A 57,671-nucleotide genomic window follows, 5' to 3' on the forward strand; every position below is an offset into this window, starting at 1 on the left:
TAGCTCTATTTCTCATTGGAACTGGTTTTGCACTCCTTGCCAATCTCTATATGCCCTCGCGCCAGCAAGAGATTGACAGCTACCACGAGCGGGTAGAGGAACAGCTGAAAAAGATTTTGCTACGCTTTGAATATTTCTTAAAATCTGGAGACGGCCGAAATGATGCAGCTCTGATCAAGGAGCTGGATAAGATTCTGCAGCAGGCCTTGCAGCTGGTCTATCTGGATCACTCCAACCACCTCTTTCACCAGACCAACTACCATATCCACTACTTTGAAATGCGGCAGGCTCAAAACCGTATCCTACAAGACATGGCCGGCAATATCAACAACTGCCATCTAGCAGCCAGTGAAAGCTTGATTTTAGCCCGCCTCTTCTCCCAGACCGCTAAGCAACTGAGCCAAGAAAATCCCGCCCGAGACCTTCTGGACGAGATTGACAACTATTTAACCGTATTTCGCGAGCGGCCGCTCCCTAAGACCCGCCAGGAATTTGAAACCCGTGCCATACTTCTGCAGCTCCTGCGAGATTTGGAAACCTTTATTAGAATTAAGGTGGAATTTTACGAAAATTATAAAGAAGACTAGCTGTTTTGTTTGGCAAATAAAGTACTAACATCAAAAAAGAGATAAAGACTTTTAACCATCTTTATCTCCGCATTAAAACAACAAGTTTTCATTTCATGACATCGGCTATATAGCTGATGTCTTTTTAATTAGGTTCCTTAATATCATAAACCTTGTTTCCCTTAAAATAGACGTAATAGTCCTTATCATCCTCGTCCGCCCAAACGAAGCGAGTAAACATACCTGTCACATCCAGTCCACGTGGTTTACCTAGTTTTTTGACAACATCTTGGGCTGACATTCCTTTAGAAATACCGCTTAAACTTTCCACCTGCTTAGAAGAAGTGAATGTAATCAGCTTATTCATGACAACAGAATTTTCATCATAAGCAATAAGGATAGTATAATTATCCGACTTCCACAGGTCACCTCCACTACTGAGCTCTGAAGTTGGCTGACCCAACTTAGCACGTACTTCATCCTTTTTAGTAGCAACCCGATCAGACTCCTCTTCAAAATAAATGAGATTGATTGATTTAAATTCTTCCCACTTATCAATATCTTGCATATCAGTAAGGGCATCCAAAGATTGACCAAAATCATTAAAGAGAGTATATGGATCATCTTCAATTGCAGAAGACGAACTAGATGAGCTATAGTCATAGTCGTCATCAAAGTATTCTTTTTTCGAAGATGAACTCTGTTTTCTAGAGTAGCTAGAGCTAGATGAGGACGAAGTATTGCCACTTCGTCTGAAAAGAGGGACAAACATGCAGGCGCTAAGTGTCATCAGACTAAATAAGCATACTGCAAACAATATAAATTTTTTCATAAGATTCCTTTATTCAATTTAGATACATTATTTTACTGTATCTTAGGTTTATCTATCGCTTTTTCATAAAACATAAGAGCGTTATTACTAAATATTACTCTTCGATATCAATTCCTTTGGATTCAAATAAATCACGTACTTCTTTAGAAAATGGAAAGATTGTTCCGTCTATGGTTTTTAAATTCGAAAACTGTGATAGCTCTTTTTCACTCACATTTTCCAAATCAAATTGATCATCTTCACCATCCCATAAAGGGATTAATTGCGCATAGATATCATTACCTCCATCAAAGAAGAGGCTTTCCACATTCTGCGCATACTCTTTAGGTATTTCTAACCGTTCGAAATAAGCCTCTACTTCAGGAATTGGTGTCTCATCAAAGTCTTCTGGATCTACAGATAATTTCTCAGATTCACAAAAACTATAAACGTTAAATCGTGGCTCAAGCACGTTTTGTTCATACATTAACTCCTGAATAATAGCCAACTTGAAATTAAAATTGTCAAATTGTAAGAAATCACTCATAAATTAGTTCCTTTCAAAATCAGAACGAAGCCTCTATTTTCCGAATACACCAGTCAATCAGTTCTTCCAGTCGCTCAATAGATTCAGTCATATGCAGGTAGCCCATGACTGCTTCAAATCCTGTAGACATACGGTAAGTAACAATATCTGCATTCTTGGCCTTGGTGTGACTATTAGCATTGCGGCCACGTTTGTAGATATCCTCTTCCTTTTCTGTCAGGATCCCTTCTTCCAGCATGAGAGAGATAAGATTGGCCTGAGCCTTGGCAGAAACGTACTTGGTCGCTTCCCTATGCAGCTGATTGGGCTTAGTGAGCCCCTGAAAAATCAGGTGACGTCTTATATACATGGAGTAGACAGCATCTCCCTCAAAGGCGAGAGCAATGCCGTTAATCAGGTTGACATCAGTCACGGGTCCACCTCACTCCGTCCTTGGTATCCAAAAGCTTGATGCCCTGAGTGGCCAATTCATCCCGAATACGGTCTGCAGTTGCAAAGTCTCGATTAGCACGCGCTGCTTGGCGTTCCTCAATCAAGCGCTCAATGTCTGCGTCCAAGACTTCTTCTACAAAAACAATACCAAAAACTTCTAAGAGCTTGGCAAATGCTTCCTTAACTTCAGCAGTGTAGTTGCCAGAATTGATCCACTTGGCTAACTCGAAGACAACCGTGATACCATTGGCTGCATTGAAATCTTCGTCCATAGCAGCGGTGAATTTATCCAGAAAGGCTTGCAGCTGATTAGAGTCTGCCTGACCAGTGAAAGGCTGCTCATAGGTATTCTTCAAATACTTGAGATTGGTCGCTGCATCATGAACAGCTTTTTCTGTGAAATTAATCGGCTTGCGATAATGCTGGGTAGCAAAGAAGAAACGCAGCACCTGACCATCAATGGTCTTGAGGGCATCATGAACAGTGATAAAATTGCCTAGAGATTTAGACATCTTAACATCGTCAATATTGACAAAGCCATTATGCATCCAGTAGTTGGCAAAGGTCTGACCAGTCTTGGCCTCTGACTGGGCGATTTCATTGGTATGGTGAGGAAACTCAAGGTCAGCTCCACCACCATGGATATCAATGGTATCACCCAAAATCTCTGTCGACATAACCGAACACTCAATGTGCCAGCCTGGGCGACCTGCTCCCCAAGGACTGTCCCAAGAAATCTCACCTGGCTTAGCTGCCTTCCAGAGAGCAAAGTCCACTGGATTTTCCTTACGAGCAGTCTCCTCATCTGTCCGACCAGAAGCACCCAACTCCAAGTCTGCCAAAGTTTTGTTGGCTAATTTGGCATAATCACGAGACTTTTCCACGCGGAAGTAGACATCGCCCTCTGACTCATAGGCGTAGCCCTTGTCAACCAAGTCCTCAACAAAACGGATGATGTCAGCCATAAACTCCACCACCCGCGGATGACGAGTCGCAGGTTTCACACCCAGAGCTGAGACATCCTCACGAAAAGCTGCGATATACTTGTCCGCCACTTCTTTTGGTGTGATGCCTTCTTCCTTGGCGCGATGGATAATCTTATCATCTACATCTGTAAAATTGGAAATATAATTGACCTCAAATCCCCGATACTCAAAATAGCGACGAACTGTGTCAAAAGCTACTGTTGAGCGGGCATTGCCGACATGGATATAGTTATAAACCGTCGGACCGCAGACATACATGCGAACCTTGCCCTCTTCAATGGGCACAAATTCACGTAGGCTGCGGGTCATAGTGTCGTAAATTTTAATCATGCGGTCCACTCCCTTCTCTATTTCTGACTTTTTCGGCTGAAAACCAGCTCTGCAAAAGGGCCAAATTGTCTGAGGCTATCCAGTTGGTAAAAGCGCTGCCCTTCCTCTTGGGTAAAGAGGGGAACCCCCTTTCCTAGGATAAGGGGCGCTATCTGAATAATGAGGTGGTCGAAAAGATCCGCATCCAAGAGCGGTCCTACCAAGGAATTACCACCAATCACAAAGACATTTTTGCCTTTGTCAATCTGGTGAACAAAGTCCACCACATCCCCAGCTACTGGCTGGTAATTGCTGACAGGCAAGTGCCTATCATGCGTAAAGACATAGTTTTCCGTAGCTTGATAAAAACTTTCTACATCTTGCAAATCTTGGATTTCCTCAAAGGTCCGCTTGCCCATGATGGTGATATCCATTTGCCTGTAAAAGTCATCATAGCCTGTATCCTCTACAGAACCAAGCTGATGCAGCCAGTCTATCCTGTGCTGGCTGTCTGCCAAGTAGCCATCCATGGTGATACAGCCGTAAAAATATACTGCCATTCTTGTAGTTACCTTTCTAGTTCCTTTGCTATTGTCAAAGCGATAGTGAAAAAAGTCATGGCATCAGCTGTCCGCTCTTCATGGCGAGCATCCCAGGTTCGGTTATGATGATCCACATAGTCAGCTGTGTAGAAGAACTGATAGACTTTACTCTTGCGAAATTGACTCCAAGCCATGATAGCTGAAGCTTCCATGTCCACCACTTTGGCTCCCGCAGCCAAGCGACGCTTGACCTTATCAGGCGTTTCTCGATAAAAGGCATCAGTCGTCCAAGACTTGGTGCGGATATGCTCGATATTGTGCTTGTCAAAGATGGCTTCCAGCTTAATCAACAGGGATTCATCATAGGAAATTTCGTCACCCGGTGGGGCATAGTGATAGCTAGTTCCTTCATCTCGCAAAGCAGCCGCCGGAAGGATAATTTTATCCGCCTCGATTGAGCGATCCAAAACGCCACAGGAACCTAGAATGATGAAATTCTTGAAGCCTCTGGCTGCCAACTCCTCAAGTTGACCAACTATCATAGGAGCCCCAATCGGAGCCAACATAACTGCTAGTTTGCTAGGACCTTGACCATAAATATACCATGGATGCTGTCCGTTTATGCTTTTCAAATAGCCTCCCTGATAGACTTCTTCTGACTCAATCAAACGTTTCAGAATTTCCCCGTTAAAGGATAGGATGATGGTTTCACACACTTCACCCTTGTCATTGACTGGCTTTTCAGTTGGCTCAATCACTGCTGCTACATCTTCAAATTCCTCTAATAGCATAAGTTCTCTTTCTTTAAGGCTTCAGCAAATCCGCCTTCATCTTTTCTATGCGGCGCAGCTTGGTCTCATCTTTCTTGGCTTCACTGATATAGCGAGCCCATTCGCGCTGGTGGCTAGGCGGTAGTTTGGTAAAGCGCTCCTTGGCAAGACCGTCCAAACCTTCTTTCAGTTCAAGGACTACCTGCTTTAAAATAGCATCTGATAAATCTGACATGTCGGTTCCTCCCGTCATATTTTACTTAGATAACTTTGCTAACCTTTTCTATAGACTTGATGAATGGTGGCTGGCTTCACGGGCATGCTCTAGCTTGTCTAGATAGTATTCCCGTTTTTCCTCTACCTCGTGAATGGTTGGCTCGTCTTTCTCACCGTGAACACGGACAATCTTGGCTGGTACGCCAACCACCGTCACATCACTTGGAACATCAGCTACAACAACTGCACCAGCTCCGACCTTGGCCTTCTCGCCAATCTCAATTGGTCCGATAACTTGGGCATGGGCAGAGACCAGGGCACCCCGACGGACGGTCGGATGGCGTTTACCTGTATCCTTGCCCGTCCCGCCTAGGGTCACACCGTGGTAAAGCATAGCCCCCTTCTCCACAATGGCCGTTTCACCAATCACTAGGCCACTGCCATGGTCGATGAAGACACCTGACTCAATCTGAGCACCGGGATGAATCTCAATCTGGGTCCAGAAACGCCAGAATTGACTGTGCATGCGCGCCAGCAGCTTAAAGCCGTGCCGCCACAAAAAATGCGAGAGGCGGTGGGCCGCCAAAGCTTTAATGCCTGGATAGGTTAGCAAGACTTCCAACGACGTTCGTGCCGCTGGGTCATTTTCCTTTACAATATCAATGGATTCCTTCCACCAACCCATACTAGCCTCCTTCCTTCTCTAAACAAGGAGAGACGAGAACTAGGCTCGCCTCTGCCGATTTCTGATGAGGTCTACAGGGATAAGTGACCTCTTATTCTTCTGTTTTAGGGCTTTCTTGATGGTCTTTGTGACCTTTGTACTCCTTGTGCGGATGATGTCCCTTGTCATGGTGATGCTTTGGCTTATCAGACTTTGGTGGACGCGGCAGCAATACTTTCATGGAAGCATCTACTCGGCCTTTGGCATCAATCTTGATAACCTTGACATCCACTTCATCACCGATTTGTACGACATCTTCGACATTATTAGTCCGAGTCCAAGCCAGCTCTGAGATGTGAACGAGGGCATCCGTCTTGTCAAAGAGATTGACAAAGGCGCCGAATTTCTCAATCCGAACAACCTTGGCATGGTAAACTTCATCCACTTTTGCTTCGCGGACCAAGCCAGCAATGATTTCCTTAGCACGATTGATGGCGTCTTGGTCGCTAGAGTAGATGGACACATTTCCTTCTTCATCAATGTCAATCTTAACACCGGTCTCAGCGATGATCTTATCGATGGTTTCTCCACCTTTACCGATGACAATCTTAATCTTGTCCACATCAATCTTGATGGTGTCGATTTTCGGAGCGGTCGGAGCCAACTCAGGACGCGGAGCTGGAATCGTTGCTTCAATCAAGTCCAGAATTTCAAAGCGGGCTTTCTTAGCCTGAGCCAGAGCTTCTGTTAAGATCTCAGCTGTAATTCCTTCAATCTTGATATCCATCTGCAGGGCGGTAATCCCTTCACGAGTACCAGCTACCTTAAAGTCCATATCGCCAAAATGGTCTTCCAAACCTTGAATATCCGTCAGAACCGTGTAGTTGCTACCATCTGAAATCAAGCCCATGGCAATACCAGCAACCGGAGCCTTAATCGGCACACCACCTGCCATCAGAGCCAAAGTGCCCGCACAGATAGAGGCTTGGGAGGAAGATCCGTTTGATTCCAAGACTTCTGCTACCAGACGGATAGCGTAAGGAAACTCTTCCAAGCTAGGTAAGACTTGCTCCAAGGCACGTTCCCCAAGAGCACCGTGTCCGATTTCACGACGGCCAGGAGCCCCATAACGACCTGTCTCACCGACAGAATATTGCGGGAAATTATAGTGGTGCATGAAGCGTTTTTTGTATTCCGGATCCAAGCCGTCAACGATTTGCGTTTCGCCCATTGGTGCTAAGGTCAGGACAGACAAGGCTTGAGTTTGCCCGCGAGTAAAGAGACCAGAACCATGCACGCGCGGCAGGTAATCCACTTCCGCATCTAGCGGACGGATTTCATTAACCTTACGGCCGTCAGGACGGACCTTATCTTCGGTAATCAAACGGCGCACTTCTGCGTGCTCCATTTGCTCCAAGATTTCAGCCACATCACGCATGATACGGTCGAATTCTTCGTGGTCCACGTATTTCTCTTCATAAACTGCTGTGACTTGGTCTTTGACAGCCTGAGTTGCGGCTTCACGCGCCAGCTTTTCTTCTACCTGAACAGCCTTCTGCAAGTCGCTATTATAGGCTACGATAATCTCTGCCTGCAACTCTTCATCAACATGCAGCAATTCTACTTCTGCTTTTTCCTTGCCGACTGCTGCAACGATTTCTTCTTGGAAGGCAATCAATTCTTTGACCGCTTCGTGCCCTTTGAGAAGAGCTTCCAGCATGACATCTTCAGAAAGTTCCTTGGCTCCAGACTCTACCATGTTGATAGCCTCTTTGGTACCAGCCACTGTCAGTTCCAAAAGTGAAACTTCTTTTTGTTCCTTGCTAGGGTTGATGATGAATTCACCATCTACATAGCCGACTTGAACTCCTGCGATAGGGCCGTTAAAAGGAATATCTGAGATAGAAAGAGCCAGAGAGCTACCAAACATAGCGGCCATTTGAGGCGAAGCATCTTCGTCATAAGAAAGAACTGTATTGATAACCTGAACTTCATTGCGGAACCCTTCCGCAAACATAGGGCGAATCGGACGGTCAATCAAACGGGCTGTCAAAGTCGCATCTGTTGACGGACGGCCTTCGCGCTTGTTAAAGCCGCCAGGATATTTCCCAGCCGCATACATTTTTTCCTCATAGTTGACCTGCAATGGGAAAAAGTCACCAGTAGCCATCTTTTTGGACATGGTTGCCGCAGTTAAAACGGTACTTTCTCCATATCGAACAACGGCGCTGCCATTTGCCTGCTTTGCAACCTGACCGGTTTCAACTACCAGATCACGACCTGCAAAAACGGTTTTAAAAACTTGTTTTGTCATAAAGACTCCTTGCCGAGCACATGCTCAAATTTTTTCATACGCCTTGGCTACAAAGATCAAGATATTAATCCCTTAAGCAACCCATAGGAGGTGTTCAGTTAGCACCGTGACTTTAATTTTATGTTCTTAGTAGCTTATTATATCCTCATCTTTGTATCAAGCACGTACAGACCTTATTTTACCACAATTTCAGGCAAAAGAAAAAGGCTGGAAATGGCTTTTTTCTAGAAAAGTACTGAAAATCTATTTTTCTTTTCTATAGCTGATTATAGTTGGCTGTCAGAGTTCGTTTTTTCCCTTTCGATTCGTCAAATAAGATGGCGGTATAGCCATTATTCACTTTTCAAAGAGAACTTCTTGCTTTATAATAAATACAGTGACTCATTTCAAACATGTAAAGGAGACAATCGTGCCAGAACATCAAACAGTTGAAAAGAAAGATTTTTTCTCGCTCCTTGCGACAGCCTTAGTCTGCTTTGCAGGCATCTTATCTGAAACCAGTATGAATGTAACCTTCCCGCATCTAAGTAAGGTCTTTGGCTTAGGATTGGGAACGCTGCAATGGATTACGACAGGGTATTTACTAGCAGTGGCCATCACGATTACTTTAGGAGCGACCTTAGCTCACAATTGGAAAGAGCGAACCATCCTCTTTACCGCTTTGGCCAACTTTTGCTTGGGCACACTGATTGACATGTTGGCTCCAAGCTTTCCCATCTTGATGGTAGGGAGAATCCTACAAGGAGGAGCTACTGGATTAGCCATTCCTTTGCTCTTTAACTTGATTGTTGAGCGTGTTCCTAAGCAAAAAATCGGAACCTACATGGGCTTATCTGGGATGGTGGTTAGCCTAGCACCAGCAATTGGGCCGACTTACGGTGGTTTTATGATTAGTCGTTTTGACTGGCATATGATTTATACCTTTATTCTTCCTGTCCCAATCATTTCCTTTATTCTTGGCTTTTTCTTTCTAAGAAATTCAGAGAAGTCTAGGAAACGCGCCTTTGATCTTCTCTCATTTCTCCTCTTAGCAAGCTCACTCGTCTTTGCCATTGTAGCCATTTCCAGCTTAGAAGAAGGACATATCGATTGGCTCTATCTTGTTCTCTGCATAGTGCCACTAGCCTGCTTTATCTATCGGAGCTTGAAAATCGATCATCCATTCCTAGATATTCGGATTTTAAAGCAACCGACGGTCTTATTGGCTATTTTACCCTTCTTCATTTTTCAGTTTATCAACCTATCGGCTAATTTTCTGATTCCCAACTTCCTGGTCATAGAAAAAGACATTTCAACCGCTCAGGCAGGCTTTGCATTACTTCCAGGAACCATGCTTGGAGCCTTCCTATCTCCTCTCTTTGGCAAGCTCTATGATAGAAATGGTCCTAAACCAACCCTTTTTACAGGAAATTCTCTTCTTTTCCTTGCTGTATTCTTGCTCCTTATCTTCACAAAAGAACTCACCTTAACAGCTGTTATTGCGATTTATATTTGCTTTACCTTGGGACGAAATATGGCCTTTAATAACACACTAGCCCTAGCGACGACTCAAGTTGATAAAGGAAAGACTGCAGATACGACTGCGCTGTTTCAGCTGGCCCAGACCTTTGCGGGCGCAATAGGTACCGCAGTAACGGCCGTCATCGCTAATCAAGCTCCCAATATGACAAAAGGAACTCAAAACGTCTTCACCCTGCTATTAAGCCTGGTTATCTTCGTATTCTTGTCTTATCTACTGCTTTTTAAAAAGATTGCTGCAAAGAAACATTGACTTTTATCCTCGATCTGATAAACAGCTAAAAATTACTGACTTATCCTTCTCCCCCAAAGACATTTTGGGGGATTTTTTGCTATACTATTTCTATATATGACAAAAGGAGTAGACTATGGAACAAAAACATCGTTCTGAATTTCCGGAAAATGAACTCTGGGACCTAACGGCCCTTTACCAAGACCAGGAGGACTTCTTGCGGGCCATCGAAAAGGCCAGAGAGGACATCCAGAAATTCGTCCGTGATTACCAAGGCAATCTCAGCACTTTCGAAGATTTTGAGCGGGCATTTGCTGAACTAGAGCAGATTTATATCCAAATCAGCCACATCGGTAACTACGGTTTTATGCCACAGACCACTGACTTTGGTGACGAGAGCTTTGCGCAGATTGCCCAAGCAGCCATGGAGTTTGAGACCGAGGCCAATGTCGCACTCAGCTTCTTTGACGACGCCCTGGTCGGTGCAGACGAAGCTGTCTTAGAGAAATTAGGCCAAGAGCCCCATCTGACATCAGCCATTCGCCAGGCCAAAATCAAAAAATCCCACTATCTGGGAGCGGATGTCGAAAAAGCCTTGACTAATCTGGGCGAAGTATTTTATAGCCCACAGGATATTTACACCAAGATGCGGGCTGGCGACTTTGCCATGGCTGACTTTGAAGTAGACGGCAAAGTTTACAAAAACAGCTTTGTCACCTATGAGAATTTCTACCAAAATCATGAAAATGCAGAAATCCGCGAAAAAGCTTTCCGCTCTTTCTCTGAAGGCCTTCGTCAGCATCAAAATACTGCTGCAGCTGCCTATCTGGCTCAGGTCAAGTCTGAAAAACTGCTGGCTGACATGAAGGGATATGACTCTGTCTTTGACTACTTACTAGCAGAGCAAGAAGTTGATCGCTCTATGTTTGACCGGCAGATTGACTTGATTATGAGCGAATTTGCCCCAGTAGCTCAGAAATACCTCAAGCATGTCGCTAAGGTAAACGGACTTGAAAAAATGACCTTTGCCGACTGGAAGCTGGACTTGGACAGCGAGCTCAATCCCGAAGTCAGCATTGATGATGCTTACGATCTCGTCATGAAATCAGTCGAGCCACTCGGACAAGAGTATTGTCAAGAAGTTGCCCGCTATAAGGAAGAACGCTGGGTCGACTTTGCGGCCAATGCTGGAAAGGATTCTGGAGGCTATGCTGCGGATCCTTATCGGGTTCACCCTTATGTCCTCATGAGCTGGACTGGTCGCATGAGCGATGTCTATACTCTGATTCACGAAATTGGCCACTCTGGTCAGTTTATCTTCTCTGACAATCACCAAAGCTATTTCAACGCCCACATGTCCACCTACTATGTGGAAGCACCGTCTACATTTAATGAACTCCTGCTCAGTGATTATCTGGAACGCCAGTTTGATAATCCTCGTCAGAAACGCTTTGCCCTGGCTCACCGTCTGACAGACACCTACTTCCACAACTTCATCACTCACTTGCTGGAAGCCGCCTTCCAACGCAAGGTCTATACTTTGATTGAAGAAGGCGGAACCTTCGGCGCAAGCAAACTCAACGCTATCATGAAAGAAGTCTTGACAGAATTTTGGGGCGATGCCGTTGAGATTGACGACGACGCTGCCCTGACTTGGATGCGCCAAGCCCACTATTATATGGGACTTTACAGCTACACTTACTCCGCAGGATTGGTCATCTCTACCGCTGGCTACCTACATCTGAAAAATGACGAGAATGGTGCCCGTGACTGGCTGGAGCTACTCAAATCTGGCGGCAGCAAGACTCCGCTTGAGTCTGCTATGATTATCGGAGCAGATATTTCGACAGACAAACCACTCCGCGACACCATCCAATTCTTGTCTGACACAGTTGATCAGATTATTGCTTACAGCGAGGAGTTGGGGGAGTAAAGAATAAACAAAATCAGCTTGAATTTCGTTCAAGCTGATTTTTAAATAGTTTAATAAAAATAAAGAGGCCCAAAAAAGCGGAGATAAAGTAAAATATAGGCACTAAAACAAGCGATAAATATAAGCCATCTTGTCCAGTACTGTGACTTAGTATAACTCTTCATTCGCAATAGCCCGATGAAGAACCAGATCAGACTCCAAAAAACCAGGCCTAATATCTGAGGAGCAAAATACGAAATTAAAAGTAAAACAGGAATCAACAAAGCCAATACTAGTATGATTCTTTTTTGCGTGATCTGCTCTCTAGGAATCATCCACCCCACAAAAAAACAGAAAACCGCTGGAGCAACAAATGGTGTAAAAATCATAAAGATAAATAAAATATATTTTAAAAACTCAATAATAATCATCACCACATTCCCATCGTGTTTTAAATAACCTAGATCTCTAGCGCGACCCGTTGGAAAAAATTTACCTCTACCTATTATACCTTAAAATATGCATTTTCAAACAAAAATTTTAAATTGACTCATTATTGTTATAATCGAAATAAAAAAGACCGCTCCAAAACAAGAGCAGCCTCATTTTAAAACAGGCCTATATAACCGTAATCTTACTTTATCCCAACTCCGCCACAATGGCTTTAATCTGCTGGGCAGTATGAACACCCGCTAGCTGCTTGACGACCTGACCGTCTTTTTTAAAGAGCAAGGTCGGGATAGACATGATGCCAAAGTCGCGTGCTGTAGCTGGATTTTCATCCACATCCATCTTGACAATCTTGAGCTCCTCTTCGGAAACTTCCTCTGAGAGCTTGTCAAGGATTGGCCCCTGCATCCGACAAGGTCCGCACCAAGTGGCCCAAAAGTCAATGAGCACTAATCCATCTTTTGTTTCTTGCTCAAATGTTGCATCTGTGATTGCTTTTACCATTATTTTTCTCCTTTATTCTTAGTCAAACTTTGTCAAATCCTGCTTCATCAGGAAAAAGAAGACGTCCCCGTAAGTACCCTGGTAGTTCAAATCATGGCCTTTATAAGTCAATTTTTTAACTGGGTAATAATCTGCCACTCCAATCAAGCAGGCCTGCTGGGACTGCTCAAACTCCTGATAAGACTCAAAGGTCATCTTCCGCTCCTGCTTGACAGCATCCAAATATGTGATTTCAATCATAACTTCTCCTTTTCAAAACTACTCTTGTAATTTTTATTTTATGATTATATTGTAATCTCTTTTGTTACATCTATCAAATAAAACGACTTGGAGATATCACTTCGCCTTTCAAGCCACTCACCGATTTCCTGACAAACAAAAAAAGCCTCCCATCGGAAGACTTTCCCATATAAATAAGAAAAACCAGGCTCAATGCCCCTTGTGCTTTTCCAATCGTTTTTGCTGTTTGAGTTCGAATTTCCTTTGCTTAGCCAGTTCTTTCTGCTGCTTGCGCTTGACTCGAGCAATTTTCTTTTGCTCTTCTAATTGCAGACTCAGCGCTTCCTGAGACTTTGAAGAACGTGAAGCCATCTGCTCCTTTTTAGCCTGTCTCTGCAGGCGTTTGGGACTGATGGACTTAGCCTTCTCCTTTACCCTGATGCTAGGACTAAACTGCAACCGATGATAATAACGGTTTAGAAAATCCAACAATTCCTGCGCGCTAGGCTCTGCACCAAAGGTGACTCGGCAAACTCTATAAGATTGAGCATGTTCCTGCTCGAAAAGACCGTGCCAAAATCCCTCTTCAAAATAAACTGTCAGCGTCATTGAAATCTTATCCATGACAGCACCTCCTTTAAAAAATCCCTAAGAATGGACAACCAAGGAGGAAGGTTACTGACAAAAAATGGATTTTTTGCGTCTGGACTACCAACCAGAACTGTGTTTTTATCTTAGTAGCTACAGTCTAGCAAGATTTTCTAAAAAATTCAAGATTATCAGAATCTCGCTTAGATAAGTGAATTGGATTTTCTTGTATGAAAGGCAGAAAAATCAAAAAACAAGAAAGCTCTCTTCTTGTAAAATACATTCATTTCCGCTATAATACTACAAATACTGAAAGGAGAGAACTATGAAGTATATTTGGGCTTTCTTAGCAACCTTGAGCTTGGCTGGACTGGTTCTTTTCTTCTGGCATTCCCAAACCAAATCAAATCCTACCCCTCCTAAGCCAGAAACCACACAGACAGCTTCTAGCGAGAAAATCGACAATCAACCGACTCCGACAGAAGACATCGTGTCTGAAGAATACAGCGTTTCATACGATGACAAGCAGCTCTACGGAAAGATTACTGCTCCTCGTGACTACAAGAGTAAAAAATTGCCGACCATTGTCATTGCACATGGATTGAACAACACCCTTGAACAATATGACATGTACAGCCAACTGCTGGCAAAGCAAGGTTATCTGGTTTACAGCTTTGATTTCTACGGCGGCAGCCGCCAATCGAAGAGCGGTGGACAAGATATGCTGAATATGTCGGTCAAGACCGAACTGACAGACTTGACCCAAGTCATGGAAAAGCTGAGTTCCGAGGCCTTTGTAAATAAGACCAAGATGAGCTTATTCGGTGCCAGCCAAGGCGGTGTCGTTGCCAGTCTCTATGCTGCTGCTTATCCGGACCGCGTACACAAACTCCTGCTTATCTTTCCAGCTTTCGTTCTTTTCGATGATGCCAAGGAGACCTATCGTGAGCTAGGGAGCCTTGACTTCGACCAACTTCCTGATAGCCTGACACACCACAATACTACTTTGGGCAAGATTTATCTAATCGATGCCTTAGACATTGACATCCAAGCAGAGCAGGCCAAAATCACAGCTCCGACCCTCATTATCCATGGTACCGATGACGCAGTCGTGCCCTATCAGTATGCCGTTCAAGCAAGTCAGACCATTCCAAATGCAAAGCTGGTCACTGTAGAAGGTGGGGAGCATCGTATTGACGAAAGATTTGCTATCACTGCCGCTCCTGCCATTCAAAAATTCTTGAAAGAGTAAAGTTGCTGATAGAAAAAGTTCTTCTAAAGAAATAGAAGGACTTTTTATTTGGAAAAATTAGAAGAATTAGACTAGGAAATGATATTTGAAGAGCTTACAACGAATTAAGAGGAGTGATGAATAAAAAAACTTCTGAAATCAGATAACTAATTTGAGACCGGGCTAAAATCCTAGAGAAAAAGAAAAACTACTCTTTAGTAGAGCAGCTTCAACTTTGTGTATTCAATTGAACACGTACTAAGCGAGTTGATAAAATAAAAATCTCCCCGAAGAGAGAAGACCTGGTTTATTTTACCTTACAATGCTAGAAACCATAACCGAAGATAATACTCGAGTATATCGAGGTAAGGTGACAAAAGTAAAAAAGCCCTCTGGAGTCAGAGAGCCAATTTGAGCTCGGGCTAAAATCCTAGTGAAAAAGATGAAACTACTTGTGTTCATCGAACACAGTGTCGTTTCCCTATTTTCATACGGATTTTTAACGCCCTTAGCATCATGATTAGCGACGAAGTCCAAGAGAGTTGATCAACTCACGGTAACGGTTAACGTCGTTCTTACGAAGGTAAGCCAAGAGGTTACGACGGCGACCGATTTTCTTCATCAAGCCACGGTAAGTAGCGTGGTCTTTTTTATGTTGTTTGATGTGGTCGTTGAGGTGGTTGATTTCCCAAGTAAGGACAGCAACTTGAACCTCTACTGAACCAGTGTCACCTTCGTGACGTGCATATTGTGCAATGATTTCATTTTTTTTCTCTTTTGAGATTGCCATAATTTACTCCTTTTCTTTACGCTTCATCCGAGTGGCAGGTTTGGCATGGCCTGCAACCAAGAAGAAGTTATTTGTCTTTACGACATACTTATTCTACCAAGAAGCTCTACCTTTGTCAAATGATTCTCTCCTAAATATCCTATTAGCTACTATCTAATCTTGCATTCTCATATTATATAAGTAACAGGACGAAAAAAGAAGTGAAACAACCGTTTCACTTCTTTTTATCTATCTACTGCTGAATCATATAATGTTAAAACAGTTTTATTCTCCTGACCTTTATTGGCAAAACGTATTGATGGTTGGTTTGTCAAAGGAGAAACTATCCCTATAGCAACCCTATAACCTTTATCATTATCTGTTATTCCTACGGTTGACAGTGATAATTCAACTTTCTCTTCTTTACCAGGTAACATCTTAGTTAAATCAACTGGCAGTTTCTTTGTCTCCACAACCCTGCCTGTTTTATTATAAACATAAATCTTCGTTTCCCAATTACGATAAAAAGGAGCCACTCCTTTGTTTGACAAGGTAACGGTCAGCTGGGTCTTTTCACTTTCTGGTTTTAAAGATACCGAAGGGACCCATAATCTATATCCCATATTTTTCAAAACTTCTTTATAGCCCTTATCATCTTTTTCATCAATGATTTCAGCTACTTTTGGTCCTAAGAAAGTTGTATGGGACTGTCGAACTTCTTTAACCGTTTGGGATAAATTTTTCTTTAAAATAGCCTCCATGCTTACTGCACTAGTAAATTCACCACCAATAGGTGACGTTTGCCAAGCATTAGGCATCGCAACTAGCCCGTTTTTAGCATCTTCTTGGTCATAGTCTCCACCAGATCGAACCCAACCTAACCAAACTTCTCTGCTTTCCTCTTCTCCAACCATATCGTTATACAGTCCGAATCCATGCTTTTTAGCAGCTGCAAAGGGGCGACGCATTAAAATATTGGCTTTTGGAAAAGCTTGAATCCATGGAGTAATAAACTTCTCTCGAGTTTCTGCTTCTGGTAATTTCCGGATATTCGCTTCCTCATTGATATGCCATTCACCCCAGTGACCAAGAACTCCAAGCTGAATAAAGGCAATTTGCCCACTTTTAGCCCACCTTTCCCCCATGGCGGCAACAGCCTTTTGATAATAGGATATCAAGTTTTTATCTGAATAGTTAGGAGAAAAACCCTTACCATATTCAGAAGCGTAGCGATCCCCGGGATCAGACATTTCTTTTATCAGCCAAGAAGGGATATCTTCGTGGGGAGTATCTGAAGGGTAGTCTAATACAAATCGTAAGACAATATATTTTCCCTCTTTTTTCCAACGTTCAATTTGATTACTTTCTTCTATCTTTTCCCAATTATAAACACCTTTTTGAGCCTCTAGTTCTTTCCACGTAACATCCATATATACAAGCTGAACATCTTCTGGAAGTTCTTCTTCTTCTGCTGATGGAGCATAGCCCATCAAGGGATTAGGAAGGACTTCAGTGGAATATGTAAAAGCACGATCCACCTGTTTTTTATTAAAAGAAGTAATATGAAGAGCGCCGCAAATAGTAGCTACTACTACAAAAATTAAACTATATCTCAATTTTTTATTCATTCCATTTCCAATCATGTTAACCGTGATACTCACCATTATACTGGATAAGCGTCACGTCTGAAACCCGTTCAAGATTTCGAATTCTCTCTACAAAAGTGAAATCTTCTTTCTTACAGAGGACTTCAACCGCCATTTCAATAGTATCACCTCGAAGTGTCTTTGATTTCACAAAGTATTTTATTTTACCAAAAGATTGAATGATGCGATCACCTGTTTCATCACCTTGATAATGAATAATGACAATATAAACCTTTCCTTGGTGTTGCATCCGACTAAAAACCAGTAGCATTCCAAAAATGACTACTGCTGTCACAATTGCCAAGATGTACATACCAGCACCAACGGTTATTCCTGTGGTAATGGCCCAGAACAGGTAGAGCAAGTCCATGGGATCTTTTACAGCCGTCCGGTAACGTACAATGGAAAGGGCACCAACCATACCCAAAGAGATAACCACGTTGGTACTAATTGCCAAAGTTACCATAGCCGTTAGAATAGACATCCCAATCAAGGTCATTGCGAAACTTCTAGAATAGACAACTCCAGTGAAAAATCTCTGATAAACAAAATAGATAAATGCTCCTAAAGCGATTGCTAATAATAGAGTGGCAAGAATTTTTACAGCATTTTGGGAAGTAAAATTCTCCGATTTTAGTATTGATTTTTTAATCATATCTTGAACACTCATTCTTCTCTCCAATCTCTCCTAATAATCTGTATCATACCAGTATTCAAAATCATGCAAATATCTTGTCTTTTCATAGCAAAGGACGTATTTTGATACCGCAATAAATTCTGAAGCCTGAGGTGGAATAATATCTTTGATAATCTGTGGTTGCAACTCCGTATATTTCACTTCAAAAACTAGCTTGCCTGGGGGAAGAACTGGGATAGTTGGCAAGTTGGAATCAAATATATCCAAACTACCAACAGCAGCTCGTACATCCGAATCAAAAGTCAGTCGAACAGTACCAGCGTCATAGACCCATGGCTCACGTTCATAATCAACGATTACGCGGGGACGCATAACATTTGTCATACATTCAAAATAAAACTCCCTACAAAGAGGATAGGGACTATGAAGTAAAAATCCATAGTCACCTTCAATAATTTTCTCTACCTCTTCTCGTGTTAAAGGCGCTGCTTCCTTATAGATATAATTCTCAAATTTTTTCTTTCTTTCTAGCTTGATGCTACGATCACTAAAATTATAGATTCTGATACGGTATTTTTTTCGCATCAAAATCCCTGCATCCTTCTCTTCATAGCTACTATTCCAGTAGTCATCGAAATAAAGGCTTCGGATAGTATATCCTCCATTTTGGGCATGTTTATCTAAATTAAGAATGGACTCAAAACGTTGTGTTAATAAGGCTTTTTCTTTTAAACCGATGAGATACTTCGCCTCATGACGAAATTGCTCTTTTTTATCTGTTTTCATAAGTGTCAACCTTTATTCCCCCGTCTTCCATAACATAGAATCCTGAAACCCCAAATTCCTTCGTGGTATCTGTACGATAATAATCAAAGGCTGCTTGAGAATTGCCAGTTTCATTCTTTGCAAACACTCTTATAAAGTATTGACCTTTAGGTAAGCGATCTGTCTCAATACTGAGCTCTGAAATCTCTTTTTTATCCAATATTTTTTCTTTGAAGCTTGGATCCTTAGCTAATTCTACATGATAGGTTATCTGCTGATTATTAAAATCATAAGATGGTAGCCATTTTAAGATAAGTTTCTTTCCTTCGACTTTTGGTTGATCAATATAAAACGGTTGAGGTGATTGTAGGCTCTTCTTATAAGCATGATAGTTCGTCTCAACTTCCTTAGGAAGAGCAGCTAGAATCTGATTATACTGGTCTTCGTTAAAATATAGATGCCCTAAATCTGGCATACGCGACAAATATGGTTTTACTATTTTTGCATATTCCTTACTTAAATCACCAATATTCTGCGGACTCAGCTGATTCTTATATAATTCATCAACAGTCCTCTCTAAACCTGTTCGGAATCGTTCTGATTTAAGCAAGCGCTGAAATAAATGATTTCCCCAGTAATTGCTAACTCCATACTGCCAAGAATTCTCTCCTAAAGCACTTGGTTTTCGGATTTCATACTCGCTTTTGTGTAAAGAATCATCCAAGTCCCAAGGCAAAATATACCAGCGCGTCCCGTTCTTAGGGCTATAAAGAAACATATTCCGATTTTGACTGTCAATATTGCCCATCAAGATTTGAAAGGCCATCCAATATTGAACATTTTGTGCATCAAAATACTGTTCTAGAAATTCATCACTAGACACTGATTCGTCATTTAGCTTATCTAACATGTCAATCAGCTTGGTATGATCATTGTCTCCTTTAACCTCTAAACGAGATTCAAATTTTTTCTTATCAAATTTCGGATCATCTTCTTTTCTAATGACATCCGGCTCTCTAAAAAATTCGAAATTATTAATCTTATAGAGGTGACCGCTTTGATCAAGTCCATGAGCTTCGAGAGCGGTCTTGTTTAATTGCTCAACTTGAGTGTAAATCCCATAATCTTCAAACTCTTTGGACTGTTCACCTGTCTCATCCTTAACATAGAGATGGACGAATTGAGTACGAAGTCCTACAATTTGTGGAATACTTTCTGTCAGCTTAAAAGCTAGTTTATTTCGAAATCGAAGATAGTCATAGGGATGCTTATTTAGGTTAATAGTCCGCTGGCCTTCCCATCTTCCCTTACTTCTTTTGATTTCTATCTTGTAATTTTTTTGGCTAGCTCGACTGGAACTTTGTCCTCTAATTTGAACAGTAGCATTGGGAACCTCTTCACCAAAGCCGAACTGCCCTGATTCAGGCCCCTTTTCATTCCCAACTTGTAAAAGTCCTTCTACCTGATAGCGTTTAACTCCCATTTTTTCATAGTCGTAAGCCGAATACTGATTGACTTCACTCCAGGAATGATTAGTATTTTCAACAGTATTCCCCCGTCTAACAGTCAAGTACATTGTAATAACATCAGGATCACCTTGATTATACAAGGTTTCCTTATCATAAAGATGCAAATCATTAATGTTTTGCACCTTTTCTTTTTTGACCTTTTGAGTTACCTTCTCGTCTCCATTGCCACCTCCATTATCAAACACAGCCAAAAGAATAAATGCGAGGGACATCAAGCCAAAGACTAGTAAAAATTTACCCCATTTATTATCCATCGTTTCTCCTCGCTTCTAAAGTATTATAAAGTCTAGTAAAGAATCCAGTTTCTTCATATACGATGATATCTTGACTTCCTAAGACTCGATAAGGAAGGTCTTTGGTGTATTCAGTTAGACGAGCACTTGTAGTGAAATATAAAACTAATGAAGCTAATAAAAACCCATAACCAATGAAAGAAGTATCTATAAACTGGGTTAAAATACTAAATACAACTGAAATTCCAGCAAACCACTTACTACAATTTTTAGCCCCCTCATAGTCAACAAAATAGAGCAACAACAGTAAATTAATATTTCCGACCGCATAAAGCCCATAGCCCAAACACAATGTCTGAAAATAACCTTTCATCTGACTATTAAAGCCGAGTGGTAAAACAGCCAACAAGACAATACCAACAAACATCGCTAACAAGGTTGCTAAAAGTTGTTTCCAAGATAAATACTTTAATTCATTTCTAAGAGTCCGAAGCATATCTACTTCCGTCTGATTGATTCTGTCGACACTTCCTACTCCATCGTATAATTGATAATATTTCCTGAATTTTGGATAGAATACAACCTCTAATGAGACAACAAAACTTACAGTAGAAACTAAAGTAACAAGATAAGCCAACATGGCTGATACATCATAAACAGGAGCTGTACGAAAAAGTCCTCCTATCCCCTTACTCAATGGTCCAAACCAGTTAATAACGATATGTGCAAAGAGTCCTATAAACAGATAGATACCAACCTTAAAAAGATTAAAATATTCATCAAACCAAATCAAGAACTCGAAATTAGCCTCATAACTTTTCGGAAAATAACGATACATAATTCGAATCATTTGAACCAAAATATAAGCATAGGCAATACAAGTGCTCAACAACAGACCATATGGAATAGATAAATATATGGAAACGAAACCTGTTCCAAGCATAATCAAAATAGCTGCTGCAAATGTTTTTAAGATACTACGATAGTCTTTTACAGCTGTTAAATAATTAACTGCATGCCAAATTAAGCATAGTTCACTAAACAAAAGAAGATTTAAGAAAATCTCCAGCAAAGGAATTCCAGATAAAAATAAGAATAAGCCATAGGACACAAGCCCAATTCCCAACATCATAGCCCCTGAAGAAAAGTACGAGGGCAGAATTTTTTCAAACTTTTCTTCATAGAGCATGTCCGAAACATAGCGAGTTACTACCATGGAAAATATATTAGTTACAGCCAAAGAAGCCAGAATTGAGTAGGAAATCAGCCCCAAAAGATGGTCACGCTCAACATTATCAAAACGTCCAAATACGCTAAGATATACAACAGCAAGGATAAGTAGAATCCCAAGAATCATAGGCCCCACATAGATTATGCCTGCATAGCCATATGCTTTTTGTTTGGCAAGGAAATTTCCCTTATTATATACCTTTCTTAGCTCAAAACCTAATCCTGCCATCCCTTCACATACTCCTTGTACATTTTTCTATATTGATCAATCATTTGACCATACTGGTAAAACTGTTCAATGCGTTTTTTCGCAATTCTTCCCATTGCCATCCTCTTCTCTTCTGAAGAAGCCATAGATAGCATTGCATCTGCTAAACCATTTAAATCAGTAGGAGGGACACAGTATCCTGCAAGACCCAAACTATCATCTTCTCTCCCCTCAAGCAATTCTCTACAGCAACCTACGTCTGTCGTTACACACGCTTTTCCTGCTGCCATTGATTCTAAAACAGAGAGAGGTTGTCCTTCAGAAATACTGGTTAAAATCATAAAATCCATCTTTTTAAGATATTCTTTGACATTAACCCGGCCGGTAAAAATCAGATTGTCTAACTTCAGTTTTCGAACCAGGTCATAACATTCACTAGCGTAGCCTTTGTCATCAACACCCCCCATGACATAGAGGCGAAAATTAGGCATTTGGACGGATACCTCATAGAAAGAATAAATCATGGTTTTAATATCTTTGATAGGAGCCATTCGGACAGCTGCACCAACATTGATGAAACCATCACTTTCAAAAGGAATCGCAGAGAAAGACTCATAGTCAATTCCATTTGAAATGACTCGACACTTTTCCGGATCGCAGCCCATATCTATCTGAGTTTCTCTGGCTTTTGAGAATAGACTAGTAATACAGTCCGCTTTTGAATAAATTGCATCTGAAAGAGTATAGAAAAAATCAATCCATTGTTTTCGCATAGACGGCAAAATCCAATCTGCACGAATAATTTCTTCCTCGCGCTCCCGTGTATAAATCCCATGCTCTGTTAAAAGAAGGGGCTTACCTGTTCGAACGCTTGCCAATGTCGCCAAGATACCACCATAACCTGTCGAAATGGCATGATAAGCATCTGCAATCGGTATTTCACTAGAAAGAAGGGTCAACAGAGGAAACAGCATCGAGCGAATGGTATGAAAGACATCAGACATTGGCTGCATAGCGTATCTTTCTGCACACAATTCCTGAATCATATGGAAAAAATCTTCACTAGCCAAAAAACTATCTCGTTGGATTTTTCCATCTTGAAGCATGTTAAAGATTAAGGACCAATCTGGTTTAGCACAGAAGACCAACTGTCTTAAAGATTCATATTCTTCACTAGTTAAATCTTCAGCGCTGCTTTTCCTTATTTCAGTTCCAGCTAGACTATCTAGAAAGACTTCTCGAATCTCAACTACATTTTGGGGTAACTCATAGACAAATTTTCCTTTCTTAGATTCATTTGCTCCGATCACCCATACAATAAATTCATGCTCTTTCATTTCAGTTATATATTGATGCATCCATGTAGAGACACCACCATGAACATAGGGATATGATCCTTCTAAAACCAAACAAATTCTCATTTTTACTTTCTTTTCTATATTTATTTGACCTCAATAGATATTTTATCAGATGTAGCATGCAGGAGATAGAGATTGCCTGTTAAATGTTCTAAATCTCCACCCGTCACTTTACCTGGTTGACCTTCATTAAATCGAAACATCACATAAGCTTGGCTATGGAAATTCCCTAGTTCTAATTCCAATCCAGAATCTGTTTTGCTTTGATTAATGGTCAGTATAGCATAACGTTGGATAGAACCCGCCATTTCAGAACCAGTCAAACGCCTAATATTTGGAGCAATCTTATACAATGTTTCAATTTCATTAGTAAAATCTGTATAAAGTTTTGACCAGCCTAATTTTGCACCTCTATCTTCATCCATAACATCATCCGGATGAAGGAAATGAGTTGTAACATAGTGCATATTAAGTTCAGAAAACACAGTTAAGTCTGAATAGGCATCCCACGAAGCACCTGAAACAATCCGGGGTTGCTCAATCAAACCATCATCTGCGACTTCAAACTCCTGAGAGTAAGTAAATTTCCCTGGAAAATAATTACTTGCAATACTTTTAATTTCTGGAAAGTTTTCTCGTAAAACTTCTCTTCCTTCTTTAGACAAAACATTTGAAGGAGGAATATAGATAGATTTCTCTCCTTTTGGAAAAAGCTCTTTCGTAAAGCGAAGTAACTCACTTATCGAAGAAGACATAGCTTTCTTATCTTTCCAAGTTTTATAGGTAGGAAACTCATCTCCATAATCAACTCCTTTAGGGGTCAAGGGTTGATGATTATAACCATGATAGCTTATTTCTCCTCCATTAGCTAAAAGTGATTTCCCAAAATATTTAAAACGATCTATATCTTTTTGACTATGAACATTACCTGAGGTATCATCCTCATAATTTTCGATAACACCACCTGTATACTTAACTCCGTATTTTTCGGATAACTTTAGCAAATCAGGCCACCAGATATTGGTATAAAAATCAGAGATACTCATATTATAATCTCGCTTAATATAAGTAGCATCTCCTGCAGGAACTGGTGAAGGAAAATCATCAAGGTAGAAAGCAGTTCCATTGATAACTGGATAAGCTGTCACAGACGTCATCAAACTATAAGAAGCCGCATACAAACCACGCACTGCTCTTTCATAAATTCCAAAATTATCAATAACAAATTTCCCTTGGCCATGCTTTTTTTCCCAAATCAAAGGTGTTTTTGCCTCATCATCAGTCCAAGCATGAACCTTGGCATCAGATGAGAGTGTAACTGCCCAAGCAGAATGGAAAGCACCATCAATGGAATAACTCTTTCCTCCACCAATCATAAAATCTTTATCGATAAAAATTTTCTTAACATAAGCATTCTCAAAGCTTGAATTTGCCACGCCTAATTTTTGTTCTATTTCAGCCAATCGACTATCTTTAGCCAGAGTTACAGCAAAAAGAACATTGCCCCCTTGCTCAACCCAGTCGGTCATTTCAATAGCTTTATCTCCTAAACTTTCCAAATCGCTCAGAAGTACAACTACCTTTTTATAGTCAGAAAAATTTGGTATGGTCTCTTTTGAAATATCAACTATCTGATAACCCATTCTCATATCTTTAAGGATTTGAGAAAATTGCTCTTTCGCTCGTCGGCTTGTGTCATTACTTTCATCATAAAGAATTAGGCTATCCTTAGCTAAGCTGTCAAAAACCGCGTTGGATGAAGGAACATCTTTAAGATAAGTATCCTTTTCTGAAGTAACTGTATATTGCTCGCCACTCTTTTGAATCCACAAAACAGCAGATAGCAAAAGAAAGATAACAATTACAATAATAGATTCTTTCGAATATAATAGTTTTCTTTTTTTCTTTGTCATCACAAAAACCTACGATTGCCAGAAAGCGAGACGTTCACGATTCTCTTTAGAAAGATAAATAGAACCATTTTGGATTATTTCTACCAATTCTTCTAACCTTTCTCCCTGGCTTGTTTCAAAATAATATCTTAAATAAAGCATATAAATAGCTTCTTGGTGAGGCCACTTTTGAGAAACGAAGTCCAGATATTCTTTAACTCGCTCATAACGCTTAAGCAAAAAATCATTCTCTATCAGTTTTATATAATCAGAAAGCTGCTCTTTTTGATGAAGTTTCTTTTCTAAGAGATTAGAATAATCTTTTCGCAATAATTCTCCCATCCTCTTAGTTACCAAATCCTTTTGCAAATATGCTTCTAATACAGCACAATATTCCGCTAGAACACGATAATCAGTCGGATTATCTTGGTGTTTTTTTCCAATGCCTGCAATCGAATATCATATTGTCGAGAAATTTCTGCAATCAAGGTTGTTGCATAATGGACAACCTCAGTATCATCATCCTGCCGAGCTAAGAATAATAAATCGATAAATTTAGCTGGTGCCCGACTGACGATTTCCATTAGCATCCACCGAGAAACTTCCTTATCTTTCAAAACTAGAGCTTCTTCTAATGGAATGACTTCTTCAACATGATTATAAGCGCTCTCAACTCTACTCATTTTTTGAGTATCATCTACCTCAAACCATTCATCTGGATCCTTTTGATCCAGAGAGATGTCAGTCTCCTCTTTATTTAAAGAAAGATTCAACCCCCAAAGCATGATATAGCCTAAAAACGGTAGGCAAATGGGGAAAATAATGTAAAACATAGGTAACTGAATTCGTTTTTTCTTTAAAGAAACAAACGAATGCATAGATAGAGCCACGTATAAAAGTACGAAAAAACTAGTAATCATCCACTCCATTTTAGTTTCCTTGTCTGATTTCACTTGGACTAATATGTGCCGCCAAACCGGGGTTCTTCTTCATATTAGAGAAGACTTGATAATAACCAGCTTTGTCCACCATAGAAGCTGTTAATTCATTAACCATTTGCAAGAAATGAAGTCTTGTTAAGGTCAACTTATCATAAGCAACATCTTCAATCCATATAAGATAGCGTAGGCCCGAAGCACTCTTCATCTCAACAGCAATAGTAGGATAATCTGGGAGTAATTTCCTATTAATCCAAACGGATTCATTTTCCAATCCTTCGTTTAACTGAGGATACAACTCTAATTTAAAATCAGAGAACTGTGATAGAGGATAAAAATGCACTGTGTCAGTTGAAAATTCTTCTCCAATAATTCTTTCAGCTTCAACAATGATCTCTTCAACCGTTCTCTTGTTTAAGCGTTTGAAAACATCATAAAGTTGACTGCTACCATGATGACTACTAACAACCTTTTGAACTAGCACATCTCTATCGTGAGTCGCATCTTCATATGAAAGTGTTAAGAATTCATTCTGTTCATTCAACAATTGATTTTCTTTTTCCAGTAATTCTTTCTCATCCTGATATTTCATTTGGATAATACCACAAATAAGCGCTACAAAAATATATGCAGCAAATGGAAGCCATCTATCAGTATTATAAACAATAGATTGCCATTTATTACCTGCCACTAGACTCATCGTAAACAATCCTAAAACAGATAGAACACCAGCAAATATACCGTAAACCGTACCAAAAATAGTACTAATTAGAGTTACAAATAAGAGCCTTACATCAATCATTCCTAGTTGATTGAACCTTGTTACGACTAAACTTAAGACTTCTGAAACTATAAAAGCAAGGAAGACTTCCGCGATTTTTTGAAAATCACTGTGAGAACGTAGTTTATAAACATTTCTTTTCAAACTACGAAATTCAAGCCTTCTCAACGGCTTTCCTTCACTAATAAATTGATCATACAGATCTGATAAATCATCTACGATAGAATAATGGATAAACCATCCATACCGACCGCGCAGATTATTTTTGTCTATTGATTGATATACAGGAGATAACTTATTGGATGGCTGGAAAGTAATCGAACTACGTGTCAGAGTTAAATCCTGTAATTTGCTTGCTAAAAGTTTGAAAGTATCTTGAAAAGGATTAGCTATTGTCAAAATTTCAGCCTCATCCGTCCAACTATTAAATACCTTATATACAAGCTCCGCTAAATCTTCTGAATTAATGAAATTCAGTACTTCGTCTGGTTGCTCATCAAAACTGATTGGCTGATTTCGCCGAAGATTGTCCATTAAACCATAGAAATAATCCTCTGGTTGTTTTGCAGAATAGACATAGGGGCTCCGAATAATTTTCAGAGAACCACTGTATGTACTTGCCCAATGTAAGCAAAGATTCTCTGCTGCTCTTTCCAAATCCTGAGGGAGATTAATAATTTCCGGTCCTGTGACATATAGAATATTTGACCAAGATAACTTCGTAGTATTTTTCAGGAAATCTTGCAATCTTTCCAACTCACCAATCTGTTGATTTTTATAGGTCAAATAATTTGAGAGATACAAAATTTGATCAAAATGATAATTTTCTAAGATTTCAGAGATACCAATTGACGCAGATTGTTTAAAAACAGTCACCTTTTTTAGCTTGGTTAAGTGCGTATCTCCAAAAATATAAACGTCACTATTTGGGAAAGCTTCCTCAATAAATTCTTTAGATATGTAACCTGTGTTTCCGAATAGTAAAGTTTTCACTTTCTTCTCCTTTAAATATCATTTTCCCATTTTAAAAACAAGATTTATGTTTAAAATACTTTTATGTATCGTATTTCTCTACACTCAACTTAAAATCATATAACTAATTAGGGAAAATAGCAAGCATATCAGCCCAAAATCCACATAAAATGTACAAAGCTTAGTAATTTGATAAAATTAAGTATCAAAACAGGCTGTCATCGTGTCTAAAAAATTCTTTTTCCTTATAATTTTAAATAAAAATAGCTTCAAACACCCCTATGGATATACCATAATTATACCACAAAAACCCTTTAATGAATACCGTTTACATAAGCTAAATCAAGTTTAAAACTATAAATTATAAGCATTTTTATTGAAAACAAATAATCTTGCCGTCCTCAGAAATTATAGATAAAAAATATCCTTGAATTTGAGTTATGCTTCTCAATCCCAAAGAATTCATTAAAATTTAAAATATAATATTTATAATTCAACCTCAAAGAAACCATTTCTGCCTCGGTCAAATAAACAAATTAAAACCCCAGTACTACTTCATTAAGAACTGGGGTTTAAGGTTAGGATTTTAAAATATCAAATCAAGCATCTAAGATTTTAAAACCAAGACTAGTACTATCTTTCAAAAACATCTGAACTGTTTCTAGGGAATATTCTGTCAAATCTTTACCATTTAACGATAATTTTTGAATCAAATCTGAGGTACAGGTAATAATATCAACCCCTAACTCATCCGCTTGATAAATATTATAGGTTTCGCGCGGACTAGCCCACAACAACTCTACTCCGTCTTTTTGACGACAAATAGACAGTGCTTCTTTCATAATCGGCACAGGATCCACACCCGTATCTGCAATACGTCCAGCAAAAACTGACACTATCCCTGGAGTACCTGCCTTCAAAGCTCCAACTACCTCGCGAACTTGTTCAAGAGTGAAAATAGCTGTAGCATTGATTTTAACACCTTTTGCTGCTAGACGTTTCATTAAATCAACAGTTGATTCCCCTTTAGAATTTGTCACAGGTATTTTTACATAAACATTCTCTCCCAGTGAGGCTATTTTTTCTGCTTCTTTTTCCATTGTTTCAATGTCATCAGCAAACACCTCAAAAGAAACGGGAAATTCCTTAATATCCTTTAATACTTCTTTAGCGAATCCTACATAGCTGGTGATACCTGCTTTCTTCATTAAGCTAGGATTAGTGGTAAATCCCGATACCAAACCAGAATTTAGATCCTTTAGCATAGTTTCCAAAACTGCGCCATCTGAATAAACTTTAATAGATAATTTTCGTGCCATTATTCGCCCTCTTATTCTTCTTCGTCGCAAACATTATTCAGTGCTGTATCTGATTTACTGAGGAAATTTGGTAAAAGCAATATAACTGCTAGAACTGCTACTACCACATAAATACCAACTTGACCAACAGAATCTCCTACGCGACCTAACAAAATACCAAATACACCAAAGTCAAAATCACCAAAGGTCGTATTTGCAAAACCTAGTTCACCTAATACTGGCAAAACCGCTGCAGGTAAAAAGGCTAAGAATAGGCCGTTTACAAAAGAACCTAAAACAGCTCCCTTCCGTCCTCCAGTTGCATTGCCATAGATTCCCGCTGTTGCACCACAGAAAAAGTGAGGAACCATACCGGGAATAATCAGCACACCACCTATTGCTCCCAGAATGAACATACCAATCAGTCCACCTAAAAAGCTAAAGGCAAAACCAATAATAACTGCTGTAGGCGCATAAGGGAAGAATACAGCACAGTCCACAGCTGGTACAGCATTCGGAATAAGCTTAGTGGCGATACCTTGAAAAGCAGGAATCAAATCAGCAAGTATCATCCGCACCCCTGCATATACAATAGCGACACCAACCGCAAAAGTTAGACCACTGACGATAGCAAATATAGAAGGATTCTTACCAGCTGCTAACTCTTCAACTGTTTTAGGACTACGAATCAGACAAGCAATTGTTGCTATTAGATAAAAGACAACCATGACAATACCTGTTGATATTGTAGTATTGCGAAGAAAGCTCCATTTTTCTGAAATTTTCAACTCCTCTGTACTGGTGCTGCCTTTTCCTACCTTAGATCCAATCCAGGCTGAGAGATAGTAACCCAGACTGCCAAAATGTCCCATTGCAATCTCGTCTCCGTCCGTTACCTGAAGAGTATATTTCTGTCCAATAGCTGGAGAAATAGCTGACCAAGCACCTAATATAAATCCTCCTACTGCAATCATGGCAGCTCCTTTAAAGCCAATTGCTCCTAAAACGGCTGACAATAAACAAGCCATAAAGAAACTATGATGCCCTGTTAAAAAGATGTATTTAAAGCGAGTAAAACGAGCAAATAATAAATTTAGCAATAAGCCAACAATGAGAATTGTCATCGTCTCAACACCCAGTATTTTCTGAGCAACTGATGTTACAGCTTCATTATTGGGAACAACACCTGTAATACCAAACCCTTTTTCAATCAAACTAGCTAAAGGAGATAAATTATTTTGAATAACTCCTGCTCCAGCGGCTAACATTAAATACCCTAGAATCGGCCCTAGTGTTCCAGTCAAAACTTTATGACTTGGAGTTCGAAGAGCTACTAAACCAACAAAAGCTATCAGTCCCATTAAAAAGGCTGGTTCACTTAAGATATTTTGAAACAGCGTGAGTATACCATTCATGGCTGAACCTCCATTCTTTCTTCTTATTGATTTCTCATTTCTTCTAATATAGGAACAAGGTCTGCTTCGATTTTTTTGCGATTAGTATAGCTCTTAACGATACAAACCTTTGTTCCCTCAGGAAAGATATCTTGAAATTCTTTCACTGTCACATATAGGTCTGCTCCCTTTCCGACCGCTGCATTAGAATCACAAGATTCTGCTTCTACTTCTATTCCTAAATCTTTGGCAATGGCTTCTACTTTCATCCGAAGAAGTAAGCTGCTGCCAATACCATTTCCACAAACTGTGACAATTTTAATCATCTTTTTCTCCATTCTTTATTGTTTCGGTAATGATTTCCATTATTTCATCTGGATTTTCTGCTGCAATTAACTGTTCTATGGACTCATCGTCATCTAAAATCATAGCAAGCTCTTGTAAAGCTTTCAAATGCGCAGTTGAATCAATGGCCGCAAGTACAAAAATCAACTGAACTTGTTTTTCCTCATCTCCTTTTACATCAAAATCAACTGGCTCTGCCACCTGCAGCAAACTCATTCCTAACTTGTTTACCCCCAAATCAGGAGCAGCGTGAGGAACAGCGACTTTCGGTGCTAGTACAATATAGGCTCCTAACTTCTCCACAGAAGCAATCATTCCTTCAATATAAGACTGCTCAATATAATTTCCCCTCAGCAAAGGTGCGGCTGCCAAAGAAATAGCTTCTTTCCAATCCTTGACCTGATTAGTCTGTTGAATAAATTCTTTTTTTAATAATTCTGTCAAACCATATCCTCCTCTCGTCTGACCTTGTTGCCAGCCTATCAAGTAATTCGATAGTTCTCTCATTAGCTCGGGATAGTGATGAATCGTTGTATGTCGCTCTATAATTTCTATCAACCCGTCTAAGGAAATTCCTTGAGTTTCAATCCAAGAAAATTGACTGATGACTCTGCGTTTTAACATGGTCTTTTCAATAGACTTCATAACAGGCTGCAGTAAATAGACTGGTCTTTCTGATTCAAACGGAACTGTTGAAAAAGCAAGGTCGTATTCTTCAATGTCTATCTTTTTAGCTTCATCAAGCTGGTGAACAGGCTTAAACATCATATTTGGAAAAAGATGCTTTAATTCCGCCTGAAGGATCAGGGAAGAACTCACTCCATTTGGACAGATACTCAAAGCCCTTAAAGTTTGTATACTATCTTTCTTATACTCTCCCTCTAAATATCCACCAAAATGAATCGTGAAGTAAGCTACCTCATCATCACTTAATAGTTTGCCTACGTATTCTTCTAAAGGAATAAGACTTCGTTTTACCAAATAGTAGAGTGAGCCAAAATCTGCTTTAATCTGTTCTTTCAATGGATTTATTAAAGGAATATCAAATAACAGGCGATAATACGCTGGATAAAGATGCGAGTATAAATTTTGACGAAATTGAGGTGATTGAGAAAAATCTGCTCCTGTATGAGCTTTGACCTGTTCTATTATATCTTCCATCAACTCAAATACCCTTTGGTCAGAAAAAACTTGAAGATTTCCTTCTGTACAACCTAGCAAGCGAGAAAAGATAAAATTCTTTTTGCCTGCCAACTCTGGGTAAGTTTGTAATAGTTCTTCACATAAATAAAACAAAGAATTTGTATATATCTCTCCTAAGACAATATCATCGTCAGGACATATTTTTAAACTCCCCGCTTTTAAAATAGCGATAAGACAGCTTACTTCTTTCGTTTTTTCAGACAAAAAATGAATGTTATACTTTTTTCCGAGTAAAACGAGTCTGTCTGCAACTTCCCCATCATTAAGCTCTAGACCACAATCTTCAAGCAAATATCGAAGTACCCAGCGCCCACTCGCTATTGACAAAAGCTCACTCAATGTCTTCTCTAATAGATAAATGAGCTTTTTTGTTTTTCCTGCTAAAAAATATCCCTGTTTACGAGTATAAGACAGTTCTATCTGATAAGAAAGTAAATGTTGCTTAAGCCTTTTTATATCCGACAGGACTGAATTTCTGCTCATCTGCAATAGATTCTGTAAATGCTGATTGGATACAAAGTGCTGAGCCAACAGAATGTAAAGCACAATCATTTCTAAGCGCTCTTCATGAAAAAGATAGTCACCTGTATGATGAGATATCTTTTCAAAAAGGCTATTCAAGGATACTGCCGGAGTTCTAATTCGTCCTCCTTTCACCTCAATAACTGGAAAATGAAAAGATTCTAAAACATCGTTAATTTTTTCAATTTGCAGAATAAGATATTTACGATTAATTTTTAGAAGTTTTTCCATTTCCTCAAGAGAAGAATCTGAATATTTGGATAAAAGCTGAAATTTTTCAATGAGCTCATTTGATAACACTTCTAGCCCTCCTATATTATTAGTATAAACAAAATAGTTAACGTTTTCAATCAAAATTCAGTCCAATTGTCATCAGGAAATTATCAAAAGAATTGTGCCTAAGATATATTGTAATTTTTGAATACATCCCAAAAACGTCGTAAATTAAAACCCAGCACCTATTCATTAGGTGCTGGATTTTAAAGCTCGACTTTAAAAATTGTTAAACGTTCTAATTCATCAGTAGTCAATCTCCGCCATTCTCCAAGAGCCAGTGTGGGATCCAATTGCAAGGGTCCCATCGTGAGGCGCTGAAGATCCGTAACTTCTTTTCTACAGGCAGCCACCATGCGCTTTACCTGGTGGAACTTGCCTTCAGCTAGGGTAATTTCTACGAGAGAAGACTCTTTTTCTTCGTCCAGCTCTAAAATCTTGAGCTGAGCTGGCTGGCAGGTGAAATCTTTCAGCTCTATTCCTGCAGCAAATCGCTCTACATCTGCTTGCTCCATCAGGCCAGCCACTTGAGCTCGGTAAATTTTTTCTACATGCTTTTTGGGTGACAGCATGGCATGGGCTAGCTTGCCATTATTGGTCAGAAGGAGCAGGCCGTGGGTATCAATATCCAAACGGCCGACAGGAAAGACTTCTTTCTGACGGGCAGTCTCGTCCAGCAAGTCCAGAACTGTCTGATGACGGTCATCTTCTGTCGCCGAAATGACTCCCTGCGGCTTGTTGAGAAGGTAGTAGACGAATTTTTCATAGGTCAGCCTTTGGCCAGAAACGACAATCTCATCCGCTCTCTCATCAATCTGGGTCTTAGGTGATTTCTCTGCTCTGCCATTGACCAAAACTAGCCCTTTCTTTAGGAGCTGCTTGACCTGAGCGCGGGAGCCCAGACCATTTTCTGCTAAAAATTTATCCAGACGCATCGTATAATCTCCTAACTTCCTGAATCCAATCCGCTCTTTTCTTTGCTAAATCTTAGAACAAAGAGCGAGGTCAAAATCATAGCCAGCCCCAAAACGCTGAAGATAAAGGCTGGGACATTGGAGAATCTCCCGATGAAACTGAGGACAAATGTAGTGGCCGTTGCTCCGATACTGCAACCTAAAATCACGATAGAAGTGGCTTGATTGAGTAGGGGGGCGGAAATGCGCTCGGACAGGGTGTAAAAAATGGTCGTCAGACCGACACTATAGACAAAGCCAGCACTAATAGTAGCCATGCTGAGTGACAAGAGATTTGGTGAGAAGCCAATAACAATCTGAGTCAGTCCAAAAACCAGACCAGAAAGCATCAGCAGTTTATCTCTAAAAAGACGGGTCAAACTAGCAAAGCTGATGCCCGCTGCAATCCCAATCAACTGCATCAAGGAAAGAATAACGCCTGCAGTTTGAGCTGTTCCCATACCAGACTTCTCTACAATCCCCGGCACCCGCACATTGATGGCAATATAGGTCAGCACAATAACCCCCGCCACAAAGGCAAAAGCTAGACTCAGCTGCCAATCCTGCTGGCTTAGCTTGGGAGTCAATTCAGACTGCTCTTGCTGCTTTTCAGAGGCCTTGTCATAAGGGACAAAAAGCAGATAAAGCGCTAAAACCACCAGTCCGAAGGTATAGACGAGAAAGGCAGCCTGCCAGCCGAGAGGAAGAAGCCGACTGACACCAAAAGTCAGCAGGGCTGTCCCGACTACTTCTGCCGACCCTCTCAGTCCTAAAAGCCGAACGCGTTCCTGGCCCTTATAGCGCTCGCTAACAATCGAAATAGCCTTGGCATTGAGTAGACCGATTCCCATCCCAAAAACAATCCGAGAGGCAAACATAAGCCAGTAAGACTGATTAAGTAGAGGAAGAAGCCCGCAAAGTGAAAAAATCAGAAGCCCGCTCACAATCATCTGACGCTCTGTTAGGTATTTTTCAATGACCCTATTAAACAGCAACATCAGCATAATCCCAGCCGAAGGCAAAGAAACCAGAAGTTCTACCCAACTTTCTGGAATCCCCTTATAAAAAGCAAACATGGCTGACTGGGCACTGGAAATCGAAAAAGCCGTCGTCAGAATCAAAGAAAGCGAGAGGATACTCACTTTTTCCATCAATTTTTTCATTCTATTTTCCTTTAAAATTCACACTACCTCTATCATACAGTTTTTTGGGCCAAGACGCAATTTCTTTGCCAGGAATATCATGGGTCGCTGTGGCTCCATTCAAAATCTGGTAACGCCAGTCAGTCAAAACCGCTCCCGCCTTTATTTCTTGGAGGTTTTATGTTATGATGAAGGATAGAAAAAGGAGAGAATCATGTCTGTGAGTGAAAAAACATCTGTTATTGAACGATTAACCAAACCAGCCCATTTAATTGATATGGAGGACATTATCCGCGAGGGTAATCCAACCCTGCGTGCTATCGCTGAGGAAGTCAGCTTCCCTCTATCAGACCAGGAAATCATTCTGGGCGAGAAGATGATGCAATTTCTCAAGCATTCCCAAGACCCAGTCATGGCGGAAAAAATGGGACTGCGTGGCGGTGTTGGTCTAGCTGCTCCCCAGCTGGATATTTCCAAACGGCTCATCGCTGTTTTAGTTCCCAACCCTGACGACGAAGAGGGCAATCCGCCTAAGGAAGCTTATAGTCTGCAAACGCTGATGTACAATCCTAAGATTGTAGCCCATTCCGTTCAGGATGCAGCCTTAGCTGATGGTGAAGGCTGCCTATCAGTCGATCGAGAAGTACCGGGCTACGTAGTTCGTCATGCACGAGTGACCGTGGATTACTTTGACAAGGATGGTCAAAAGCATCGTATCAAACTCAAGGGCTATAACGCCATTGTTGTTCAGCATGAAATCGACCATATCAACGGCATCATGTTCTATGACCGCATCAATGAAAAAGACCCATTTGCAGTCAAAGACGGCATGTTGGTGATTGAGTAAATAACTTGCATATCATTATCGAAAATACCTAGATAGAAACTATCTAGGTATTTTTTCTATTCTAACTATCCCGTCTCCAGAAAATAGCCAAGAGGATAACTGCTCCTAGCACTGATGGAACAACAGCTGTATCAGCAAGCATTGGTCCCCAATGGCCAAAGAGAAATTGACCTATCAAGGAACCAAACCAGCCCAAGAGGATTTTTCCGATACAGCCCATGCGCTCCCCACGGCTGGTAATAGCCCCAGCGATAAGGCCGATGATAAAACCGACAAACATACTACCAATCATATATTCCCCTTCTTTCTATATTTCTAGCAAGACTTCTCAAGAAGCAAGTGGAAGCTGTCATTATGGAATGTGCCATTTAAGGCAGCTCGAAACCTTAGATTGCCCAGTCTCCATTTCTAAAGATTGCTACGCGGCTGCCGTCTTCACGGATACCGTCAATATCCATCTGATCAGAGCCAATCATAAAGTCCACATGGACATCCGAGCGGTTGAGACCCGCTGCTTCCAGCTCTTCTTCAGAGAAATTCTCTCCACCAACCACACTGGTCGCATAGGCTGCACCGATAGCCAAGTGGTTAGAAGCATTTTCATCAAAGAGAGTATTGAATAAGGTAATACCTGATTGGGAAATCGGGCTTGGATCTGGCACCAAGGCACACTCACCTAAAGCACGCGCACCCGCATTTTCAAAGACAAGATCCTTCATAACCTGGTCGCCCTTTTCAGCAGTAATGTCCACAATCTGGCCATCCTTGAAGGTCACCTTGATGCCTTCGATGATGTTGCCATTGTAGCTGAGAGGCTTGGTGCTAGTCACAAAACCTTCAGCTCGACGGAAATCCGGTGCTGTAAAGACCTCTTCTGTTGGCATATTAGCAATGAAATACTCGCCCTGGGCATTGAGACTGCCAGCTGACTCCCAGTGGTGGTTCTTTGGCAAGCCCAATGTCAAGTCTGTTCCCGGAGCTGTGTAGTGCAGAGCAGTAAATTGCTCCTCATTTAGAACCTTAGCTTTTGAGCTGAGTTTTTCTTCATGCGCCTGCCAAGCGGCTACTGGATCATCTTCATAGACACGGCAGGTTTTGAAAATCTGATCCCAAAGCAAATCTACCGCTTCCTCATCACTGGCTGCGTTTGGAAAGACCTTCTTAGCCCACTCTGTACCAGCTGCTGCAGCGACTGTCCAGCTGACTTTATTGGATTGGGTTGCGATTCTCATCGGCTTCATAGCTATCCCCATAGCTTTAGCAGAAGCCGATAATTTCTCAGCATCCACGCCATTCAAAGCCCCCGGATCAGATGAACGAACGCCCAAGCGGCTGGCTTTCTTTTCGAGGAGATAGTTCATCTCAGCCACCTTATAGTCTGGAACATTGTCCAAGCGCTCCATCGGCGCATGGAGGAATTTCTCCCGCGTAGTCAAATCATCCGCCCACTGGACGATGACCTCGTGAGCACCCAGAGCATAGGCTTCCTTGACAATCAAGTGAGCCAGCTCACGCTGCTCCACATCAATATTGAGCGCCACCGTGTGACCCGGCTGCACATTGATACCATTGGCAACCAATAGTTTAGCGTATTTTTCTAAGTTTTCTTTAAAATTTGGCAGAACCATGCTGCTTCTCCTTTTCTTTTGTTATTTCTCTTTAAACAAGGACAGCAGGCTAACTGCTGCCACCGTACCGCAAATCAAAGCGGTCATTTTCAAAATCGTATCTGAATCAAGATCCAGCTGGTAATCAAATGCCTTTTGCGCTGGCTTATCTTCGGTATTTATTCTAAGTTTCATGAGAGAGTCCTTTCCTTTGTTAACCATCTATTGGTTTATGATGCCAGATGACTTTCATATTCCAACCATCCTGAATTAATTTACAGCCTGGCAGCAACTTCCCATAAATCTCTTCATATCCTTTTTTAGAAAGGTAGCGATCTGTTGCTAAATGATTGAGCCAAGATTTGGAGGTGCTGTGTTTGAAGATTCTTCTGGCATTTTTCAAGCCGAATCTTTTCCAGTGTCGAGGAAAATCTAAATAAGCGCCTACAACATAGGTCCAAGTTGAAGGAGTGGGCTTTTCTGATACATTGTCCATAACAAATAGGATGCCACCTGGCTTTAGTAATTTCTTACATTTTTCCAAAGCTTCAGGGATGTCCAAATGATGAAATGTCGTTCGACTGAAAATAAAATCAAATTGTTTCTCAAAAACAGCGGTTAAAAAATCATCCTGCAGTAATTCTACATTCTGTAAATCTTCTTTTTCTACTTTATCTTTTGCTATCTGCAGAAAATCCACAGAAAGATCTATTCCTGTCACATGTTGAAAATATGAAGACAGAAAAATGCAGGTATTCCCTCCGCCACAACCAATATCCAAAGCGGAAACTCTACGGTCAGGCAAATTATCCAGTAGATAATCGGGCTTGCCTTCCAAAAGAGTAGTTACCCAATCATATTCTAAAGCAACCGCATTAAATTGTTCCGTAATATTTTCCATAAACATCCTTCTTAAAAAAACTCATCAAACAGACTCAACTGGTTATCCTCTGGCATATTACCCAGAATGCCCATGTCGTCCATTTTTTCGACTAGGGTGCTAGAGAGACCGCCGCGCTTGCGGAGCTCTGTCTTGGAGAGGAATTCGCCTTCTTCCCGAGCTCTGACCACTTGGCGGGCAACGTTGTCACCCAGACCGTCCATGGCAGAGAATGGTGGGATAAGGGTATCCTCTTCGATGAGAAACTCAGTTGCATGGCTCTTGTAAAGGTCTAGCTTTCCGAATTTGAAGCCCCGCTCCAGCATTTCATTAACGATTTCCAGAGTCGTATAAAGGTCAATTTCTACATTGGAGGCTTCGTTGTTCTTACGCTTCTCAGCAATTTCGTTCATCCGGCGCTTGACGGCATCAAGTCCGCCACTCATGGTCTTGATATCAAAGGCTTTAGCCCGGATGGAGAAATAAGCACAGTAGTAATAAATCGGATGATGCACCTTGAAATAGGCCACCCGCAGGGCCATCATAACATAGGCTGCCGCATGGGCCTTGGGGAACATGTACTTAATCTTTCCACAGGACTCGATGTACCACTCTGGCACATTGTTTTCCTTCATGGCTGCGATGTAGCCATTGCGCTCTTCTTCAGAAATCTTCAGCCAAAGGCCCTTCCGCACGCGCTCCATGATCGTAAAGGCCATCTTAGGATCCAAGCCCTTGTGCATGAGGTAAACCATGATGTCGTCCCGACAGCCGATAACGGTAGACAGGTCGGCAATCCCTTGCTTAATCAAGTCTTGAGCATTGCCTAGCCAAACGTCCGTACCATGGGAGAGACCAGATAGCTGCAAGAGCTCGGCAAAAGTCGTCGGATGGGTCTCATCAACCATGCCCCGTACAAAGTTGGTTCCAAACTCCGGAATTCCCAGCATACCAGTCGGCGTACCGATTTGCTCCTGAGTCACACCCAGAATATCTGTCCCAGAAAAGAGGGCCATGACGCCGGCATCATCCATAGGAATGTCATTTGGATCAATGCCAGACAAGTCCTGAAGCTTCCGAATCATGGTTGGATCATCGTGTCCCAGAACATCTAGCTTGAGGACATTTTCATCGATATCGTGGAAGTTGAAGTGGGTGGTCTGCCACTCGGCCGTCACATCGTCAGCTGGATATTGGACCGGTGTAAAGTCATAAACATCCATGTAGTTGGGGATAACAACGATTCCACCCGGGTGTTGTCCAGTCGTCCGCTTGACTCCGGCAGCTCCCTGCGCCAGACGCTCAACTTCGGCGTCCCGGTAGAACTTCCCGTAGTCGCGCTCGTAGCCTTTGACAAATCCATAGGCCGTCTTAGCCGCAACGGTACCAACGGTACCAGCCCGAAAGGCATACTCCGCACCAAAGATATCCCGCACGTCCAAATGGGCGCTTGGCTGATCTTCTCCGGAGAAGTTCAAGTCAATATCGGGTACCTTGTCCCCGTCAAATCCAAGGAAGGTCTCAAAAGGAATATCCTGACCGTTCTTGCTCAGCTTGTGGCCACATTCTGGACAGTCCTTATCCGGCATGTCGAAGCCAGAACCATAGGAGCCGTCCGTGATGAACTCGCTATATTGGCATTTGCCACAGACATAGTGGGGTGACAGAGGATTAACCTCGGTAATCCCAATCATGGTCGCGACAAAACTGGATCCGACAGACCCCCGTGAACCTACCAGATAGCCCCGCTCATTGGAGCGCTGCACCAGCATCTGCGAAGCCAGATAAATCACGGCAAAACCATTCCCCAAGATGGAGGTCAGCTCTTTTTCAATCCGTAAGTCCACGATATCTGGTAGCGGATTGCCATAAATCTCAAAGGCTTTTTGATAGGTCAACTCGGCAACTGTTTCCTCGGCCTTTTCAATGAAAGGTGTATAGAGGTCGCCCTTGACAACCTCAACCGGCTCAAAGGTCTCGGCCAGCTGATTCGGATTGGTGATGACCAGCTTCTTAGCCAAGTCCTCGCCCAGAAAGGCAAATTCGTCCAGCATCTCATTGGTGGTCCGGAAGTGAGCCTTAGGAAGTGGAGCCGGCTGGGCATTTTCACCGTGACCAATAGTCCGGTTAATCATGGCTCCCTGACCGAGACTCCGTACGATAATTTCACGATAAATTTCTTCTTCCGGCTCGATATAGTGGACGTTCCCCGTCGCAAGGACAGGCTTGCCCAAGCGATCTCCGACCTCAATCAAATTGCGAATAATTGTCTGCAGTTCTTCCTGGTCCTTTATCTGCTCCTTGGCAATCAGTGACTCATAGATGGCTGGTGGCATGACCTCGATAAAGTCATAGTACTTGGCTACTTCGACAGCTGCATCCACCCCCTGAGAGACAACAGCGTCATAGACTTCGCCTTCTGAGCAGGCTGAGCCCAGAATCAGGCCTTCACGATGGGCATCCAGAACGGTCCGTGGAATCCGTGGGACGCCTTCAAAATACTTGGTATTGGACAGACTGACTAGTTTGAAAATATTCTTGAGCCCCGTCTGATTTTTCACATAAATGGTCGCATGCTTGACCCGAGCCTTCTTGTAGGAATTCTCATCGACCAGATCCGTATTCAAATCCTTAAGGTTGGTCACACCATGCTTTTCAGCCACATCCTTGATAAAGATAAAGAGGAGGCGGCCCGTCGCTTCCGCGTCATAATTGGCCATGTGATGATGCTCCAGAGCAATCTGGAAACGCTTGGTCAAAGGCCCCAAACCATGACGCTTGTACTCTGGATAGAGGTTACGGGCAAATTCCAGCGTGTCAATGACTGGCTGAGTGATTTTCGGCAGGCCATGACGCTCATAATTGACATTCATAAAGCCCACGTCAAAGGTAGCATTATGGGCAACGAGGACACTGTCCTGGCAAAATTCCTGAAATTCTTTCAGCACTTGCTCTAGCGGTTTGGCATTGCGGACATGCTCATCTGTAATCCCGGTCAGATCTGTCGTAAAGGCCGACAGAGGATGCCCAGGATTGATAAACTCATCAAACTCAGCGATGATATTGCCCTTGTGCATCTTGCTGGCAGCGACTTGAATCAAGTCATTGTATACCGCCGAAAGCCCCGTCGTTTCCACGTCAAAGACTACATAGGTCGCATCGCTCAGCGCCATGTCCACTTCATTGTAGACGATAGGCACCCGATCTTCTACAATATTGGCCTCCATACCGTAAATCAGCTGAATACCAGCTTTTTTGGCAGCCTTGTAGCCATGGGGAAAGCTCTGCACATTGCCATGGTCAGTAATGGCGACAGCCTTGTGGCCCCACTTGGCGGCCGTTGCCACGATTTCCTCCACCTCAGGCAGGGCATCCATAGTAGACATATTGGTATGGGCGTGAAACTCAACCCGCTTCTGGCCCTCAGGCATCAAATCCTTGCGCTCATAGTGGGTAACGGCCTGCACATCCTGCACATTCATGGTCAGGTCACGGGTGAAATTGTTCATCTCCACATTTCCTCGCACGCGCAGCCAGGCGCCTTTCTTAATCATGTCAAACTTCTTAGCTTCTTCTTCGTTTTTCATCCATTTCTGCAAGGAGAAGCTGGAAGTGTAATCCGTCATCTTAAAGTTGAGCAAGACCCGGCCGGTTCGAGTAACCTTCTGCTCCAGGTCAAAGACCATTCCCTCGAAGACCAGACGATTTTCCTCAGTCTGAACTTCAATCATCGGGGTAATCTCTGCCTTGTCCAGCTTTGGTTTAGCCGCCGCCTTGCGGGCTTGGAAGTCATAGGCTGGCTTTTCCTCTGGCGGTGGCGCCATCTGCTGCAGGGATTCCATGGCTTTGAGCGCTTCTTCATTGGCCGCCTGAACAATCTTGTCATTCTCAGCCTGGAAATTCTCCGCTTGCTGCTGGGTCAGCTCATCGCTGTGCTGAACCTGACAGGTCAACTGAGGAAAGCCGTACTTGACCAACTGCTGGCTAAGGTTGGGCAGGTGATTCTTGCGAAAATGCTCCGTATCAATGGTCGAAGCTCCCTCAATCAGCAGCTTGTCCCCATCCAAATGAACCTGCAAATCCTGATAAAGACTCTTAAATCCATGGCTGGCACAAGGTCCCTCTTCAAAAGCCTGCTGGTAATAAGCCTGCAAGAGCTCATCCGATAGCTGAGGAGCCTGACAGTGAATTTCAAAAATAGCCTGATTGCCCGTCTTCGAAAACTCTTGAGCTAAGCGCTTCTGCAATTCCCGAAAAATCTCAATGGGCAGAATATTCGCAAAAGAAAAATGAAACTCCCAGACCCGACTGACCTTGTGGACCAGAACCTTCTCAATTTCAGCATTCAAAAAGGCCTCTGAATTTCTCATTTCCAGTGGCATATCCAGCTGATTCATTAAAATTTCAAACTTGTTTGACATGACATTTCCTCGTACAGTAGTGACCCTATTTTACCATAAATCAGCACTTTTTTCGACAGAAAAAGAGTAGGGCAAAGCGCGACTCCTACACAATTGTCAATGCATTCTCTTGATACTAAGTTATGATATAATAGAACAGAACATTTATCAAAAGGAGTCTTAATTGTGAAGAAAATTTTACTAGCCAGCGCTTGTCTGCTGACCCTAACTGCTTGTAGCACGACCAGTCAGAATAAGCAAGAAAATACACCCAAGCAAAGTCAGAGTCAAAGCAAGCCAAAAAAAGAAGAGAAAGTAAAAACCAAGACTTTTGCTTACGACATGCCTAACGGATACAATAATAAAATTGTCGCTTATTATCAAAAAGATAAGATTCGAGCCTTCGATTTTATGGCTATGAAACCAACTCAAGAGGACGAACAAAGTAAGAGTCCTGAAGAAATCAGCAACATTTATCAAGAAGAATTAAAAGCTGGTGACTTTTATGATAAATTCAGCAAGTTAGATGGAGTCACACTTGAAATCAAAGTTTCAGAGGACAAGAAAACCGTTGCACAAGTTGCCCACTTTGATCTCAGCAAAGCAAAAGAAAAACAAGTCATGGCGGCTTTAGGGGAAACAACTAAAGATAACCTATTCAAAAAACTTAAGGAAAAGCCCGAAGATTTCTTTGCTTTTCTGCTATCTCAAGGATTCACAGAAGAATGAAATCTTTTCTGACTTATTTTTTACTTTAGAAACTGTCCTGTCTTGCTAGCCAAGTCCTTAGTTCGCCAGCAAGAAAAAACTTAGAAAATATTTTTTAGAGCAAGCTATTGGCTTTCACTTCTCCAATAGCATGATTTTCAAGGAGCTTTTATGCGCTTAACTAAAAAAACTGTTTTTATTGGTATCGCTTCTCTTCTTATTTTGGGCTTAGCTGCATGGGGAGTAAATGTATTTCTCGTTATGAACAACGCTCAGCAAAGTTTTGATAAAAATTTTATTCACTACCAAGCAAAAAGTGATGACCATGAAACTTTTATTACACAAGGCATCGAAAAAAAAGAAGTCTATAATTTATCCTATTCTCCTGCTAAGAAGACCATTGAAATAACCAAATCGACTAAAAATGGAGATATCTATTCTTCCGATTCCATTTACGGAGCAGTAAAAGTCTATGATATAAAACAAAACGCTAATCGCTACGTCTTCATAACAGCTGCAAAACCAATCATCGTTGACTTCGGAATAACTTCAGTCAAGGTAACTTATGACGGAGGTAATTTTGAAACTCCATACTCTGAGTTACATTTTGGTGAATCTTTCCCTAGTGAAGACAACTAGATGGGTACTTCTCTATACTACCAGTCTTAAACTATGAACTAACCAAGCTATTAGGCTATGGTTAGTTTTAGTTTGTTAAAAAAAGCGGTTGAAACCGCCTTAACTTATCTTAAAACCGCTTCTGCCAAAGCCTTTTGAATGGCTATGACGCTGCGGTCGCTGGTAAATTGCAGGACTTCTGCTGGCTCTTGAGCGCTGGAAACCCAGATTTTCAGCTCAGCATCTAAGTCAAAATGGCCGGCTGTTTCCACTGAGAAGCGACTGATAGAGCGATATGGAAAGGACTTATAAGAAGTCTTTTTGCCAGTCATTCCCTGCTTGTCGACCAAGATTAAACGCTTATCTGTAAAGACAATCAAGTCGCGAATGAGGCTAAAAGCCAGTTCCACATTCTCTGTTGTTGTCAGAATATCCTCTAATTGTCTTTCTGTTTTTTCAATATTTTTCTGAGAGGCATTGCCTAATAAACCGCTGAATAATCCCATCATTCGGTCCTCCAATCTATTTTTTCCTACTATAGCATTTTCACCTCCAATAAGCAAAAGAAAACTGCCAGATAAAACTGGCAGTTGCTTTTATTTTGTCAAAATAGACAAGGTTTCTAGCAAATTATCAGCGTGGACTTCAATGGTATCGCCAGTAGCTTTAATCTTGACTTCGACAATGCCTTCTGCAGCTTTCTTACCAACTGTCACACGGATTGGAAGGCCAATCAAATCGCTGTCGCTGAACTTAACACCAGCGCGCTCATTGCGATCATCCACCAAGACCTCATAACCGGCACTCAGCAAGTTAGCCTCGATTTGGTCAGTTAGAGTCACGGCTTCCTCGTCCTTGACATTGACCGGAATCAAGTGCACATCAAATGGTGCCAGCTCTTTCGGGAAGTTAATGCCCCAAGCATAGCGGAATTCTCCCTTAGGAGTTTTATTGACAAAGAGACGAGCATGCTGCTCCATAACAGCGGACAGGAGACGGCTGACACCGATACCGTAGCAACCCATAATCAGCGGTACTGCTCGGCCATTTTCGTCCAAGACATTAGCGTTCATGCTGTCAGAGTAGCGAGTTCCCAGCTTGAAGATGTGTCCAATCTCAATCCCTCGAGCAAACTTGAGGATGCCTTGACCGTCTGGCGAAATCTCACCTTCACGAACTTCACGGATATCCACATACTCAGCTGTAAAGTCACGACCTGGATTGACACCGGTCAAGTGGTAACCATCTTCGTTAGCACCAACCACAGCGTTAGCTAGGTCTTGCACCTTACGGTCAGCAATGATTCTCACGCCTTCTGGCAGATTGACTGGCCCTAGTGAACCAAAACCTGCTCCCAAGAGCTGACGGACTTCATCTTCACTCGCCACTTCAAAGAAATCCGCTGCCAAATAATTTTTCAGCTTGACTTCATTAAGCTGGTCATTGCCGACCAAAAGTGCTACGACAGGAGCTTCGTCAGCCATGTAAACCAAGGTCTTGATTGTCTGGCTTTCATCCAGCCCAAGGAAAGCAGCAACTTCGTCAATGGTCTTGCAGTCAGGCGTTGAGACACGGGCTACTTCTTCCTCAGTCACGACACGTCCTGCCGGCTTGTATTCATCCGTCGCCATTTCAAGGTTGGCAGCATAGCTGGACTCACTGGAATAAGCAATGGTATCCTCACCAGATACCATCCAGCTGGTCAATTCTGTCCGAATAGCTTCCTGAACATCCTCAGGAATTTCATCAAAGCTAGCTACAGACTTGTCCAAAACCACCCAACGGTTCACATCCGTCCGGTCTGGCGTAATGGCCATGAATTCTTGGCTGTCCTTACCCCCCATGGCGCCGCCATCACCGATAATGGCTTTGAAATCCAGCTCGCTGCGGGTAAAGATTTTCTCATAGGCAGACTTGTATTCATCATAGGCCACATCCAAGCTGTCATAGTTAGCGTGGAAACTGTAGGCATCTTTCATGATAAACTCACGCGTCCGCAAGAGCCCGTTACGAGGACGCTTTTCATCGCGGTATTTAGGCTGAATCTGATAGAGATTGAGTGGCAGCTGTTTATAGGATTTAACCGAATCACGAACGATAGCTGTAAAGGTTTCCTCATGGGTTGGCCCTAAGATAAAGTCTGATTTCTCACGATTTTTCAGCTTATAGAGGTCTTCACCATAGGTCTCATAACGGCCAGACTCGCGCCAGAGGTCTGCACTGAGCAGGGCTGGAGCCAGCATCTCCACTGCACCAATCTTGTCAAACTCTTCTCGCATGATTTTTTTTGCTTTTTCAATCACACGATTGGCCAGCGGCAGATAAGAATAGACCCCAGCTGAAACCTGACGGACATAGCCAGCCCGCAGCATCAGAGCGTGACTGATAACTTGAGCATCGCTAGGCATCTCACGCAGGGTTGGAATTAACATTTTACTTTGTTTCATAAAAACAAAACTCCTTGACTTTCATTGAATAATTTCTTTTTCATGGCTCTATGAGCTTCGAGCTCTTAGAAGAATAATTTCATAATATCGTTCCAGGTAACGGCAATCATCAGGATGACCATAATAGCCACTCCAGACAAAGTGATATAGGTCTCCGTTTCTCTTTTCAGCGGTTTTCTGCGGATAGCCTCTAGAATATTGAGGACGATCTTTCCGCCATCCAAGGCTGGAATGGGAATCAGGTTGAAAATACCGATATTGAGCGACAGCATGGCCAAAAGGCTGAGTACTGCTGGCAAGCCTTGCTCTGCAGCCTTACTGCTCACATTGTATATCGCTACTGGACCGCCTAGTTTATTGATATTGAAATTAAAGACTAGATCTTTCAAAGCTGTTAAAACTCGGGCTGTCGTACTCCAAGCAGTTGTAAAACCACTGACTACTTTATCAAAAAATCCTGTTTTAATAGCTGGAGAGACCCCTAAAACATAGCGATTACCATCTTTTTTTGGCTGTACGGTAACCTCTTTCGTTTCGCTACTATGCTTGTAAATAACTGATAAGCTCGGTGCTTCCTTACTCTTGGCTGTGATTTTTGCCAGAACGCTGGTTAAATCTGCCCAGTTACTAATCTCATAGTCATTAATTTTAAGAATTTGGTCATTATTTTGAACCCCAGCATTTGCTATGGCGCTGCCATCCATGACCTGAAAATGGTTGCTGTTTTCATCTTGAACTCCACCTTGTACAAAAGCAAGCAGCATAAATACCAGTACACTCAAAATGAAGTTATTCATAGGCCCAGCAAAGTTGGTGATGAGGCGACCCCAGATACTAGCATTCTGATACTGAACATCCAGTGGTGCAATCCTCACCTCAGTGCCGTCTTCTTCAACAATCGTCGCATCATGATCTACCGCATAAGTCTTGAGCTCATCAAGGACCAGACCAGTGATTTCCAGCTTTTCCTCAAAGTCAAAGCCGGTCACATTCATGGGCAGAGCTGTCTGGTCAACCTTTTTGCCAGAAAGATTGATGCGAACCACCTTGCCCTCTGCATCCAAGGTCAGACTAGCCGGTGTTCCCACCTTAATGTCAGTGGAGTCTTCCCCCCAGCCGGCCATGCGCACATAACCCCCCAAGGGTAAAATCCGAATCGTGTAGGCCGTCCCGTCCTTACCAATATGGGAAAAAATCTTGGGTCCCATACCGATAGCAAACTCTCTGACCAAAATGCCGGACTTCTTCGCAAAGTAGAAGTGTCCGAACTCATGGACCACCACAATGATCCCAAAAATAATAATAAAGGTTATAAACTGCATGGACTTCTATATTTTACCTTTCCTAGAAATCTTGTTTTTGCTTTTAAATCAAAGAAGGAGCAGAAAACGGCCAAATACCAAGTTTCCCGCCCCTGCATTGCTGACACTCTTGAAAATAGGATAGAAGCTCAACTCAAAATTTTGAGTTCTAAATCCTAGTTCCTTCTTAGATTGTGGGGTCGTTGGACAAACTTACCATCCCTTGCTTTCAGCCATACACGATTGTCTTAGAACAAGCCGAAGAAATGCATCAGCGGAAAGACGAAGAGAAGGCTGTCAAAGCGATCCAAGACACCGCCGTGGCCAGGAATGAATTTACCAGAATCCTTGACCCCGAAATGACGTTTTATAGCACTCTCAACCAAGTCACCAAATTGTCCAGCTATACTAAAAATTACCGTTAACACTAGAATAATTAAAAAATTATAAGGTCTAGCTACTTGTGGGCGAATAAGCATAAAGATAGCTGCTACCAAGACAGCTGAAACAACACCTCCTAGACTACCTTCTATTGTTTTATTTGGCGAGACATGTGGTAATAGTTTCTTCTTGCCGTAACGGGTTCCAATAAAATAGGCACCACTATCTGTCGCCCACACTATAAATAGTGCTAATAGCACCTTGTCTACATTTACTAGACGAGCGTCTAGTAGAGCATTAAAACCAAAGCCGATATAAAAACTAGCTGCAATAGGATAAGCTGCATCCTCAAAAGAATAGTTGCTTCCAAGTACCGTTGCCCCTAATAGCATAAAGACAACTAAACCATAAGCTACTACATTACCATCCACTGGTAGGAATTTTAAGTAATTTTCCAAGGGGAGAGTTAGTACAAAAGCCGCCAGCATAGCTAGGATACCCTCAATTGTAGTAGTTGGTAATCCTTTCATGTGAAGCAATTCATGGACCGCTAACATAGATAATAAAGCAACCCCTATTTGGAAGATTACTCCTCCCATTATTACTAGAGGAATAAAAATAATTAGTGCTATCCCTCCAAATATTAATCGTTTTTGTAAATCTTTAGACATTTGTTCTCCCTTAAACACCGCCAAAACGTCGATTCCGGCGGCTATATTCTGCAATTGCAGTCTTCAAAGTATTCTCATCAAAGTCAGGCCAGAGAATATCCGTAAAATACAACTCACTGTATGCTGACTGCCAAGGCAGAAAATTGCTGAGGCGCAGCTCTCCACTGGTCCGAATCACCAGATCCGGATCGCGCAGCATCTTGGGTAAGTTGCTGGTATATAGGTAGTTGCCAATGACTTCCTCAGTAATGTCACCGGGGCTGAGTTTGGCATCCAGAACATCCTGAGCAATCAATTTAACGGCCTGATTGATCTCATATCTACCACCGTAGTTTAGGGCAAAATTGAGAATCAAACCTGTATTGAGCTTGGTCAGGCTTTCAGCCTTTTCCAAAGCTTCAAATGTCGCCTTAGGAAGCTTAGCCGTGTCACCAATCATCTGGATTTTAACATTGTTCTTGTGTAGCTCTGGCACATAGCGGTCGTAAAATTCAACCGGAAGATTCATGATAAAGGAAACTTCCTTTTCCGGCCGAGACCAATTTTCCGTTGAAAAGGCATAGACAGTCAAGACCTGAACACCCATTTCCTTGGCAGCAATCGTCACCTTTTGCAGGGTTTCCATACCAGCCTTATGACCGAACACGCGCGGCTGCATCCTTTTTTTGGCCCAGCGACCATTACCGTCCATAATGACAGCAATGTGTTTGGGAACATTCAGCGGCGCGTTCAGCTTTTCTTTTTTCTTAAAACTAAACATACTTTTTATCCTATTTAAAGTTTTATCAGTTCATTATATCATAAATCCATGGAATGTGGGCAATTCATCCGCTTTTTCAAGCCTGAGGATATAAAATAAGGACAGAATGTCAACCGGAGAATCCAAACTCAGTTAAAACTCACCCAGGCTGTCCAAACCGCAAGGCAGATAAGCTTACAATCAAACACCTCCTAGCCACACGAGTCAAAACAAAAAAACAGCCCGCAAGCTGTTTATTTCTTTACTCTTCAATCGCTGATTCTTCCTCGGGAAGGTCAACGCTTCCTTCACCGCCAGCAGCAGCAGGAATGCCCTCAGCCAATGGCAGTACAGTTTTAATAGCTGTCAGTTCAAAGGTTAGGTAAACACCGTCCACATCCAGAACAACTGTTTTCTTATCTGTGTCCACTTCATCTATCGTTCCATACAAACCGCCGATGGTAATGACTTCATAGCCCTTCTGCAGCTTGTTAAGACTTTCCATACGCTGCTGAGCCTGTTTCTTTTGAGCACGCATTTGGAAATAGGTCATCCCTACCAGTACAACCGCAAATACAATAAGCATAATTGGATTCATATCTTTTCTCCTTCGAATGTCATATATGAACTACTATAGCAGATTTCCCTTATTTTTACAAGGCGATTCTGACTTTTCAAGTAAAGTCCGTCTCAAGTCGGATGAAGCATGATTAACCTAACGACATTTTTTAAAAAGCAAAAATCAGGATGAGCAACACCCTGATTTTATGTCTTTTTTATTTAAGGTTTTTAACAACTTCTGCTACGTGCTCAACTGTAAAGCCGTATTCTTCCAGCACCTTGCCTGCTGGCGCAGAGGCACCGAACTGGTCGATTCCGATAACTGCACCGTCTAGACCGACATACTTGTACCAAGGCTGGCTAGCTGCCATCTCAATCGCTACGCGACGACGAACTGCATTAGGCAGAATTTCTTCTTTGTAGGCTGCATCTTGAGCATCAAAAAGCTCTGTTGATGGCACGCTGACCACACGAATTTTAGCGCCATCTGCTGCAAGTGCTTTAGCAGCCGCAACTGCCAAATTAACCTCAGAACCTGAAGCCAGCAAGATAGTATCGAAATCTGCTCCTGTTTCGTAAACTACATAAGCTCCTTTAGCTACCTTGTCAAAGTTTGTGCCTTCTTCGACTGTCAGATTTTGACGGGTCAAGACCAGAGCAGTCGGAGTAGATTGGCTCTTAAGGGCCAGATACCAAGCTGCCTGAGTTTCACGCGCATCTGCTGGGCGAAAAACAGTCAGGTTTGGAATGGCACGCAGACCAGCCAAATGCTCAATCGGTTCGTGAGTTGGGCCGTCTTCACCAACTGCAATAGAATCATGCGTGAAAACATAAGTCACTGGTAAGCCTTGAAGGGCAGACAAACGGACAGCTGCCTTGACATAGTCTGAGAAGACGAAGAAGGTACCACCGTAAACGCGAAGACCACCATGAAGCGCCATACCGTTGAGAATTGTTCCCATAGCAAACTCGCGCACACCAAATTGGATATTGCGATTGAGACGGTGAGCATCATCTTGCAGGCCGTCTTCCTTGATGTAGGTCATATTGGAATGAGCCAAGTCAGCAGAACCGCCGAGGAAAGTTGGAAGCACCTTAGCTGCTGCATTGAGTGCATCCTGACTGGAATTACGGGTTGCTTGAGAGAAGCCATTTTCAAGCACTGGGAAGTCTTCTGGTTTGATTTCTACTGGATCCTGACCAGCAATGATGGCTGTTACTTCTGCTGCTAATTCTGGATGGGCTTGCTTGTAGTCATCTACTAGCTGCTTCCATGCATCGTATGCCGCTGCACCGCGCTCCGCTACATTTGTACGGTAGTCTGCATAGACTTCCTCAGGAATCTCAAATGGAGCATAGTCCCAGCCCAAGGCTTTACGAGTAGCTTCAGCTTCTTCTGCTCCCAGAGGCGCACCGTGCACTGCATTCGTTCCTTGCTTGTTTGGAGAACCGTAACCGATAACCGTCTTGACTTCAATCAAAGATGGTTTGCCGGAAGCTTTAGCTTCATTGATGGCTGCATCAATCGCTGCAAGGTCTGTTCCATCTTCTACCAAGGCAGTATGCCAACCATATGCTTCATAGCGGGCACGAACATCTTCTGTAAAGGAATCCTTAGTCTCTCCATCTAGGTTGATATCATTTGAATCATAGAGAACAACCAGCTTGTCCAGCTTTTGCAGCCCAGCATAAGAAGCAGCTTCAGCTGAAACCCCCTCCATCAAATCACCATCACCACAGATGACATAAGTGTAATGGTCGAAAATTGGATAGCCTTCACGGTTATACTTAGCAGCCAAGAAACGCTCTGTCTGAGCAAATCCAGTAGCTGTAGAAATACCCTGTCCCAGTGGGCCAGTAGTGGCATCGACACCAGCTGTGTGGCCAAACTCTGGGTGACCAGGTGTCTTAGAACCCCATTGGCGGAAGTTTTTGATTTCCTCCATGCTGACATCTTTAAAGCCAGACAGATGAAGCAAGGCATAAAGCAACATAGAGCCATGTCCTGCAGATAGGACGAAGCGATCGCGGTTAATCCAGTTTGGCTCTTCTGGATTGATACGAAGTTGTTTAGTAAACAAGTCATAAGCCATTGGCGCAGCGCCCATGACTACACCAGGGTGACCTGACTTAGACTTTTCAATCGCGTCAATTCCTAAAAAGCGAATGGCATTAACTGATAATTGTGACATTGGATTCTCCTTATTTTTACTAAAATCTGTCCTGACATCAGAACAGGATAAACAGTGGTCGTAGAAACGATAAAAATTGTCTCATATCTATTATAAGAAAATTATCCCTATATCGCAAGATAGGGATAATCTCATCGGATACTTTCTGAAGCCTTTATCCATTTGAACTTTTGCTTCATCAAATAGAAAAACATTTTATAATCAATGAAAATCTAAGGGCAAACTTGAAAGCTAGCCAAGGACTGAATTTGAAAACAGCATGGCAGGGCTGACAAGATTTAAAGATTTTGAAAGAATATTAAAGGAGGGCTTTAAATTGAATATTGGACTCTTGCTCGAAACAGTCATCAAAGCCACGAGGATGGTGGTATTCGATTCTATCTTTGTCCAGAGGATAGGTATACTTGCCGCCCACTTCCCAGATGAATGGATGGAACTGATATTGAAGGCGCTCTTTGCGCATCTTCCACAAGGCTAAAATCTCATCCGTTGAAGCCATAAAGTTGGACCAGATATCATAGTGAACTGGGATGATGACCTTGGCCCGCAGGTTTTCAGCCATACGCAGTAAGTCGATAGACGTCATCTTGTCCTGAATACCGACAGGATTGTCACCATAGTTATTGATAGCTACATCAATCTGGAAGTCCTTACCGTGCTTGGCAAAGTAGTTAGAGAAGTGAGAGTCTGCACCGTGATAGATGGTTCCGCCTGGTGTTTCAAAGACATAGTTAACTGCCTTGCGTGCCATTTCTTCATCGGTCACAGCCAGTCCAGCCAGTTCTCCGTCTTGAGCTTCAGCACCTTCAACTGGCAGAGTCACCAGACAGGTACGGTCAAATGATTCAACAGCTGTCACCTTGATGTCCTTAAACTCAAAGCTTTCACCTGGCTTGATTACCATGATGCGTTCTTCAGGCACACCCCATTTTTTCCAAATTTCGCCGCACTCATAAGGTCCGACAAACTTAACATGATCCAAGTTAGGATTGTTGACAATAGCCGCTGCGGTATTGATGTCAATGTGATCGCTATGGAAATGAGAAACTAAATAATAATCTAGTTCATTGATAGCAAAAGGATCGATAACCATCGGCTGCACGCGCAGATTGGGCTGCAGCTTGCGGACACCAGCCATATTGGCCATCTGATGGCCTCTGACCATATCTTTAACCTTCTTGGTTGATTTTCCTCGGTTAGACCACAGATCCATGACGACATTGGCACCGCCCGGCGTCTTAATCCAGACACCGCAGTTGCCCAGCCACCACATGGCAAAATTGCCTTCTGGCACTACTTCTTCTTCAATTTCTTCATTGAGCCAAGTGCCCCATTCTGGAAAAGTTGACAAAATCCAAGATTCTCTGGTAATGTCTTTCACGTTTGGCATAGTCCATTCCTCCTCAAAAATTGATTGATTTCTATGCTTCTAGTATAGTCCGCCTCAAGGGATAAAAAAAGACCAAATAAAACACAGGTCTGTGTTCAAGATTGGACTTTATTTTTTGATAAAAACACCCGCGAGTTTGGACTTGCGGGTGTGGTTTAATTTGTGACTTTCAGTCTGTCTCGCTCCGCTAGGTGCGAGACAAATAAACCACCCGCTATGCGGGTGCGCCTCGAAGGTTATACCAAAAAAACTCCAAACGCGATACAATAAAGGTGTTCAAGCCCATTGTGAAGCGAAAGGAGAAAAATATGGTGCAAAAGGCACATAGTTTATCACACACAAAGTGGATGTGTAAATATCACATTGTGTTTACACCTAAGTATAGACGAAAAGTCATCTATAATCAATATCGAAACAGTTTGGGTGAAATATTCCACCGATTATGTAGTTATAAAGGTGTTGAAATTATCGAGGGTCACTTAATGCCAGATCATGTACATATGTTGGTAAGTATTCCACCGAGGATAAGTGTTTCTAGTTTTATGGAGGATTTAAACGGTAAAAGTGCTCTCATGATGTTTGATAAACACGTCAACCTAAAATATAAGTTTGGGAACTGACATTTTTGGGCGGAAGGTTATTACGTGAGTACAGTAGGACTTAATGAAGCCACAATTAAGAAATATATCCAAGAGCAGGAAAAGCATGATATAGCGTTGGATAAATTGAGTGTGAAAGAATATGAGGATCCCTTTAGGGATAGTGGTAAATAATGCAAACATCTCTTTGAGAGGTTTGTGACGAGTCAAGAGCAATGAGGCTTGAACAAAGTGAAAACCAGCGTCTTTAGGCGCTGGCTGGTGATGTGGGCTTATAGCCCTGGGACAAACCACCCGTTAGACGGGTGGTTATGATTGAGAATATTCAAATAGATGAAACTCCAAATCTCACTCCAATGATTAGCTGTATTCCAAAAAATATGGAAAGTCAAAGGGTAGTAAATGGACTTGGTGTAGCGAAAAATAAAACCTATCACAGCACCAGCCATTGCATAAAAGAAAAAATCAATCCAAGACCAAGGAAAGCCTATAATGTGAAAAATACCAAAGGCTGCTGCCGAAACAAGAACATCCAAGAAATATTGGGAATTCCTGAAATAACTGGTCATAATAGCTCCACGAAAAACCAACTCCTCACGAACAGGGCTCAAAATAGACATCACGAACAAGTGACTGCCCCATACAAATGTGCTAGGATGCGCATATCTAATATCATCTAAGCCTTGTTGATTTGTCGTAACGTAATTAGGAAACCATTGCCAATACTGCTCGTTAAAATACTGAAGGAAATAATAAAGTCCCACTGTTACTAGAATATAAGACAGTTTTATTTTAGAAAATTTAAAGATAGATTTATCACCCCAGCGCCAAATAGCAAAAATTGAACAGACAATCGTAATTAGCAAAGCAGACAAATAAATCGTCATTTCCAAATCGCTGTAGACTTTTACTTTCCTACCGTTTAAAAAAACTTCAACCCACATTGTTAACATTTTTACTAGAAAAAGTAAAATAATTGGATAGATATATTGGATGATTTTTCTTTTCATATGCAAAATAAAATAACAGATTTTCCAGAAAATTAAAACACAAGTCCTCGAAATGTACATTTTTGTCCGTGAACTGGTAAAATCAGGCTAATTTCCAGTCAAAATCTGCTTTTCGACCAGGTTTTCGATTTGGTACTGGAGTTCCTTGGCTTCTTCGCTATTGGCAAGATAATGCGCCAAGAGCCGCTCTAGCTCACTTCTGAAATCGCTGTGCTGACTGGCTGTCAGGCGATACTTGATAAAGCGGTTGAGCTTGACCACGTCTTCATAGTCAAAAATAGGATTGACCTGCACCAGCGGAAATCTACTGCTAAGCCCGTCGCTGGTCACAATCAGCAAATCCACTTCCAACAGGTCTTCCACGCTCTTAAATTGCTCACTGGTAAAGACAGCGCGGATATAGTCATGCGGAAAATAATACTGGCACTGCTTGAGCAAGAAGCGCTGGACTGCCACCCCCTCATCACAGACAATATAAATCTGCTTGACCTCCTTGGGCCTCGTCGCCTGCGGCTTCAAAGCACCACCTAGGTGCATAGCCAAGTAGGCAATCTCGTCTCGCGTCAGCGAAATGAGCCAGGCCTCCTCCAAAATCCCCACGCTCTGCTCGGTATAGTGATAAAGCTCAGGATACTTTTGCAGAATGTGCCGCGTCAGCGGATTTTTGGAAAAAATGCCGTAAGTCTTGCGGAACAAAAGCGCCTTACAGTGGGTCATGAGATTGCGAATCAGGTCGTCACGATTTTCCAGCTCATAGGGAGAATGCGCTTCAAAATCCCAGATGAAATTGTCAATGGCCAGCTGCAAATCCGCGAAATCTTCACTAGTTGCATGTAAATCCTGGTCTTTTCGATAAGAAAGCAACAAAACCGCAATCCAAGACAGCTCAATCTCATCCAAATGCAAGCCCAATTTTTCGTCCAGCAAAGTCTGAAGCTTCTTAGCCGTGCTGTATTCCACGCGCTTACGAATAAGAGAAAACTCGCGGTACAAATCGTCCCTCTCCTGCTCGCTCAAGGTCATATTACGGTAGGACAGCAGCAGATAAGGCAGAACCTTGAGCATAAACTCGATTTCATAGCGATTGATTTTCTTGCCCAAGTCCTGCTCGATAAAATGCACCTGCTGGTTGAGAAAAATTTGTAATTCCTCGGACAGCAGCACATCTTCCTGCACAAACTGCTTGATTTTACTTCCCAAAATCCGCATAAAACCGCTATTGCCCTCAGAAAAAATCGTGGTCAACAGAGCGTGAACGTACTGGACTTTATTGAGCGGGTGGCATTTGAGAACATAGCCCTGCGACTTGGTTGTAATGAGACTAACCTGATACTGCTCGACCGTCAGCTGGCTACGAATGGTGTTGAGATCGTTGAGCACTGTATTACGCGACACCTCGGTCAAATCCATGAGCTTTTCAATCGTCACGCGCTCTTTCAAGACGCAGATAAAGAGAATCATCAGCTGCATGCGCTCTTCCATACTCATGACATAGCTGTGAGCATCCACGCTTTCAAGCAAGGCTTCACAAGCCTCTCGTTGTTCCGCTGTCAAAACCAGTCCGACCCGCGGCTGGCTGACAATCTTGTCCACTCCTTGAGGCAAAGCGTCGTTTATTTTTTCTAAATGATAATAAATTTTGCGGCGCGATTGCCCTGTGGCACGAGAAATCGCCATAATTGTTTCAGGCTCTGTTAACTGCAAAAGATAGTTGAGCAAAACAGAGCTGCTTTTATCTAAATAAATCATTTGCTTTTCTTTCCTTTAAACTTCCTTTCTAGTATATCACAACCGCTTACAAAATTGAAAGATGAAGGATTTTTCAGCTACTTGGAAAGTCTTGTTTCCCACTCCCTTGCATGTTATAATAAAAGAAAAAAGGAGCTCTCCATGAATCTTGAAGAACAACAGTCGCATATTCTTTCGGGTGCCATGTACAATGACTTGACTCCCGAGTTGGTCGAAGCACGCGAAAAAACGGTCTTTCTGACCAACCGCTACAATGCCAGTTTTGGACAGCCTGCTAGCGAGCGGCAGGCTATTTTAAAAGAAGTGCTTAAATCCGTCGGAAAAAATGCCCATTTTGAGCCGACTTTTCGTTGTGAGTTCGGCTACAATATCAGCATCGGGGACAATTTTTATGCAAATTTTGACTGTGTTATGCTGGACGGCGGCGGTATTGAGATTGGTGACAATGTCCTTTTTGGACCGCGCGTCGGACTCTACACGTCCAATCATGCTCTGGATGCTTGGGAGCGTAGTCAGGGGGCTTGCTATGCCAAGCCGATTAAGATTGGCGACAATGTCTGGCTAGGTGCTGGCGTTCATGTCAATCAAGGTGTGACGATTGGAGACAACAGTGTCATTGGCTCAGGGAGCGTCGTGACCAAGGACATCCCAGCTAATGTTGTGGCGGCTGGC

The 57,671-nt window shown here is 42.1% G+C and carries 53 protein-coding genes and 1 pseudogene (2 of these 54 only partly in view); 9 read left to right on the plus strand and 45 right to left on the minus strand.

Translation table 11 applies throughout. The features are described from left to right. Positions 1–587, plus strand: partial view of an aromatic acid exporter family protein gene (locus tag HMPREF9380_RS01645; RefSeq protein ID WP_004193398.1) — the 3' portion only. 370 nt of this gene lie to the left of the window's left edge; 587 of the gene's 957 nt are visible here — the last part of the coding sequence; its start codon lies off the left edge, out of view; it ends in the stop codon at positions 585–587. Between the two features lie 124 nt (positions 588–711). Here the strand turns inward: HMPREF9380_RS01645 and HMPREF9380_RS12175 are convergent, their stop codons facing one another. The 9 genes from HMPREF9380_RS12175 to pnp all read right to left on the minus strand — a co-directional run bounded on the left by HMPREF9380_RS12175 (position 712) and on the right by pnp (position 8,157). Then, entirely contained in the window at positions 712–1,134 is a 423-nt protein-coding gene (locus tag HMPREF9380_RS12175) for a hypothetical protein (RefSeq protein ID WP_002893775.1), read from the minus strand. Positions 1,135–1,492: 358 nt separating this feature from the next. Then, positions 1,493–1,924, minus strand: a complete 432-nt coding sequence (locus HMPREF9380_RS01640; RefSeq protein ID WP_004193402.1) for a DUF6892 domain-containing protein — start codon at positions 1,922–1,924, stop codon at positions 1,493–1,495. Positions 1,925–1,943: 19 nt separating this feature from the next. Then, on the minus strand, positions 1,944–2,336 hold the full coding sequence (locus HMPREF9380_RS01635) for a Mini-ribonuclease 3 (RefSeq protein WP_004193404.1): 393 nt from the start codon (positions 2,334–2,336) through the stop codon (positions 1,944–1,946). Continuing rightward, on the minus strand, positions 2,329–3,672 hold the full coding sequence (cysS, locus tag HMPREF9380_RS01630; protein ID WP_004193405.1) for a cysteine--tRNA ligase: 1,344 nt from the start codon (positions 3,670–3,672) through the stop codon (positions 2,329–2,331). The genes HMPREF9380_RS01635 and cysS overlap by 8 nt, the downstream gene beginning before the upstream one ends. Positions 3,673–3,689: 17 nt before the next feature. Further along, a complete protein-coding gene (locus HMPREF9380_RS01625) occupies positions 3,690–4,211 on the minus strand; it encodes a dihydrofolate reductase family protein (RefSeq protein ID WP_000301974.1) in 522 nt (173 codons plus the stop codon). A gap of 8 nt (positions 4,212–4,219) precedes the next feature. Continuing rightward, a complete protein-coding gene (locus tag HMPREF9380_RS01620) occupies positions 4,220–4,984 on the minus strand; it encodes a nucleoside phosphorylase (RefSeq protein ID WP_004193407.1) in 765 nt (254 codons plus the stop codon). A gap of 13 nt (positions 4,985–4,997) precedes the next feature. Further along, positions 4,998–5,216 (minus strand): YdeI/OmpD-associated family protein, encoded by a 219-nt coding sequence (locus tag HMPREF9380_RS01615; protein ID WP_002922398.1) that lies wholly within the window; start codon positions 5,214–5,216, stop codon positions 4,998–5,000. 30 nt (positions 5,217–5,246) lie between these two features. After that, the gene (cysE, locus tag HMPREF9380_RS01610; protein WP_002899011.1) at positions 5,247–5,864 is read right to left on the minus strand and encodes a serine O-acetyltransferase; all 618 of its coding nucleotides are present in this window, start codon (positions 5,862–5,864) and stop codon (positions 5,247–5,249) included. Positions 5,865–5,955: 91 nt separating this feature from the next. Further along, positions 5,956–8,157 carry a polyribonucleotide nucleotidyltransferase gene (pnp, locus tag HMPREF9380_RS01605; protein WP_004193410.1) on the minus strand — a complete coding sequence of 734 codons (2,202 nt, stop codon included), beginning with the start codon at positions 8,155–8,157 and terminating at the stop codon, positions 5,956–5,958. Positions 8,158–8,566: 409 nt separating this feature from the next. Here pnp and HMPREF9380_RS01600 point away from each other — a divergent pair, with 409 nt between their 5' ends. After that, complete coding sequence (locus tag HMPREF9380_RS01600) at positions 8,567–9,928, plus strand: MFS transporter (RefSeq protein WP_032907704.1); 1,362 nt, start codon at positions 8,567–8,569, stop codon at positions 9,926–9,928. 115 nt (positions 9,929–10,043) lie between these two features. Further along, positions 10,044–11,840 (plus strand): oligoendopeptidase F, encoded by a 1,797-nt coding sequence (gene pepF / locus HMPREF9380_RS01595; protein WP_004193414.1) that lies wholly within the window; start codon positions 10,044–10,046, stop codon positions 11,838–11,840. Between the two features lie 50 nt (positions 11,841–11,890). Here the strand turns inward: pepF and HMPREF9380_RS12065 are convergent, their stop codons facing one another. The 4 genes from HMPREF9380_RS12065 to HMPREF9380_RS01575 form a co-directional block, all read right to left on the minus strand. Next, entirely contained in the window at positions 11,891–12,250 is a 360-nt protein-coding gene (locus HMPREF9380_RS12065) for a hypothetical protein (protein WP_004193416.1), read from the minus strand. A 208-nt stretch (positions 12,251–12,458) separates the two neighbouring features. Next, entirely contained in the window at positions 12,459–12,773 is a 315-nt protein-coding gene (gene trxA, locus HMPREF9380_RS01585; protein WP_004193418.1) for a thioredoxin, read from the minus strand. An 18-nt stretch (positions 12,774–12,791) separates the two neighbouring features. Beyond that, entirely contained in the window at positions 12,792–13,013 is a 222-nt protein-coding gene (locus HMPREF9380_RS01580; RefSeq protein WP_002899027.1) for a DUF4649 family protein, read from the minus strand. 189 nt (positions 13,014–13,202) lie between these two features. Continuing rightward, on the minus strand, positions 13,203–13,616 hold the full coding sequence (locus HMPREF9380_RS01575; protein WP_004193420.1) for a YjdF family protein: 414 nt from the start codon (positions 13,614–13,616) through the stop codon (positions 13,203–13,205). 289 nt (positions 13,617–13,905) lie between these two features. Between HMPREF9380_RS01575 and HMPREF9380_RS01570 the strand changes: the two genes are divergently transcribed. Beyond that, positions 13,906–14,832, plus strand: a complete 927-nt coding sequence (locus HMPREF9380_RS01570) for an alpha/beta hydrolase family protein (RefSeq protein WP_004193422.1) — start codon at positions 13,906–13,908, stop codon at positions 14,830–14,832. A gap of 499 nt (positions 14,833–15,331) precedes the next feature. On the opposite strand, the gene rpsO is transcribed toward HMPREF9380_RS01570, so the two are convergent. From rpsO to HMPREF9380_RS01495, 17 genes are all read right to left on the minus strand, one after another. Further along, positions 15,332–15,601, minus strand: a complete 270-nt coding sequence (rpsO, locus tag HMPREF9380_RS01565; protein WP_004193424.1) for a 30S ribosomal protein S15 — start codon at positions 15,599–15,601, stop codon at positions 15,332–15,334. Between the two features lie 224 nt (positions 15,602–15,825). Further along, entirely contained in the window at positions 15,826–17,208 is a 1,383-nt protein-coding gene (locus HMPREF9380_RS01560) for a DUF4832 domain-containing protein (RefSeq protein ID WP_032907708.1), read from the minus strand. A gap of 16 nt (positions 17,209–17,224) precedes the next feature. Next, entirely contained in the window at positions 17,225–17,896 is a 672-nt protein-coding gene (locus HMPREF9380_RS01555; RefSeq protein ID WP_004193426.1) for a DUF4956 domain-containing protein, read from the minus strand. Positions 17,897–17,914: 18 nt separating this feature from the next. Beyond that, a complete protein-coding gene (locus HMPREF9380_RS01550; protein ID WP_004193429.1) occupies positions 17,915–18,649 on the minus strand; it encodes a polyphosphate polymerase domain-containing protein in 735 nt (244 codons plus the stop codon). Then, positions 18,636–20,411, minus strand: a complete 1,776-nt coding sequence (locus HMPREF9380_RS01545) for a CotH kinase family protein (protein WP_004193432.1) — start codon at positions 20,409–20,411, stop codon at positions 18,636–18,638. The genes HMPREF9380_RS01550 and HMPREF9380_RS01545 overlap by 14 nt, the downstream gene beginning before the upstream one ends. Then, positions 20,404–21,849 carry an exopolysaccharide Pel transporter PelG gene (pelG, locus tag HMPREF9380_RS01540; RefSeq protein ID WP_004193436.1) on the minus strand — a complete coding sequence of 482 codons (1,446 nt, stop codon included), beginning with the start codon at positions 21,847–21,849 and terminating at the stop codon, positions 20,404–20,406. Before pelG ends, HMPREF9380_RS01545 begins: the two co-directional genes overlap by 8 nt. Beyond that, the gene (gene pelF / locus HMPREF9380_RS01535; RefSeq protein ID WP_032907710.1) at positions 21,837–23,249 is read right to left on the minus strand and encodes a GT4 family glycosyltransferase PelF; all 1,413 of its coding nucleotides are present in this window, start codon (positions 23,247–23,249) and stop codon (positions 21,837–21,839) included. Before pelF ends, pelG begins: the two co-directional genes overlap by 13 nt. Positions 23,250–23,269: 20 nt before the next feature. Next, the gene (locus HMPREF9380_RS01530) at positions 23,270–25,099 is read right to left on the minus strand and encodes a DUF2194 domain-containing protein (RefSeq protein ID WP_004193440.1); all 1,830 of its coding nucleotides are present in this window, start codon (positions 25,097–25,099) and stop codon (positions 23,270–23,272) included. Positions 25,100–25,108: 9 nt separating this feature from the next. Beyond that, complete coding sequence (locus HMPREF9380_RS12070; RefSeq protein WP_004193442.1) at positions 25,109–25,420, minus strand: hypothetical protein; 312 nt, start codon at positions 25,418–25,420, stop codon at positions 25,109–25,111. Positions 25,421–25,476: 56 nt separating this feature from the next. Next, on the minus strand, positions 25,477–26,007 hold the full coding sequence (locus HMPREF9380_RS12075; RefSeq protein ID WP_235787805.1) for a hypothetical protein: 531 nt from the start codon (positions 26,005–26,007) through the stop codon (positions 25,477–25,479). 1 nt (position 26,008) lies between these two features. Then, positions 26,009–27,790, minus strand: coding sequence for a hypothetical protein (locus HMPREF9380_RS01525; RefSeq protein ID WP_004193446.1), 1,782 nt, complete (start codon positions 27,788–27,790; stop codon positions 26,009–26,011). A gap of 578 nt (positions 27,791–28,368) precedes the next feature. Next, positions 28,369–29,088 carry a transaldolase gene (locus HMPREF9380_RS01520; RefSeq protein ID WP_004193448.1) on the minus strand — a complete coding sequence of 240 codons (720 nt, stop codon included), beginning with the start codon at positions 29,086–29,088 and terminating at the stop codon, positions 28,369–28,371. A gap of 11 nt (positions 29,089–29,099) precedes the next feature. Beyond that, positions 29,100–30,482: a PTS ascorbate transporter subunit IIC gene (locus tag HMPREF9380_RS01515; protein ID WP_004193450.1), complete on the minus strand. Its 1,383-nt coding sequence runs from the start codon at positions 30,480–30,482 to the stop codon at positions 29,100–29,102. A gap of 23 nt (positions 30,483–30,505) precedes the next feature. Then, complete coding sequence (locus HMPREF9380_RS01510; RefSeq protein WP_032907713.1) at positions 30,506–30,787, minus strand: PTS sugar transporter subunit IIB; 282 nt, start codon at positions 30,785–30,787, stop codon at positions 30,506–30,508. Then, on the minus strand, positions 30,780–32,831 hold the full coding sequence (locus HMPREF9380_RS01505; protein WP_032907714.1) for a BglG family transcription antiterminator: 2,052 nt from the start codon (positions 32,829–32,831) through the stop codon (positions 30,780–30,782). The genes HMPREF9380_RS01510 and HMPREF9380_RS01505 overlap by 8 nt, the downstream gene beginning before the upstream one ends. Positions 32,832–33,010: 179 nt before the next feature. Then, a complete protein-coding gene (locus tag HMPREF9380_RS01500) occupies positions 33,011–33,739 on the minus strand; it encodes a pseudouridine synthase (protein ID WP_004193458.1) in 729 nt (242 codons plus the stop codon). A gap of 11 nt (positions 33,740–33,750) precedes the next feature. Further along, the gene (locus HMPREF9380_RS01495; protein WP_004193460.1) at positions 33,751–34,920 is read right to left on the minus strand and encodes an MFS transporter; all 1,170 of its coding nucleotides are present in this window, start codon (positions 34,918–34,920) and stop codon (positions 33,751–33,753) included. A 193-nt stretch (positions 34,921–35,113) separates the two neighbouring features. Between HMPREF9380_RS01495 and def the strand changes: the two genes are divergently transcribed. Then, positions 35,114–35,746, plus strand: coding sequence for a peptide deformylase (gene def / locus HMPREF9380_RS01490; protein WP_004193461.1), 633 nt, complete (start codon positions 35,114–35,116; stop codon positions 35,744–35,746). Between the two features lie 61 nt (positions 35,747–35,807). Here def and HMPREF9380_RS01485 read toward each other — a convergent pair whose 3' ends face one another. The 5 genes from HMPREF9380_RS01485 to HMPREF9380_RS01465 form a co-directional block, all read right to left on the minus strand. Next, positions 35,808–36,038, minus strand: a complete 231-nt coding sequence (locus HMPREF9380_RS01485) for a GlsB/YeaQ/YmgE family stress response membrane protein (protein ID WP_002908679.1) — start codon at positions 36,036–36,038, stop codon at positions 35,808–35,810. Between the two features lie 94 nt (positions 36,039–36,132). After that, on the minus strand, positions 36,133–37,374 hold the full coding sequence (locus HMPREF9380_RS01480) for an aminopeptidase (RefSeq protein ID WP_004193463.1): 1,242 nt from the start codon (positions 37,372–37,374) through the stop codon (positions 36,133–36,135). Between the two features lie 21 nt (positions 37,375–37,395). Then, complete coding sequence (locus HMPREF9380_RS11945; RefSeq protein WP_032907721.1) at positions 37,396–37,548, minus strand: hypothetical protein; 153 nt, start codon at positions 37,546–37,548, stop codon at positions 37,396–37,398. Positions 37,549–37,567: 19 nt separating this feature from the next. Beyond that, positions 37,568–38,254: a class I SAM-dependent methyltransferase gene (locus HMPREF9380_RS01470; RefSeq protein WP_032906159.1), complete on the minus strand. Its 687-nt coding sequence runs from the start codon at positions 38,252–38,254 to the stop codon at positions 37,568–37,570. 11 nt (positions 38,255–38,265) lie between these two features. Continuing rightward, positions 38,266–42,654: a PolC-type DNA polymerase III gene (locus HMPREF9380_RS01465; RefSeq protein ID WP_004193467.1), complete on the minus strand. Its 4,389-nt coding sequence runs from the start codon at positions 42,652–42,654 to the stop codon at positions 38,266–38,268. A 165-nt stretch (positions 42,655–42,819) separates the two neighbouring features. Here HMPREF9380_RS01465 and HMPREF9380_RS01460 point away from each other — a divergent pair, with 165 nt between their 5' ends. Both HMPREF9380_RS01460 and HMPREF9380_RS01455 read left to right on the plus strand, forming a co-directional pair. Further along, a complete protein-coding gene (locus HMPREF9380_RS01460) occupies positions 42,820–43,362 on the plus strand; it encodes a hypothetical protein (RefSeq protein WP_004193470.1) in 543 nt (180 codons plus the stop codon). 150 nt (positions 43,363–43,512) lie between these two features. Beyond that, positions 43,513–43,980 (plus strand): hypothetical protein, encoded by a 468-nt coding sequence (locus HMPREF9380_RS01455; RefSeq protein ID WP_004193472.1) that lies wholly within the window; start codon positions 43,513–43,515, stop codon positions 43,978–43,980. Between the two features lie 104 nt (positions 43,981–44,084). Here the strand turns inward: HMPREF9380_RS01455 and HMPREF9380_RS01450 are convergent, their stop codons facing one another. The 8 genes from HMPREF9380_RS01450 to ulaG form a co-directional block, all read right to left on the minus strand. Further along, on the minus strand, positions 44,085–44,465 hold the full coding sequence (locus HMPREF9380_RS01450; protein WP_032907829.1) for a PH domain-containing protein: 381 nt from the start codon (positions 44,463–44,465) through the stop codon (positions 44,085–44,087). A 90-nt stretch (positions 44,466–44,555) separates the two neighbouring features. Continuing rightward, the gene (locus tag HMPREF9380_RS01445; protein WP_004193477.1) at positions 44,556–46,406 is read right to left on the minus strand and encodes a proline--tRNA ligase; all 1,851 of its coding nucleotides are present in this window, start codon (positions 46,404–46,406) and stop codon (positions 44,556–44,558) included. Positions 46,407–46,471: 65 nt separating this feature from the next. Beyond that, complete coding sequence (gene rseP, locus HMPREF9380_RS01440) at positions 46,472–47,728, minus strand: RIP metalloprotease RseP (RefSeq protein ID WP_004193479.1); 1,257 nt, start codon at positions 47,726–47,728, stop codon at positions 46,472–46,474. 227 nt (positions 47,729–47,955) lie between these two features. Further along, positions 47,956–48,759 (minus strand): phosphatidate cytidylyltransferase, encoded by an 804-nt coding sequence (locus tag HMPREF9380_RS01435; protein ID WP_032907725.1) that lies wholly within the window; start codon positions 48,757–48,759, stop codon positions 47,956–47,958. Between the two features lie 10 nt (positions 48,760–48,769). Beyond that, a complete protein-coding gene (locus tag HMPREF9380_RS01430) occupies positions 48,770–49,519 on the minus strand; it encodes an isoprenyl transferase (protein ID WP_004193485.1) in 750 nt (249 codons plus the stop codon). A 241-nt stretch (positions 49,520–49,760) separates the two neighbouring features. After that, on the minus strand, positions 49,761–50,096 hold the full coding sequence (gene yajC / locus HMPREF9380_RS01425) for a preprotein translocase subunit YajC (protein WP_004193487.1): 336 nt from the start codon (positions 50,094–50,096) through the stop codon (positions 49,761–49,763). 178 nt (positions 50,097–50,274) lie between these two features. Further along, positions 50,275–52,251, minus strand: coding sequence for a transketolase (gene tkt / locus HMPREF9380_RS01420; protein WP_004193489.1), 1,977 nt, complete (start codon positions 52,249–52,251; stop codon positions 50,275–50,277). Positions 52,252–52,549: 298 nt separating this feature from the next. Beyond that, positions 52,550–53,641: an L-ascorbate 6-phosphate lactonase gene (gene ulaG / locus HMPREF9380_RS01415; RefSeq protein WP_002899062.1), complete on the minus strand. Its 1,092-nt coding sequence runs from the start codon at positions 53,639–53,641 to the stop codon at positions 52,550–52,552. Positions 53,642–53,949: 308 nt separating this feature from the next. On the opposite strand from ulaG, the pseudogene tnpA reads away from it, so the two are divergent. Further along, a pseudogene (gene tnpA, locus HMPREF9380_RS0111135) lies at positions 53,950–54,414 on the plus strand (IS200/IS605 family transposase). Between the two features lie 98 nt (positions 54,415–54,512). Here tnpA and HMPREF9380_RS01410 read toward each other — a convergent pair. Together HMPREF9380_RS01410 and HMPREF9380_RS01405 are read right to left on the minus strand one after the other, a co-directional pair. Next, positions 54,513–55,184: a CPBP family intramembrane glutamic endopeptidase gene (locus HMPREF9380_RS01410; RefSeq protein ID WP_235787806.1), complete on the minus strand. Its 672-nt coding sequence runs from the start codon at positions 55,182–55,184 to the stop codon at positions 54,513–54,515. Positions 55,185–55,337: 153 nt separating this feature from the next. Next, a complete protein-coding gene (locus HMPREF9380_RS01405; protein ID WP_004193497.1) occupies positions 55,338–56,999 on the minus strand; it encodes a BglG family transcription antiterminator in 1,662 nt (553 codons plus the stop codon). Between the two features lie 141 nt (positions 57,000–57,140). On the opposite strand from HMPREF9380_RS01405, the gene HMPREF9380_RS0111140 reads away from it, so the two are divergent. Next, positions 57,141–57,671 carry the 5' portion of a sugar O-acetyltransferase gene (locus tag HMPREF9380_RS0111140; RefSeq protein ID WP_050540545.1) on the plus strand. The gene runs 60 nt beyond the window's last position, so 531 of the gene's 591 nt are visible here — the first part of the coding sequence; its start codon is at positions 57,141–57,143; its stop codon lies off the right edge, out of view.

Source organism: Streptococcus sanguinis SK49, assembly GCF_000212815.1.
Lineage (GTDB): Bacteria > Bacillota > Bacilli > Lactobacillales > Streptococcaceae > Streptococcus > Streptococcus sanguinis_C.

What these genes read in the sequence shown, in the direction of transcription:
- HMPREF9380_RS01530 (WP_004193440.1), bottom strand. Translation starts at nt 25,099, where the DNA reads ATGACAAAGAAAAAAAGAAAACTATTATATTCGAAAGAATCTATTATT.
- HMPREF9380_RS12075 (WP_235787805.1), bottom strand. Translation starts at nt 26,007, where the DNA reads ATGGAGTGGATGATTACTAGTTTTTTCGTACTTTTATACGTGGCTCTA.
- HMPREF9380_RS01435 (WP_032907725.1), bottom strand. Translation starts at nt 48,759, where the DNA reads ATGTCTAAAGATTTACAAAAACGATTAATATTTGGAGGGATAGCACTA.
- HMPREF9380_RS01455 (WP_004193472.1), top strand. Translation starts at nt 43,513, where the DNA reads ATGCGCTTAACTAAAAAAACTGTTTTTATTGGTATCGCTTCTCTTCTT.
- HMPREF9380_RS01550 (WP_004193429.1), bottom strand. Translation starts at nt 18,649, where the DNA reads ATGAAAACAGATAAAAAAGAGCAATTTCGTCATGAGGCGAAGTATCTC.
- ulaG (WP_002899062.1), bottom strand. Translation starts at nt 53,641, where the DNA reads ATGCCAAACGTGAAAGACATTACCAGAGAATCTTGGATTTTGTCAACT.
- HMPREF9380_RS01405 (WP_004193497.1), bottom strand. Translation starts at nt 56,999, where the DNA reads ATGATTTATTTAGATAAAAGCAGCTCTGTTTTGCTCAACTATCTTTTG.
- HMPREF9380_RS01560 (WP_032907708.1), bottom strand. Translation starts at nt 17,208, where the DNA reads ATGAATAAAAAATTGAGATATAGTTTAATTTTTGTAGTAGTAGCTACT.
- rseP (WP_004193479.1), bottom strand. Translation starts at nt 47,728, where the DNA reads ATGCAGTTTATAACCTTTATTATTATTTTTGGGATCATTGTGGTGGTC.
- HMPREF9380_RS12070 (WP_004193442.1), bottom strand. Translation starts at nt 25,420, where the DNA reads ATGGGAGAATTATTGCGAAAAGATTATTCTAATCTCTTAGAAAAGAAA.
- rpsO (WP_004193424.1), bottom strand. Translation starts at nt 15,601, where the DNA reads ATGGCAATCTCAAAAGAGAAAAAAAATGAAATCATTGCACAATATGCA.
- HMPREF9380_RS01570 (WP_004193422.1), top strand. Translation starts at nt 13,906, where the DNA reads ATGAAGTATATTTGGGCTTTCTTAGCAACCTTGAGCTTGGCTGGACTG.
- HMPREF9380_RS01500 (WP_004193458.1), bottom strand. Translation starts at nt 33,739, where the DNA reads ATGCGTCTGGATAAATTTTTAGCAGAAAATGGTCTGGGCTCCCGCGCT.
- HMPREF9380_RS12065 (WP_004193416.1), bottom strand. Translation starts at nt 12,250, where the DNA reads ATGATTATTATTGAGTTTTTAAAATATATTTTATTTATCTTTATGATT.
- HMPREF9380_RS01620 (WP_004193407.1), bottom strand. Translation starts at nt 4,984, where the DNA reads ATGCTATTAGAGGAATTTGAAGATGTAGCAGCAGTGATTGAGCCAACT.
- HMPREF9380_RS01465 (WP_004193467.1), bottom strand. Translation starts at nt 42,654, where the DNA reads ATGTCAAACAAGTTTGAAATTTTAATGAATCAGCTGGATATGCCACTG.
- HMPREF9380_RS12175 (WP_002893775.1), bottom strand. Translation starts at nt 1,134, where the DNA reads ATGCAAGATATTGATAAGTGGGAAGAATTTAAATCAATCAATCTCATT.
- HMPREF9380_RS01515 (WP_004193450.1), bottom strand. Translation starts at nt 30,482, where the DNA reads ATGAATGGTATACTCACGCTGTTTCAAAATATCTTAAGTGAACCAGCC.
- HMPREF9380_RS01410 (WP_235787806.1), bottom strand. Translation starts at nt 55,184, where the DNA reads ATGTGGGTTGAAGTTTTTTTAAACGGTAGGAAAGTAAAAGTCTACAGC.
- HMPREF9380_RS01520 (WP_004193448.1), bottom strand. Translation starts at nt 29,088, where the DNA reads ATGGCACGAAAATTATCTATTAAAGTTTATTCAGATGGCGCAGTTTTG.
- pelF (WP_032907710.1), bottom strand. Translation starts at nt 23,249, where the DNA reads ATGAGAATTTGTTTGGTTTTAGAAGGATCATATCCCTATGTTCATGGT.
- HMPREF9380_RS01575 (WP_004193420.1), bottom strand. Translation starts at nt 13,616, where the DNA reads ATGGATAAGATTTCAATGACGCTGACAGTTTATTTTGAAGAGGGATTT.
- HMPREF9380_RS01615 (WP_002922398.1), bottom strand. Translation starts at nt 5,216, where the DNA reads ATGACGGGAGGAACCGACATGTCAGATTTATCAGATGCTATTTTAAAG.
- HMPREF9380_RS01495 (WP_004193460.1), bottom strand. Translation starts at nt 34,920, where the DNA reads ATGAAAAAATTGATGGAAAAAGTGAGTATCCTCTCGCTTTCTTTGATT.
- pepF (WP_004193414.1), top strand. Translation starts at nt 10,044, where the DNA reads ATGGAACAAAAACATCGTTCTGAATTTCCGGAAAATGAACTCTGGGAC.
- tkt (WP_004193489.1), bottom strand. Translation starts at nt 52,251, where the DNA reads ATGTCACAATTATCAGTTAATGCCATTCGCTTTTTAGGAATTGACGCG.
- HMPREF9380_RS01640 (WP_004193402.1), bottom strand. Translation starts at nt 1,924, where the DNA reads ATGAGTGATTTCTTACAATTTGACAATTTTAATTTCAAGTTGGCTATT.
- HMPREF9380_RS01580 (WP_002899027.1), bottom strand. Translation starts at nt 13,013, where the DNA reads ATGATTGAAATCACATATTTGGATGCTGTCAAGCAGGAGCGGAAGATG.
- def (WP_004193461.1), top strand. Translation starts at nt 35,114, where the DNA reads ATGTCTGTGAGTGAAAAAACATCTGTTATTGAACGATTAACCAAACCA.
- cysE (WP_002899011.1), bottom strand. Translation starts at nt 5,864, where the DNA reads ATGGGTTGGTGGAAGGAATCCATTGATATTGTAAAGGAAAATGACCCA.
- yajC (WP_004193487.1), bottom strand. Translation starts at nt 50,096, where the DNA reads ATGAATCCAATTATGCTTATTGTATTTGCGGTTGTACTGGTAGGGATG.
- HMPREF9380_RS01625 (WP_000301974.1), bottom strand. Translation starts at nt 4,211, where the DNA reads ATGGCAGTATATTTTTACGGCTGTATCACCATGGATGGCTACTTGGCA.
- HMPREF9380_RS01470 (WP_032906159.1), bottom strand. Translation starts at nt 38,254, where the DNA reads ATGGAAAATATTACGGAACAATTTAATGCGGTTGCTTTAGAATATGAT.
- HMPREF9380_RS01430 (WP_004193485.1), bottom strand. Translation starts at nt 49,519, where the DNA reads ATGTTTAGTTTTAAGAAAAAAGAAAAGCTGAACGCGCCGCTGAATGTT.
- pelG (WP_004193436.1), bottom strand. Translation starts at nt 21,849, where the DNA reads ATGGCAGGATTAGGTTTTGAGCTAAGAAAGGTATATAATAAGGGAAAT.
- HMPREF9380_RS01545 (WP_004193432.1), bottom strand. Translation starts at nt 20,411, where the DNA reads ATGGATAATAAATGGGGTAAATTTTTACTAGTCTTTGGCTTGATGTCC.
- HMPREF9380_RS01485 (WP_002908679.1), bottom strand. Translation starts at nt 36,038, where the DNA reads ATGATTGGTAGTATGTTTGTCGGTTTTATCATCGGCCTTATCGCTGGG.
- HMPREF9380_RS11945 (WP_032907721.1), bottom strand. Translation starts at nt 37,548, where the DNA reads ATGAAACTTAGAATAAATACCGAAGATAAGCCAGCGCAAAAGGCATTT.
- HMPREF9380_RS01445 (WP_004193477.1), bottom strand. Translation starts at nt 46,406, where the DNA reads ATGAAACAAAGTAAAATGTTAATTCCAACCCTGCGTGAGATGCCTAGC.
- cysS (WP_004193405.1), bottom strand. Translation starts at nt 3,672, where the DNA reads ATGATTAAAATTTACGACACTATGACCCGCAGCCTACGTGAATTTGTG.
- HMPREF9380_RS01555 (WP_004193426.1), bottom strand. Translation starts at nt 17,896, where the DNA reads ATGAGTGTTCAAGATATGATTAAAAAATCAATACTAAAATCGGAGAAT.
- HMPREF9380_RS01510 (WP_032907713.1), bottom strand. Translation starts at nt 30,787, where the DNA reads ATGATTAAAATTGTCACAGTTTGTGGAAATGGTATTGGCAGCAGCTTA.
- HMPREF9380_RS01450 (WP_032907829.1), bottom strand. Translation starts at nt 44,465, where the DNA reads ATGGGATTATTCAGCGGTTTATTAGGCAATGCCTCTCAGAAAAATATT.
- HMPREF9380_RS01480 (WP_004193463.1), bottom strand. Translation starts at nt 37,374, where the DNA reads ATGGTTCTGCCAAATTTTAAAGAAAACTTAGAAAAATACGCTAAACTA.
- trxA (WP_004193418.1), bottom strand. Translation starts at nt 12,773, where the DNA reads ATGGTAAAAGCAATCACAGATGCAACATTTGAGCAAGAAACAAAAGAT.
- pnp (WP_004193410.1), bottom strand. Translation starts at nt 8,157, where the DNA reads ATGACAAAACAAGTTTTTAAAACCGTTTTTGCAGGTCGTGATCTGGTA.